We start from the raw sequence: 57671 nt of genomic DNA on the forward strand, positions 1-57671 counted from the left end.
CATGAACAGGTAGTCTTTCTTCGCATAACGGGCCAGCTCTTCATTTACCTGGAAGTTCGCGAACGCGATCTCGCGCTCCTTCTGCTCCTCCTCGAAGCCCATGCTCGCCCATACATCCGTGTATACGACATCCGCATCTGCAATAGCTTCCTTCGGATCATTGCCCACATACAGCTTTGCACCGGTTTGGCCCGCTACATCGCGCGTCGAGGCAACAATCCCTGTATTCGGCTCATAGCCTTGCGGCGAGGCGCAGGCAAAATCAATCCCCAGCTTCGCAGCACCCATCATCAGGGAGTGCACCATATTGTTGCCGTCGCCGATATAAGCAACCTTCAAGCCGCGCAGGCGTCCTTTGTGCTCCAATACCGTTTGGTAATCGGCCAATGCCTGGCAAGGGTGAGAACGGTCGGTCAAGCCGTTAATGACGGGAACCGTAGCTCCGCGTGCCAACTCAATCACTTTGCGGTGAGCGAACGTGCGGATCATGATGCCGTCCAAATAACGGGACATAACTTGCGCCGTATCCCATACCGGTTCGCCGCGTCCAAGCTGGAGGTCATTCTTGCTCAAAAACAAGGCGTGGCCGCCGAGCTGGTACATCCCGACTTCAAACGATACCCGGGTCCGTGTCGACGATTTCTCGAAAATCATCCCGAGGGTCTTGCCCTTCAGCGGCTGGTACACTTCGCCCTCTTTTTGTTTTCTTTTCAGCTCGATAGCCAGATCAATTAAATAGTGAAGCTCTTCCGGCGAAAAATCAGCGATGGAAAGGAAATCCCTTCCCTTTAGGTCAATTGCCATTTGTTGTTCGGTTCCTGCCAAGGATCTCGCCCCTTTCGATCTTATCATGTATATCCTAGCCCAGTGGGCAGATTTGCATCTGCTTGCCGGGTTCCTTTTTAAAATTCTGTCAACCCATCGAAGTCCGCAGCACGGACGGGCGGGGTCTTCTTCCTGATGACTGACGCTGCTTCAGGATGATTCCGCCCGGCCCGGCCCCGCCTCGACCCTTGTTCCGCCGACCGGCCGGCTCTATTATACTGCTGCAGCCGCTTGCTTGTTCAATACCGAGCTAATAGCGTCCAGACCGCGGTCCACGTCTTCCTTCGCGATCAGCAGGCTTGGCGCCAGCCGAATCACATTCGGTCCGGCCGATACGACGAGCACGCCCTGCTCCTGCAGACGAGCGATAACGTCAGCCACCGGCTGCGTGCATTCGATACCGATGAGCAAGCCCAGCCCGCGCACTTCCTTCACGAGCGGATTGCCCGACAGCTGCTCCGACAGCTTGCTCACGATGTAGCCGCCCAGCTCCTGCGCACGCTCCGGCAGCTTCTCGGAGAGCAATGTCTCCATCGTCGCAATACCTGCCGCTGTCGACAAGTAGTTGCCTCCGAACGTCGAACCGTGGCTGCCTGCGGAGAACGCTTCGCGCAGCTTCTCTTTGCCCAGCATCGCGCCGATCGGCATTCCGCTGCCCAAGCCTTTCGCCAAGGTGAAAATATCCGGCTCGATGCCGTAGTGCTCGAATGCGAACATTTTGCCCGTACGGCCCATGCCCGTTTGGATTTCATCCACGATCAGCAGCAGGCCATGCTGCTTGCAAAGCTCCGCCACCTTGCTGACGAATGCTTGATCCGCACGGTTTACGCCGCCCTCACCTTGCACCATCTCGAGCATGATCGCACACGTTTTAGGTCCGATTACCTTCTCCAACGCCTCCGCATCGTTGTAAGGAGCATATACGAAGCCTTCCGGCAGAGGTGCGAAGCCCTCTTTCACTTTATCCTGGCCCGTTGCCGTTAGCGTTGCCAAGGTACGGCCGTGGAACGACAGGTGGAACGTGATGATCTCGTATTGGTCCTTCTTTCCGAGCACCTTCTGAAAATAACGACGCGCCAGCTTGATGGCGGCTTCGTTCGCTTCCGCTCCGCTGTTGCAGAAGAACACCGCGTCGCCGCAGCTGTTATCCGTCAGCAGCTTCGCGAGCTTTTCCTGGTTCGGAATGTGAAACAGGTTGCTTGTATGCCAGAGCAGATCAACCTGCTCCTTCAAGCGCTCCGATACCTGCTTGGGTGCATGGCCCAGGTTGGTCACGGCCAGACCGCACATGAGGTCCAAATATTCCTTTCCGTTCTCATCCCACAAGCGGCTACCTTCCCCTTTCACAAATGCCAACGGGTAACGGCCGTAATTCGGAAATAAAGAATTTGCTCCTTCTCCCATGTCGATCCACTCCTTTATCAGATGGTTAATTTACAGCTTACTTCACAATACGCGTTCCGATTTCGGCGCCTTTGATCACGCGGCTTAATACTTCCGGCTCAGCGCCGTTCACAATAATAACCTCGCGGACCTTACCTTGAATGCACTGCACCGCAGCCCGAACCTTCGGAATCATGCCCCCGTAGATTTCACCGCTCGCGATCATTTCGTCTATCTCTTGCACCGTCACGGTCGGGAGCACCTTTTTCTCGCCGTCCACCGTCTTCATAATGCCCGGAACGTCCGTAACGACGATCATTCGCTCCACACCGAGGTGCGATGCGACAGCCCCAGCCGCTGTGTCCGCGTTGATGTTGTAGCGCTGACCTCCGTCAGCCCCGAGGCCGATCGGTGCAATGACCGGCATATAGCCCATCTTAACCACACCTTGGATCAGCTCGGCATTGACGTGGGAAACATTGCCCACAAGCCCAACCTCATGAGCGTTGGCTACCGGCTCCGCTTGGATCAGCTTGCCGTCCACGCCCGACAGCCCGAGAGCGCGTGCACCGGACAGCTGAATTTTGCGGACAATCTCCTTGTTGATCTGACCGGCCAGCACCATCTCAACGACATCCAGCACCGCTTCATTCGTCTTGCGCAGACCGCCTACGAACTCCGTCTCGATCCCCAGCTTGCCAAGTGTATCGTTGATCGCAGGGCCGCCTCCGTGAACAATAACCGGAATAATGGCTTCATCCTGAAGTCCTTTTAAATCTTTAAAAAAAGAATCCGGCAGCGCAGCCAGTGTGCTGCCGCCGCACTTCATTACAAAACACATCGCGCTCATGTTCCGTTCCCCTTACATATAGATTAGATCCTCTCGAACCCATGTATTATGTCCGATATGCGGCATTAATCCTTACGTAATCATACGTCAGGTCGCAGCCCCAAGCCGTTGCTGTCACATCTCCCATATGCAGGTCAACATAAATTTGGACCAGCTCGGTTTTCAAATAAGCCTCGGCCCGGTCTTCATCGAACTTTACAGGTCTGGATTGCTCCAGCACCGTAATGTCGCCAAGACGGATATCGACGGTTTCCGTGTTCACCGGATATCCTGCACGCCCTACCGCTGCAATGATGCGGCCCCAGTTCGCGTCTGCACCGAAGCAGGCGGATTTCACCAGGCTGGAGCCGATGACCGTCTTTGCAATCGCGCGTGCCGCTTCTTGCGACTCCGCTCCCGCTACGTTCACTTCAATCAGCTTCGTTGCGCCTTCGCCGTCTCTCGCAATCGCTTTGGCCAAGTACTCGCCGACATAGCGGAAGCCCGCTTCGAATGCCGCCCAATCCGGGTGATCCGGTGTCAATGGCTCATGCTCAGCCTTACCGCTTGCCATCACGACTACCATATCGTTTGTGCTTGTATCTCCATCCACTGTAATCATGTTGAACGTGGAATCCGTTACAGCGCTGAGCAGCTTCTGCAGCTGGGCGCTCTCGATATTCGCATCCGTCGTCATGAAGCCCAGCATCGTCGCCATATTCGGATGAATCATGCCCGAGCCTTTGGCTGCGCCGGCGATATGTACCTTCTTACCGCCGACCGTCACACTCACACAAGTCATCTTCTGAACAAGATCCGTAGTCAGAATCGCCTGGCAAAAGTCCTCGCCGCCGTCCAGCTTCACCTGCGCCGGCAGCTTCTCGATGCCTCCCAGCACCTTCGGCATCGGCAGCAGCTCGCCGATCACGCCTGTCGACGTCACGCCGACATGATGCTCGGCTGCGCCGAACGCCTTCGCAGCAGCCAAACGCATGGCATACGCATCGTCCTCGCCTTGCTGTCCGGTACATGCATTCGCGTTGCCGCTGTTAACCAGCATAACCTGCAGCTTGCCGTCCACGGCAATGCTTTTCTGCGTCACGCGAAGCGGTGCCGCTTGAAAGGCATTCAGCGTGTACACGCCCGCTGCCTCCGCAGGCACGTCGCATACGATGACGCCCAGATCGTAGCGCTCCGTTTTTTTCAATCCGCAATGCAGTCCTCCTGCACGAAAACCTTGAGGCGTAGTAATCGTACCGTCGGGCACGACTGTAAATGCTTTGCTCACCGTCATCTTCTCCTCACCCATCAAGCTGCTTAATTAAGGATATACCGGGCTGAATGTCAATCCGGTCGTTTCTTCCCAGCCCATCATTAAATTCAAGTTTTGGATCGCTTGGCCCGCTGCTCCTTTGACCATGTTGTCGATCACCGAAATGACCGTCAACCGACCCGTGCGTGCATCCAGCGAGAAGCCGATATCACAATAATTTGAACCCCAAACATGCTTCGTTGCAGGCCAATTGCCTTGAGGCCGAATTCGGACAAAACGGCGCCCTTCATAATACTGCTTATACAGCTCGATGATTTCTTCTTCCGTATGCTTCTCTTTCAGATTAACATACATGGTGGACAAAATCCCGCGCGTCATCGGCACCAAATGCGTCGTAAACGTGACAACCACATCTTCACCGGCCACACGTCCGAGCACCTGCTCGATTTCAGGTGTATGCTGATGTTTGTTCACTTTATAAGCAAGGAAATTTTCATTGATTTCCGAATAATGACTTGTTAAACTGAGTCCGCGCCCTGCACCGGATACACCGGATTTGGAATCGATAATAATCGAAGATAAGTCCGCCCAGCCTGCTTTGACTAACGGGATCAATCCAAGCAAGGTAGCCGTAGGAAAACAGCCCGGATTCGAAATAAATTCCGCATCCTTCACTTCATCTGCAAATACCTCAGACAAGCCGTAAACAGCCTTTTCAACATATGCCGGGTCTGCCGGCTTGTGCTTATACCATTGCTCGTAAACTTCGCCGGAATTCAATCGGAAGTCTCCCGATAAATCAACCACCTTGAGCCCGGCATCAATCAGCTGCGGAGCCAGCGTGGAAGCTACGCCATGGGGCGTCGCCAAGAAGACGACATCCGCTTTTTGCTTCATTTGCTCCACATCAATACCGTCCAGCGCATCCACCATAATCTGGTTCAAATGCGGAAAGCCTTCCGCAATCGGCGCACCGGCACTGGAAGAAGAAATGACGGAAGTAATTTCGACGTTAGGATGGGCCAGCAGCAGACGAATCAATTCAACCCCGCCGTATCCCGTTGACCCGATAATGGCCGCTCTTAATTTGTTAGACATAACCGTTCCCTCCACATGCAAACTATGTATTATTATACATTTATAAGTATAATAATTCAATGGATTTTTTACCTCTTTTTCTTACAGCGGCCCGGAATCAGCTCTAAAAACAGCAGCCTGCCTATACAAAAGCCCCGCATAAAATGCAAGCTAAACTGTAAGCAGCACCAAGCTCCGCAGGCGGATTTTCCCTCCCCATAAGAGAAAGGAGTCCCCACCTGTATAAACTAATCTGCCCATCAGCCGTTCCGGTACCTATCGATGTATATTATCCATCATAACTCAAATTGCCGCTTCATTTCCAATGTTTAGTTCGCGTGAACAACCGCCCTTAGGGGGATCCGTGAAGCTTGAAGCCTTCCCCCAGCACCTCGTTCGTATCGCTCAAAATAACGAAAGCTCCCGGGTCGGTCGCCTTCACCAGCTCCTTCAGCCGGCTGACCTCCGTTTGCCCTACAACAACCATGAGGACCTGCCTGTCCTCCCCGGTATATCCCCCCGTCGCGTGAAGCTGAGTCAGCCCCCGGTCCAGCTCCACCAGTATCGCTTGACGGATTGCCTCCACCTCATCCGATATAATAAACGCAACCTTGGAATAGCTGAGTCCCAGCTGTACGACATTAATGGTTTTACTAGTGACGAACAGGCCGATAAGCGCATACATCGCTTTCTCCGGGGAGAGCACAATTCCCGCCGTTAAAATGACTAGCCCATCCAGCATAGCCACAGCCAGCCCCAGGCTCAAGCCCGTCAGACGGTGGATCATCTGCGCCGCCAAATCCAGCCCTCCGGTTGAAGCTCTCCCCCGAAAAACCAGTCCCAACCCCATTCCTACGAGCATCCCTCCGTAAATACCGGCCAGCAGCAGGTTGTCCGTCAATGCCGGCAATCCGCGGGTCAACAAAATAAGCAAAGGCAGCAGAACCGTTCCAACAGCCGTCTTCACTCCAAACTGCCCGCCCAATACCCAGGTGCCTACTATGAATAAAGGGATATTCAATGCCCACTGCGTGAGGGCCGGCTCAATCCCGAGTACTTCCTGCACAATAATACTGATTCCCGAAACCCCGCCGGACGCCACCTGATTCGGACTTAAAAATAAATTAAAGCTCAATGCAATAAGCCCCGAGCCGATGAACAAGAGCAAATATTCCATGATCTTACGACCTAGGGGCTGCTGGAGCCGACGCTGGATCGGAGATGCGTGTCGAGCTCTTTTCTTGTGGGGTTTAACCATTTGCCACTTGACCCCTCCTTCGTCAAAACATGCACAAACCGCCATTTCTCCGCAGCCTTACTTCCCCCCAGCCGCAGGGATAACCGGTTTCATTGCTGTTCTTCTTCATCTGCAGAAAAATGGTTGCCAGGGTTCCGTCTGTCATGAAACTCCAAGCTAACTATGTATACTAAAGCCGGCCTTTAACCGCAGCAAAAAAACCTACGCTTACTGCCTCCCGCCCCCGCTTTGCTGTTCATGGAACCGGACTGTTTCGAAGAGCCCTTCCGTCCCAAAGCGTCCTTGCTTGGCAATAAGTGTAGGATTTGCTTGTCAGTCTTGATTTATGTTATCTTCTGCGTCACTACCAGTGTTATTGAGTCTCGGTATCCGACTTAATCTGCAATCGCAGATAGGCGTCGATGAACATATCCAGATCGCCGTCCATGACCGCTCCGACGTTGCCTGTCTCCGCCGATGTCCGATGATCCTTAACCATGCTGTACGGATGAAACACATAGGAACGGATTTGGCTTCCCCATGCAATATCGGTTACTTCTCCGCGGATTTCTGCCAAATGCTTCATTTGCTCCTCGATTTTCTTCTCGTAAAGCTTGGAACGAAGCATTTTCATCGCACGCTCGCGGTTTTTGATCTGAGAGCGCTCCGTCTGGCAGCTAACCACCACTCCCGTAGGAAGATGCGTGATCCGAACTGCGGAATCCGTGGTGTTAATATGCTGTCCGCCGGCGCCGCTGGAGCGGTACGTATCGACCTTCAGGTCTTCCGTGCGGATATCCACCTCGACATCGTCGTCGATCTCCGGCATCACATCGCAAGAAACGAACGATGTATGACGGCGGCCCGAGGCGTCGAACGGAGAGATCCGCACGAGGCGGTGAACGCCTTTCTCCGCCTTCAAATAGCCATAAGCATTGTAGCCCTTAATGAGCAGCGTAACGCTCTTCACGCCCGCCTCGTCGCCCGGCAAATAGTCGAGCACCTCGACCTTGAAGTCCCGCTTCTCCGCCCAGCGGCGGTACATCCGCAGCAGCATCTCCGCCCAATCCTGGGACTCCGTCCCGCCGGCGCCAGGGTGGAGCTCGAGAATCGCATTCAGCTTGTCGTAAGGCTGGCTGAGCAACAGCTGCAGCTCAAAGTTCTCCAGCTTCGTTACCAGCGCGGCGATTCCCTTCTCGATGTCGGCCGCCATACTGTCGTCCTGCTCTTCCTGCATCAGCTCGACCATGAGCTCCAAATCCTCAAATTCCGAGGATAACGCCTGGAATTGGTCCACGCTTCCCTTAATCGCATTCATGTCAGCAATCGTTTTCTGGGCCTGTTCATTGTCGTCCCAGAAATCAGGCGCCGCCATTTTCTCTTCGTAGTTGCCGATCTCCTCCAGCTTCAGATCTAAGTCAAAGAGACCCCCTAAGCTCAGCTAGCCTTCTAGCCGTTTCTCGCAAATCCTGCTTCACTTCTGGTTCCAACATCCGTGTCCACTCCTTTAATATCGCCGGCTTGCGGCGCCTCACGTTCAAAAAAAGGGGGCCGGATCGATTTCCCGGCTTCCCTTTTGACAATGCGCTGGTTCAGTTGATGAGCCTTGCTTCCGAAACTTCCTTCACTTGGCCTAAGCCCCGTGACACTGCTTAAACTTCTTGCCGCTGCCGCAAGGGCACAAGTCGTTACGCCCGATCGGGCTCTCGTTCACGACCGGCTTCTTCGGAGCCGGCTCGCCGTCTGTAACGACCACGTCCGCTTCGATAACCGGCTGACGTTCGAGGTTCGTTTCTACGTGAGCTTTCATGATGTACGTAGCTACTTCCTCTTGAATCGCTTGGATCATCTCCTGGAACATCTCGAAGCCCTCAAATTGGTATTCACGCAGCGGATCTGTACCGCCGTAAGCACGGAGGTGAATCCCCTGGCGCAGCTGATCCATTGCATCGATGTGGTCCATCCATTTGGAATCGACCGCACGCAATACGATAACCTTCTCGAACTCGCGCATAAATTCTTCGCCGATCGTCTGTTCCCGCTCTTCATACAAACGCTGTACCAAATCCTTCACATACTGGGTCATGTCTTCCTTCTCTTTGCCCCATAGCTCTTCGGTGGTCAGCTGTCCTTCATGAAGGAACGTTCCGTTCGCATAATCAACGATTGCTTGCAGATCCCATTCCTCCGGAACGAGGTCACCCGGTGTATGGGCATCTACGATCCGCTCCACGACCGGCATAATCATGCCGAGTGCGATATCGCGGATGTTTTCCGACTCGAGCACCTCGCGGCGCTGCTTATAAATAATCTCACGCTGCTGATTCATCACATCATCGTATTGGAGTACAACCTTACGCACATCAAAGTTGTTTCCTTCAACCCGCTTTTGAGCCGACTCGACTGCACGCGAAATTAATTTGCTTTCGATTGGCTGATCTTCCTCAAAGCCAAGCTTATCCATCATGCCCATGATGTTCTCTGCACCAAACCGGCGCATCAGCTCATCCTCCATGGACAGGTAAAACTGAGAAGAACCCGGGTCGCCCTGACGTCCGGCACGACCGCGCAGCTGATTGTCGATACGACGGCTTTCATGACGCTCTGTACCTATAATATGCAAACCGCCGTTATCGTGTACGCCTTCTCCAAGCATAATATCGGTACCACGGCCCGCCATATTGGTCGCGATAGTAACCGCTCCAGGCTGTCCCGCGCGGGAAACGATCTCCGCTTCCTCCGCATGGTATTTGGCATTAAGTACTTTATGTGGAATGCCCTTGCGCTTCAGCATCTCGGATAACCGCTCCGAGTTTTCAATCGAGACGGTACCTACGAGTACCGGCTGCTTTTTCTCATGGCGCTTAACGATCTCTTCCACGACGGCTCTGAATTTACTATTCACTGATTTGTACACGACATCCGGGATATCGTGACGGATCATCGGGCGGTTGGTCGGAACGATAATAACCTCAAGACCGTAAATTTTCTTGAACTCTTCTTCCTCTGTCTTCGCCGTACCGGTCATCCCCGACAGCTTGCGGTACATCCGGAAGTAGTTCTGGAACGTAATGGTCGCCAGAGTCATCGACTCGTTCTGTACTTGAAGCTTTTCTTTGGCTTCAATCGCTTGATGCAGCCCGTCGCTGTAACGACGTCCTGTCATCAGACGGCCTGTAAACTCATCCACGATCACCACTTCATCTTCCTGCACGACGTAATCCACGTCACGCTTCATGATGACATGCGCTTTTAACGCTTGAGTGATGTGATGGTTTAGCGTGACATTCGCATGATCGAACAAATTCTCGATGTCAAAAGCTTGCTCCGCCTTGGCTACACCCGCTTCCGTCAATGTAACGGAACGCAGCTTGATATCGACGGTATAGTCGTCTTCTTCCTTCAAGCGGCTCACAAAATGATCCGCCCGGTAATACATATCCGTCGATTTGGCGGCTTGTCCGGAAATAATGAGCGGCGTTCTCGCTTCATCGACCAGGATCGAATCGACCTCGTCAATTACGCAGAAATACAGCGGCCGCTGCACCATTTGCTCTTTGTATACGACCATGTTGTCGCGCAAATAGTCGAAGCCGAATTCATTGTTCGTACCATATGTGATGTCACAGGCGTAGGCCTGCTGCTTTTGAAAATGCTCCAAGGAATTCAAGTTCACCCCGACCGTCATACCGAGGAACTCATAAATCTTACCCATTTCCGCACTATCCCGTTGTGCCAAATAATCATTGACCGTAACAACGTGTACGCCTTTGCCGAGCAGGGCGTTCAAATAGACCGGCAGGGTTCCTACAAGGGTCTTCCCTTCTCCGGTTCTCATCTCGGCGATACGGCCCTCGTGAAGCACCATACCCCCGATCAATTGTACATCGTAATGACGCTTGCCGAGCACACGCTTGGATGCTTCCCGTACAACAGCGAATGCCTCCGGCAGCAAGTCGTCCAAATCTTCACCCTGCTCCAAACGCTCACGGAACTCTGCCGTTTTGTTGCGCAGCTCCTCATCGGACAGGACCTCGATAGTCGGCTCCAATTCGTTGATCGCATCAACAGTTTTCCATAATCTTTTCACTTCACGTTCATTTGAATCGCCAAATATTTTCTTAACGAGTCCTAACATGGGCTCATCTCCCTTTTATAAGAACGGTTTGCTTTAAATTGTAGCAGTTTGCGACAAGAGTCGCAACAATTGAAGGGTCGTCCATTATTTATCATGGTATACATTCGTTTCCTTTATGCGAAATGCCGCCAACCTGGAGCACCCTAGCGTCACATAAAAAAGAGCCTGCCCTTAAGGCAAGCTCTCCGTCATATGCGCTATACGGCCGGCTCGATTAAGCCATATTTGCCATCATTTCGTTTATATACCACATTCACTTGCTCTGTCTCCATATTGGAGAACACAAAGAACGTGTGGCCCACCATATTCATTTGCAGGATGGCTTCGTCCACATCCATCGGCTTCAGAGTAAACCGTTTGGTGCGAACCAGCTCGTAGAAATCTTCATCCTCCAACGAAGCTGCCGTATCTACCTTCAATATATCGCGCATACCGCCTTCTTCACGGATTTTGCGGTTTACTTTCGTTTTATGTTTACGGATTTGGCGCTCCAGTTTGTCAACTACCACGTCAATGGAAGCATACATGTCTGGGCTCTTCTCTTCGGCCCGGAGCAGAACTCCTGTCAGCGGGATTGTCACCTCGATCGCTTGTAAGCCTTTAATGACACTCAAAGTCACGTAGACTTCGGAAGTAGGGGGATTTTCAAAGTACCTTTCCAGCTTGCTCAGCTTTTTTTCAACATAGTCTTTTAATGCCTCTGTGACCTCAATATGTTGACCACGAATGTTGAATTTCATTGTACTTCTCCTCCTTTCATGTACCTATTATACTATATTCCTCACCCGTCTTCAAAAATCCTTCATATTATTTTGTTAATTTGTTGAAATTTTCTTACAATTCTGCGAATTGTGATTTAGGTCATGGATAACCTGAAACACGCAACAAAAAAACACCCCGGATTGCTCCAAGGGTGTGGTGGCTGCTATCATTCATCGATAACCATCTATGCCAAGCGGTCCTGCTATATGCGGGATGGATTATAGCTTGATTACGTTAGCTGCTTGTGGTCCGCGTGCGCCTTCCACGATATCGAATTCAACCGATTGGCCTTCTTCCAATGTTTTGAATCCTTCGGTTTGGATTGCGGAGAAATGCACGAATACATCCCCACCATCTTCGCGCTCGATGAAACCGTATCCTTTTTCTGCGTTAAACCATTTCACTTTACCTTGCATTCAAAACATTCCCTTCATTATCAAGTAAATGGGTCCATGCCCACAATTCGAATATATCACCCCCTCTTGAGGGCTGTCAATTGTATCCACGCATGTTAGCGAAATATTTAGAAAATTTCGGTATTAACATGGCGTTAATAATCTATTCACAAAGAAAAACCGCATAAGGATGCGGTTTTTCGACATTTTTCATAGAGTTATACACAGAGTTATGCACATTGTCCACAGGGTGTGGGGGATAAAGAATTTGATTGTCTCTTATCGTCTTAGTTCTCTGCTGCAATTGAGCCGATGCATTCAGCGTTTTTTTCTGCAAACCGCTATGACATACATCGGTTGTGCGTCTTTCACATCACCTAAAGGAATGAGTTCATGCCCATTTCGTTTGCTTGCCGTGCTAGGAACAAATTCGGCGTTCATTTTCCTAGCTTGCCTCATAATTTGAGAATAAAATAACTCATGGTCATTTGAGTATGTTTGCCCGTAAATCTCTAAAATCTCGTATTCTTTTAATAATTCGCCAACAAATTCATTAACGCTGTACTCATATCTATGGTGTGGATTTAATGGCTGCTCGACAAAATAGGTTCCCGGGTTGGTAACCATACGATTCGGAGTGGAAACTAAAAACAACCCGTCTTCTTTAAGCAATCTCGCAGATTCACGAATCCATTTTGAGCCATCCTCAATATGTTCAATGGTCTCAAACGAAACAACCACGTCAAATGAAGAATCATCGAAAGCTAACTTATTAACATCTCCGTACTGGAAATCTACATTTTCGGCAAAATAATCCTTACGAGCATGCTGAAGGCTTTCCTCGGAAACATCGACTCCTAAAACCATTTGGGCTCCTGCTTGCTTTAACATCATTGAGCCATAACCTGCTCCACAAGCGGCATCCAGTACTACTTTACCTTGCACATATTCAGCAGCAAGCTTATATCTGTTTAAATGTTCCTCCAATACATTATTAAATCTCTGCTTCACCTCTTGGTTGATAACGAGCCTTTCACCTGTAAAAGCAACATCGTTCTGCTCTAGGTTTAGTATATCGAACTCATTTTCTTTAGCAGCATCGTCTAACTTATTGGATAAATGTTGGATTTGCTCAACTACATCGGCAGATTGGTCCGTTATACGTTGCGCATAATCTAACGCAAGCTCCAACTCTCCATACTCAGCTAAAAAAAGGCTAAGGTTCATTAATGTATCCTTATCGTCCGATTTAATTCCCAATGCTTTTTGCAGAAGGGGGAGAATGGCATCATGCACTCCGTTTTCGAAGCTTGTCACAGCCAGAAGGTTGCAAATTTCAACTCCTTGACTTGTTCTTTCTATTGCAAGCAATAAGGAATCCAGTACACGATCATTCTCCTTCAGCATGCCTGTCAGTTCTTGAGCATTCTCCGCCACATCGATTCCCGCATCGATTTTCTGCACGATTTCTTTTACGCTCTGCTGTCCTGCTGTTATTAGGTCCATAGTATTATTCCTCCAATTTCGCTGCAAGCTATCAAACTATCCATCTTAGCCTTGTACTGTAATTAGCTCCTTTAGTTGCATAACTTCCGGGCTATCTTGTTTAGGAATTAAAGTCACCAATTCCAAAGCCAACTTTTTATCTCCCAACTGGTTACATACGCTAGCCAAATTATATAATGTATCGCTATTGTGCCGATCCATTCCATAGGCATGCTGTAACAAATGCAATGCGTATTCATATTTTTCTAAATAGTAAGAATATACGGCTATCTTATTCAAAAGACTAACCTTATTTACACTCACTGAGTTAACACACTCTATTACATAGCCATATTCATACTCATGTAACAACTTAACTAGAGGGAGCGCATCCTCTTCTTTATTAATGCTTTCAAGCAGGCTAATTATATCCGTCTTAATACTAGCTTCTTGACCCGCCTTCACATGGAATAAGTAGATAACATATTGCTGTCTGTGCTCTGTATGATGATTCATTTTGCACAACTGTTCAATGTATCGTTTATCCTCTTGACTCTCATTTAGGACGGTTGCAGACATAATTGTTCGTGTATATCCTGCTTCGTGAAATATTCGTTCAATTTCACCGAAGGAAAAAGTGTTTTTCCGATGGCCTGAAAACCGATTTTGGCAGAGATCTTTAATTACGGAAAAATGACTAAGATTGTATATACTCGTTAAAAGATGACCCTGAGGCTTAAGGTACTTCAATAACCTTCGCAAATAAACAGCTGCATCCTCCACAGTCGCTGGCAGCTCTTTTAGGATGATGTAATCAAATACTTGATTCTCCAAAAGAGCATTCATGTCGGCTGCCGTCCCGCAACCAGTCGCAACAGACTTTACGTCGATTAGTGCCACTGGCTGATCCTCTACACCATAGAGAATGGAGTTACGAAATACATTTCTCAGCTTGAGAAGTGTTCCACCGCGTCCGCAGCCTAACTCTAGAATCGATACAGGGCTATCTTGTGGCTCTTGTATCAACTGAATAAGCTCATGCTTGATGATTTCGGACTCCCCGGGGATGAAACCCCATTTCTCAATAAATCTCTTTTTATTTTCATGTAATACCGCGCTAAACCTTTCACTGTTTTCACCAAAAGAGACACTTCCATAATGATGAATGAACGAATCTCTGCACAGCATCAATTTGTAACCGGCTCTTCTTAATCTCAGGGAGTAATCATCATCCTCATAGTTCCCGGGGGTGAATCTTTCGTCCAATAGACCGATCTGATCCATCGCAGATCTTTTGAAAAGCATACAGAAACCTACGAGCTTCAATCTTTCTTCCCACATGGAGGGATTCGAATTATTTATTTGCTGTGCAAAGGCCTGCATCTCAGACATGTTTTTGTAGGCGGTATCAATACTTTGATAATAAGAACAGCTATTCGTGATTGAACCAACCGCACCAATGGTAGGTTCACTATACAGACATGTCACCAGATTAGACAGCCAGTTCTTCGTAACGACGGTATCATTATTCAACAGCAAAATTTGGTCTCCTGTTGACACTTCCATACCTTGGTTACAGCCTTTAGGAAACCCTAGATTTTCGCTATTGTAAATGACATGCAGGTCATTCTGCTTACGCAGCCAGTTAGGAGTATCGTCAGTGGAGTTGTTATCGACAACAATGATTTCATATGTACCTTGTTCCGTGTACTCTCTTATACTCTCTATACATTGCTGTGTATACTCCAATTTGTTATACGTCAAAATGACAATACTCGTTTTCAATGAACGTTCCTCCTGAACTTAATTCTTACTACATATATCGACATTTTCTGTATTAAACTGTAGTTGTATTTTCTGACATTCAGAGCCTTGCAAGGCTCATTGGCATATAAAATTCTCTTACCAAAATCCATCGTTTTGACGATATAATGATATACTCGCGTTTCACTTCAGGAGGAACTATGCAACCACTTTTATCTCTATGCATGATCGTTAAAGATGAAGAAAAAGTACTTCGCCGCTGTCTGAATAGCGTGGCCGGATTAGCAGATGAAATCATCATCGTAGATACAGGGTCAACAGATACGACAAAGCAAATCGCTTATCAATACACCGACAAGGTATTTGATTATCAGTGGACAAATGACTTTGCCGCGGCTCGCAACGAGGCAGTTCGGAGAGCAACCGGGCGTTGGATTCTAACTCTGGATGCGGATGAGTATGTTCAAAATCATAATGTGATCGAACTGCGAGCCCATTTAGAAAACACACCCGGCACAGAGCCTATCGGATTTGTAGTGCCGATTCTTAATTTCTCAGGGTATTCCGAGCATCAGACAACCGGAATACTTCAATCCACTGCCCTACGCATCTTCTCTAACGGACATCAGTTGTATTATGCAGGTGCGATTCATGAGCAAGTGATAAATCCGCAAGGAAGCATCAAGCATGTATCCCTGTCTTCCTGCATCATTTTCCATACAGGGTATACCGAACAAACCCATAAGGAGAAAAATAAAACCAAACGGAATCTCGATATATTAGATAAAGTTAAGAATCAGGGGGGGTTGAAGACCCCCTACGATTTTTTCACATTAGCGAATGAATATTTCACTGCCGGCGAGTTGAAAAAATCATTGTATTACTATGAAAAAGCGCAGCGCGGCGCAAAGCCTACAGAAGCATTTTTCCCGCATTGTATTGAGAGACTTACAAGGGTTAACCTCACGCTGGAAAGATTCAAAGAGGCTGAGTTGCTCATAGAGGATGGATTAAAACGCTGGGGAAGCTTTGCCGACTTTCATTTTCTAAAAGGTTTATTATATGAAGTCTGCGGCTTTTCAGGTAATGCTATTGCCCAATATGAAGAGACAATCCGTATGGCCGAGAAAAAGGAAGCACAGGATGAGCCTTATTGGTTATTGAATCTTGAATATGGAAAGATGCTTCCTTATGAGCGATTGACGGACTTGTACTATAAGCAGCGTGATCTGCAAAAAACGGTTTTTGCCCTAACTAAATTACTGAACATGAACCCTCAGCACTACCAATCCTTAATTAAACTTGCTCTATTATTAACAAAAAACGAGTCGGAAACAGCCGTTATTTCTTTCTTCGAAAAAATGTTCCCGTCACATGAAAAGTCAAATCACTTACTGCTTTTTAAAACCTTCTTACTGCTTGGCGAGCCCGGCATTAGCAAGTATTATTACGAGAAGGTTGTCACTCACGGCGGGAAAGCAAACCAATCGGATGTACTTCGCTATGCTATTTTAACAAGGGACCGCAACCTGTTCGAGGCTGAGCTCCTTTCCATCTCTAATGAAAGTTCAGTTGAAGATATTAGCAAATTAAAATTCGTCGCGTCGGTTTTATGGGATGACCAAGAATTTATAGGTACATTATCTGGTTCTGAAAACGAAGCAGTGAACTATTTATACGAATTAGGAACAGCCCTGCACCTTCCAAATACTGAGTTACCTCAGACAAAAGACGAAGGCTTCCTCTATGCTCTTCTGATAGATTTGTTTGTGCTTCGTGCGGACAGTACTTATGATCGTTTGATTAATGAGATGGCCACCCCTTCGCTTATTAATAAGCTATCTCATTATTTTTATCGGCAAAACATGTTGGAGATGGCCTTTCAATATTATTCCCTCTTGATGGAAAATGGTGAGCTGGGTATGGATGGATATTTAAATCTAATCTGGTATCAACTGTTTGAAGGGGACCGTGAGGATGCTTTCTTGCTTATGCAGCAGGCGTTTCAGCTGAAAAGCAGTAGTCTTGCCTTGTTTGGGACATGGTTTGAGCACAGTCAAAATGCGGAGCTTAACAAGCAGTATAAACAATTATTTCAGGACCGATTCCCTGCGCATAAATCATTGTCATTTATTTAAATTACTGTATCTCTAAATTATCCTGCACTAGATTACGATAATAAATATAAGTGTATAAATAATAAGGAGGAATGACGCCAATGGTAACAAGACTTTCCGGTCTAGGTTCCGGCATGGATATCGATAGCTTAGTTACTAAGCTAATGACAGCTGAGAAAGCCCCACTCAACAAGTTGAATCAAAAGCAGCAATCTTTAACCTGGAAAACAGATGCCTACAGATCAATCAATACTAAGCTCGCAGCCTTTCGTGATGCGTTCTCTAAACTACGTTTTGGAAGTAATTGGGCCCAAACTGCAGCTACATCATCAGACACTTCAAAAGTTGAGGTTACCGCAGGAACGAATGCATCAGCTTCTACTCATAACATCGTAGTAAATTCCCTAGCTTCATCCGGTTCGTTGTACAGTAGCCGACAAATTTCCCAACCAGATTTAACATCTAGTGGAGTGACCAGCACTACCATCACTTCAACTAACAACCAACTTAACGTGACTCTTAATGGTGTTACCAAAAATGTAACTATTGCCAGTGGTACATATGCTACTGTTAGTGATCTTGGCACAGCCCTTCAATCCGCTGTAGATACCGCGTTCGGGGCTAATCAGATTAAAGTAGATACCTCATCGGGCCTTAAGCTATCATCTCTGGGTGCTACGGGCTATGAGCCCCAATTAATTGTCAAATCAATCTTGGGTAACGACGGCCTTACAAATCTAGGCTTCACCGATGGGCAAGCTTATAAATTTGATGCAAGTGCCTCGCTGGATAGCCAAGAAAGCAAAATTGTTGGTGGTATTAATATTACTGCAGGAAGCTTTCAAATTAATGGACAAACCATTACCATTACTGACCCGAGTACGGAGTCACTAAGTTCTATTATTTCCAAAGTAAATAACTCTGCGGCTGGCGTAACTATGTCTTACGACTCCACAACTGATCGTATTTCCATTACAACTAAAAACACCGGTGATAATGCTACAATTGACATTGCCAACGATTCTACAGGCTTTGCAGCAGCCTTCAAATTGGATAAGGCTGTCGACGAAAATGGGAACCAAAGTTATAAAGCCGGCGCTAGTGCATCCGTAGTTGTAGATGGTGTTACTGGTAAATACTCCAGCAACACCTTTACAAATGGGGGGATAACCTATAACCTACATGGAACGACAACTGCTGCCGGAGTAACAGTTGGTGCTAGTTCGGATGTTGATGGAATCTACAAGCAAATTGAAGATTTTGTAACCAAATATAATGATCTACTTACATCATTAAACACTTCGTTAAATGAACCAAAATATAGAAGCTTTACACCGCTAACAAGTGACCAAAAATCGGCTATGTCTGAAAATGACATTACACTTTGGGAAGCAAAAGCTAAAAGTGGCTTATTGACAGGGGATAACAATTTAAAACAAATTCGTAATAGTATGCGTGAGATTGCCTATTCAACTGTAAGCAATCTTCCAGCAGACACGAATGCTCTCTATAAAGTTGGAATTACCACGACAACCTATGTTCAAGGAGATACAACAAACGCAGGAAAGCTGCAAATAGACAGCGACAAACTAAAGAAAGCAATTGCACAAGATCCTCAAGCTGTTATTAATTTATTTACCAATCAATCAACCAATGATGTTAAGAGTGAAAAGGGGATTATGCAACAACTATACGAAGCTACTGATTCATCTATCTCTACTATATCGAAACTTGCAGGAAAGCAATCTAACAGTTACGACAATGTAACCTTTGATCTTGGAAAACAAATCAATACAATTGAAGACCAAATTAGTGTTTTAGAGAATAAACTAACAAAAAAAGAAGATTATTATTATTCCATGTTTTCCAAAATGGATACTTCCGTCTCCAAAGGGAATAGCACTCTCTCCTCCTTGAGCAGTTTTTTGAAATAAGGCAGATAAAAAGGGATTTCGCAATTTGCGAAATCCCTTTTTATCTTTGTTTATCGACAAAGTATCCTTCTGTCTGAGCGTATGCAGCCTGATAATGCCTTCTAGATAAAGTCGCCTGCTTCAGTTTATTCAGTTCTGACCCCATCTCTGCTTGAAAAACCTGCATTTTGGAAATGTTCCGTTTCTCCAAATCAATACAATGTTGAATCAGGCCCCTCTCCATAATAGAAAATTCACGCCCCAAATGTTCCTTCTGCGATCGAATTTCCTCCTGAAGCACTTCCTGCCTTGCCTGAAGTTTTTCTAATAAGAGCACCGAATCTTCTTCATGAAAATCCAACCCCGATATACGCTCGGCAATTTGTTTTAGAGTCAGGAGATGCTCTTGGATGGTATCTACCTGTCTCATAAAGTTACTGTATTAGGGCTCTCGGATTTTACTTGTTTCAGTGCTTGAGCCCAGGCTTCTTTCAATTCGGTTATTAAATTCATACTTACATTGATTTTTTGTATATCCAGTTTAATATTACCCTGAATAAGGTTTTCTTTCATAAATTGATACAAACTAAACAAGTTTTGCGAGATTGGATAACTCATATTCAAAGTTATCATTAATTCATCAATAATATCGATGGCCCGTTGAATGTAATTATTCTTTGCCTCGTAATCCTTTTTTTCGATTGAATCAATGGCTTGCTTCATAAATTTGATACAACCATTATACAGCATTAAAGTTAAATCTCCGGGATGGGCGGTATTCACTTGACTAGTAAGGTACGATTGCTGGGCTCTATAATTCAAGATGCATTACCTCTTTTCGTCTATAATGGTTCCGTTCAATTCTTCGAACTTGTCCAGTAGATCCAGAATTTTCTCTGGTGGAATTTCGCGAATAACTTCTTTCGTTTCTGAGTTAATCAGCTTGACTACAATGTCACCATGTGGCTTATGAACACTGTACTCCGCATGACTCTTTACCCCTGCCAGAGCTTTATTAGCCCGCTCTACAGCCTGAACAACAGCTTCCTCAGAGATAGATAGCTCATACTTTTCTTTTCGCATAAGCTCGGTAGATGAAGCTAGAGCTGCTACGCTCTCCGTAACAGACTGCCCCTCTGCTGTGCTGCCAGTCAAGTTGCTATAAGTTACTTTTGGTAAATTCGTCGGTTGAATAGACATCGCTTAAACCTCCTCTTTACTGGTCCTTTTATACTATATATCGTATGTTTGAACTTTTTTTTGAAGAGGCTTTCTACAAATTTTGTAATCTATTTATTGCTGGTAAATAACCCAACGATGCAGCCTTTTGATAATACAACCTTGCATTCGTAAGATGACCTGTTAACTCGTAATACAGACCAACATTGTATGCTGCTTTAAATGTTCCTACGCCTTTGACTGAAGTATATTTTAAAGTATCCCCTATTCGTAGCGCTTCAAGGAAATATGTTTTGATATTCCCCACTTTACCTGTATCCATTGCCAGTAATCCCAGCAAAAAAAACAAATCAGGGAATTCCTTATACCTGTATATAAAGGGCTCGAGAAGCTCTTCAGCCAGTTGGCTGTGGCCCATTTCTTTCAACACGTATCCCAGCATAACAAGCATCACAGGGTAATACAAATGATCTTGTTCGTTGAGATGTAGGCAGCGCTCTAACGCATCTAATGCCAGCTGTAATTGACTATTTGAATAATGCAACTTTCCGAGCTGATATAGCATGTATCCATCGTCCGGAAACTGCTGTAGATGGTCGTGATATAGCTTTAAATATCTTTCCGTCTTAGCACCCTTGTTATATAATTCCTGTTCATATCCATAATGTTTAACTCGTATACAGGTATCTTGAATCAAGGCAACCTTACCATCTTTATATACGGTTTCATGTACTTTTCCTTGAAAGGTATACTGCTTTGTATTAGGAAAAAATCTTACCATGCGATGAAGATGACTTTCGCCCTTTATAAAGTTCTCGATCGTAACCGTTCCTGCTTGGTCCGGGAAGCGATCAATGTATTCCATGACACGCTGCTCTGTACCTTCTTCAAGCTCTTCATCTGCATCCATAATAAGAATGTACTTTCCGTTTGCATGATTAATAGAGGCATTTCTCGCTGCAGAGAAATCATTAACCCATTCGAAATGACTTACACAGGCACCTGCATTTGATGCTATCTCGACGGATTTATCCGTAGATCCTGTATCCACCACTACTGTCTCAAAGGATTGTGGAATACTATCTAACGCCCTCTGTAGATGGGCCTCTTCATTGCGTACAATCATACACACACTTACGAGCACTCTCAAATCTCACCTCCCGCTAAAAACAAAGAAAGGCCCATTGAAATCCAATGGGCCTCCCTTCTAAAGAACAGATTAACGAAGCAATTGAAGAACGTTTTGTGGAGCTTGGTTTGCTTGAGCAAGCATCGAAGTTGCAGCTTGTTGCAATACGTTGAACTTCGTATAAGTCATCATTTCGCTTGCCATATCAGTGTCGCGAATACGGGACTCAGCAGCTTGCAGGTTCTCGGATGTAGATTCAATGTTGTTGAATCTGTGCTCCAATTGGTTTTGCGTAGCACCCAGCTCGGAACGTGCAGTGTTTACAGTACCGATAGCTGTGTCAATCGCAGCTAATTCAGTAGATGCAGCACCTGCTACAGAAAGGTCAGCAGCAAAAGTCAAGCCAGTGATGTTAGCTTTGGACAAGTCGATCTTAACAGTGTCACTGCTGTTATCGCCTGTTTGAATTGTTACAGTAGCAGTAGAACCGTTAAGCAAAGTAATACCATTAAACTTAGTGTTGGTTGGAATATCAGTTTTGATAGTTGTAGCAAGCTTTTGGTACTCATTGTCGATAGCCTTCAAGTCAGAAGTATTGTATGTACCATTGGAAGCTTGTGTTGCCAATTCTTTCATACGAGTCAGCATATCGGAAACTTCGTTCATAGCACCCTCAGCTGTTTGTACCAAGGATACACCGTCTTGAGCATTACGAGCAGCTTGGTTCAAGGACTTGATTTGTGCGCGCATTTTCTCGGAGATCGAAAGACCTGCAGCATCGTCAGCAGCGCGATTGATACGGTAACCGGAAGACAACTTCTCGCTGGATTTACCTTGTTGGATGTTGTTGAATACCAGGTTACGGTGTGCGTTCATTGCGTTAAGATTGTGGTTGATAATCATGAGATTATTCCTCCCTGAATGGTTGTTATCCACTTCCATGTGGACCGGGCTTATGCCCTACATTATATATATCGACACAGAGCGACGAGAAGTTTATAGCATTTTATATTTTTTTCAAAAAAAGTTATCTCACATAGGCACTTTGGACTATTTCTCACTCGGGCTTAACCAGTTTCTTAATACCTTCTAAACCGAGACCTGACTTAGCTGCCTCTCTATTACTTTCCTGAATGGATACAAAAACTTCCTTGCGAAGTACATTGACCTCAGCCGGTGCAGAAATACCTACCTTTACTTGGTCCCCGTCAATGGAAGAAATGACGATTTCAATATCGTTGTTTATTATAATGGATTGGCCCTTTTTTCTGGTTAAAATTAGCATCAACCTAGTTCCCCTTTCCCTACTTGTGTTTGTTGAAAAAGAGGCTCCTTCGTCCCGTAAGCGGTCTTGGGCGGCAATACAATCTGTCTTCCCACGTTATTATTTATATTGATAACAAGAGGGGCCAGCAAATTCATGGTGGAACGTTGAAAGTGCTCGTGAATCGTCACAATACTTAAGACAATCGTATCATCGGGCGATTCCAGATTCAGCACCTTTTTTACAGACTCTTCAACTTCAAAAGCATAATCTTTATAAAAAATAAAAGGGTTCACTACCACAAAACCAAGGGATTGTTCTGATTCGCTCTGGATAAAACCGTAGAATCCATCTTCATCTACCAAGGAAAAATGGAACTTATCACACTCCGAAAAACCCAGTAAACTTCCTTGAAAAGAGATTGTTTTATTATGAAGCAGGTTTAGCATAACGTATCCTCCCCTAGAAGAACATAATGCTATAGCATCAGCTATAGCATTATGAATTATTCGTTTACATTTTTACTTATACCAATCGTAAGAGCTTACTTGAATATCAATGGAGTTCATTTGCTTCATGTAAATGTCAACCGAGCCAGGTACGAAAGTGACTTGAGGCTTCACGGGTGTATACTGAATCGTCGGCTTCACCGGTTCAATATTAGTTTCTATTTGCTGAGGCTCATAATGGATCTTAACATTATTCAAGCCTGCCGGCCCCACATATTGAATACCACTGGTGCTAAATGCCTCTCCTTTTGCAATTTCAGCAAAGGCATTGGATTTATTCGTGATTTGTGCTGCACGGTTGCCATCCTCGGCTATCTTAGCAAGTGCCTGGCGGAACACACCTGGAAGCTGGCTGTAAATCGAGTTCATCCAAGCCATATGGCCGCCTTTTCCTAGGGCAGCCCAGGCAGCAGACGAATCAATCTCCAGCTTCCCCGGCTCGGAGTGAAAGTTCATCTCAGCCGGATGCTGCTCAATCTTTAAATCTCCCTGCGGAGACTCGATTTCTGCAGATGCGTTATTAGTTTGGATTCCAATCTGCCCATACGTTTGATGAATAGATAAGCGCTGCAAATTCATGATAACACCGCCTTATCTGATTAGCGTAGGTAATCCAATAAGCTTGGTTGAATGACTTTGGCACCTACGGACAGCGAGGCTTGATACACGTTTTGATTTTGTTGGAAATCCATAATGGTCTGTGCCATATCGGCATCTTCCACCTTACTATCCAACCCGGTCAAATTATCGGTAAGATCCGTCAGCCTAGTTTGAATTAGGTCCACCCTGTTGGTCCGTGCCCCAACTTCCGCCTGTACATCCAAGACCTTGTTGTACCTTGTATCCAGCTTGTCCATTAGTGCACTAGCCTGAGTCGTATTACCAGCGGAGAAGGCATTCTGCAGTCCTTTTAACACGGCAAAAAGATTATCGGAATCCGTAGGTGATCCAAAAACTTGATTCCCCGTAACGTTAATTGGAATCTGTATCCCTGCGCTCATTTGAAATTCAATTTGCTTATTATCAGTCACATCCGTTGCAGCGGTTGCCGAGGTATACGGCTGCTTATCCGTGAACTCTCCATTAAAAATAAATTTGCCGTTCAGCTTATCATTCCCAAGCGTCACTGCCTGCTCATAGATTTGGCTCAATTCCGATGAAATAGCATCCAGAGCAGACTGCGGATTAGTTCCATTAACCCCCTGTACTGTTAGCTCCTTCGCTCTCTTCATCAGATCGTCGAATTGACCGAGCACCGTATCTGTATGATCCAAGTACGATTTGGCCATATCTACATTCTTCTGATACTGCTCATTCATCGAGAGGTCGCTGCGATAACGGAGAGCGTATGTAATCCCAACCGGATCATCTGATGGTTTGTTCAACTTCTTTCCGGTAGCAGCTACGTTCTGATCTTTGCTCAAGCGATTCATATTCGCATTCAAATTGCTCATCATTTGGGAATGCATCATCCCTGGGGTCACACGCAGTGCCATTTATGACTCGCCTCCTCTACGATTACCGGCCTACTACACCGGTGCTGTTAATTAATTTATCCAGTACTTGGTCGATCGTTGTCATGAATCGGGATGCCGCACCATAAGCATGCTGGAATTTGATCAGATTGGACATTTCTTCATCCAACGATACGCCACTAACTGATTGTCTGCTGCTGTCGATTTGCTCAACAATAGCTTTTTGATTCGTAACCTGCCGGGTTAAGGATTCTGCTTGTACACCCAGCTGGCCAACAATCGCACCAAAGTAATCATCAATCTTACCGCTGGAAATCACAGTGCCATTCGTACCCGTTGTATTGAAAGTAAACTGGGATTCCTTTAGCTGGGAAATCAGGTTCGCCAAAGTGTTATTCCCCTTTACTGCTTGCTCTGTGCCTGTAGAATCATCTGTACGCATAGATGTGGCTATCAGGTTCGGGTTATCTGCAATAGCTTGGTTAAGCTGAAACGTTCCTGCAGTAATTGCGCCGCTGCTTGAGGTGAAAAAATCCAGTCCTGCTTTAGCCGGTGATGCAAAGGTATACCCAAGCTTATGCAAACCGTTAATCCCTGCAACAGTTACGGACAAATCACTGCCAAGCGTTCGTGCGCTTACTGAGCCCGTATAAGTGATACCATTCAACACCGTGCCATCAGGTATAACGGATCCTGCAGGAAGTGTTACTTGCACATTGCCTGTCGCAATGGAGTTGGCTAATGTGTCTAGTTGGTTCTTATAGTCCGCCACATATTTATCTTTGGAAACGATCATACCGTACACTTCACCACTGTTCAGATAGCCTGAAGTGTAAGCACCAGTTAGGGTAACCGATGTAATCGCATTGGATGTTTTGCCGGTTACTAAATTCGTCCCGCCAATGTCAATGTTATAGCCATCTGGGGTATTGGTGACTTGGATATTAACCACTTTAGATAATTGGTCCGTTAGCAAGTCCCGCTGGTCCCGAAGATCGTTAGCATCGTCCCCGAGCGCTTCGATCCGAGTAATTTCATTATTCAGGGAAGCAATACTCGATGAAAGAGAATTCACTTGAGTCGCCTTGGTATCAATGCTGCTGGTCAAGTCGTTGCTGAGATCATTCAGCTGTTTACTTATCGTGTTAAAAGCATCCGCGAGAGCAACTGCATTCTCACGAACAATTTTACGACCGGTAACATTCTCCGGATCTTTACTCAGATCAGTCCACGACTTCCAGAAGTTATCCAATACCGTACGTATGCCGGAGTCGGAAGGCTCATTCATAATGCTTTGCAGCTTGTCCAACGTGTCATTCTGCACGGTGTAGCTGCCTAACTGCTTATTTTCATTACGGAATTGGTCGTCCAGAAACTGCTGTCGGATCCGCGTAACGGAATTAAATTCAACACCTTGTCCCATTTGCCCGGGAACAGTGCTTTTTTGCAGCCCGGGATACTCTATCGGACGTGCTGCATTCATATTGACCACTTGTCTGGAATAGCCCTCTGTGTTGGAGTTAGCAATGTTGTGCCCTGTAGTATTAATAGCCGCCTGCTGTGTAAACAATGCACGCTTAGATATTTCAATACCGCTGAATGTTGATCTCATGCCGATTGGCTCCTTTCCATCCCCTATGCTCTTGTATCAAAAAGTCCCGAACGTTTGGCGCCATAAGATGCATGCTGAGGATGCTGATACACAACCTCATCTTCCGGAGGACCCGCAATAATATCTATACTGTATTCAATAAATTGCAAGGACTGCATAATCAGCTGCTGGTTCACCTGATTGACTTCCTTCAGCTTCCGAATCGCTGCCAGCAGTTGTCTTTGCAGCCCTACAAGCGTTTTCTTATCGTCCACGTTGAAAATAATTTTGGTAAGGTCGCTGACTGTTACCTTCGGGTTGGGCTTATAACCCTTCTCGATCATAAATTGTCCGATTGCCTCAATGCGCTGCAGATCGAGCTCTCCGATTTGCTTGACCAGCTTATTTTCCTTAGACACAATCTGCATCAATTGCTCTACATCGTTGCGGATCAGCACCTGCTTCTTCTGCTCAGCCAGCTCCAATAAGGTCATATGAACGTCGGTCAATGCTGTCATTGTTTGCGTTAAAGCTTGAAATGCCATGCTCATCCACCTATTTATCCAGATTGGTATGGATTGCTTTATTTAATAAAGGGAAAAATCTTTTCAGCCAATGCTCTTGCATCGACTTTGTAGGTTCCCGCAGCAACCGATGATTTTAAAGCTTCAACTTTCTCTCTAGCCTGCTCTGCAGCGGCAGGGTTTTGCGTCTCCAAAAGCTCTTTGGCTTCGTTCGAAATTTCCACCTGATCCTTCTTCTTTCCTGTCTTGCCGGCACCGTAAGCCGATAAGGACTCTTGTGACTTTTTATATGGATTCACCGCACCCACGGGATTTGTACCATTGATCTTCATGTAAACCACCTCATTCTTCATTAAAAATAACTCCACCGAAAAAGCGTTACTACTTTTATCGGTGGAGTTATAGCGAAAGTTTATATTAAATTAAGAATATACTTAACGATGGCGATCCTGCAACCGGTCTTTTATGTTAAAGGATACCCTATTTTTATCATCCAATAAAGTCTGTTTTCTTTGCTCATCCTCATGCATATTGCTTGCATCCTTGCTTATTCTTTGGCGGCAAGAATCGCAAATATTATGCTCCCGAATAGGCTCGTGGCATATCTCACAGCTGTAAGAAATATTCGGATTGTTTTTAATGGAGATCCGGCCTTCCTTAATAAACTTCGTGATTTGTTTTATGGATACGTCAGTAGCTTCGCTCAATTCATGGATAAAGCATGTGCGATGCTCGCGTAAATATTTCAGGCATTTTTCGTACTGAAGATCAATTTCCTTAATACAATTCCCGCATAAACCATAGTTGTTTTTTACATATATTTTTCCGCAGCGCTGACAGTTATCAACATTCAAGCTCATCACGGTTCCCCCTTCCGTTATTACAATGTATCGGTTTTCATTTACTTATAGTGTAGCGCAACATTTATCAGCTTGTACATATAATTTTTGTTGACATTGTATGGACTTTGAACTTGTCATCTCGCCCAGCATATACCGTAAATCTGAACTGGAGTTCCCGCCGTCAACAACGTTTGTGAGCATTCGTTCAAAGTGCTGCCGGTGGTATACACATCATCTATCAAATATACTCTCACTTCACACCGGGTGGCAATCTCCGCAAGCTTTTGCATGGATGCGGGTATGACCTTGAACACTCCCTGCAAATCGGCCAACCGGTCCCCTCTGGTCTTAAAGCTTTGCTTGTCTGTATGACGCATCCGCTCCAACAGAGGAAGCACAGGTACTCCAGTCCTTCGAGCCAGCTCCTCCGCCATTTGCTGCGCCTGGTTAAACCCTCTTTCTGTCAGTCGGCTCTGACTCAAGGGAACATACGAAAAGAACTCCATTACCTTTTTGTTGGATGAGGTCCCCGATGGTACAGGCTCAGAGCACTTGTGAAGATGATAGGCATGCAGCAGCATAGTTCCTATAAGGTCCCGCAGCTTCTCATGCCCCCTGTACTTGTACAAAGCGAGCCACTCCTTCATTTGTGGATTGTAGCTGACCGCACTTCGGCTTTGCGTAAAAAATTGATGCTCTCTTCTTCTGCAATCCGTGCAGCTCTCCGGCCGCCCGCAGTAGCTGCATTTTACATCTAGAATCCAAGGGATTGACGCCCTGCAGGCTTCACACAACGATAGCTCGTTACGCTTCACATAGGATGCGCCACAAGCCACACAGCCCCTGTGTACAGGTACAAGAAGCGCCTCTGCTTCACCAAGGAGCTTGCCTATCCAGGCGAATATGCGGCCTCCTAAGCTTTTACTGATTATTCCTATGTGCTCCAGCTCCTTTTTCTATTAGATAGCCTTTGCGGCGGGCTAAACGGTTCATACCTTGGATCTGCCTTACGGCCTCCGCCTGAGCTCTTGTCTTTTCCTTCGCAGCAAAATAAACATGCCCTGCCGGGTCCTCCGCAGACCGGCCCGCTCTGCCTGCCATTTGCACCAGAGCAGCCGAGTCAAAGATCGGTTCGTCTGCGTCCAATATGAGCACATCAGACTTCGGTATCGTCACTCCCCGCTCCAATATTGTGGTCGTCACCAAGATTCGCGTCTCTTTCCCTCGGAAATCGGTGACTTTCTGCGCGCGCTCCCCATCTTTGGAGGAAGTGCCCCTTGTGATCACTTGTGGGAATGCCCGGCTTAATAAAGCCGTTAACGGTTCTACCATATGTATCTTAGGAACAAACACAAACAATTGTGCCCCTCGATCTATGGAGGTTTGGATTATTTCAACGATCTTGTTGTCCAAAACAGCCTTTTGAAGCTGTTTCTTCAGCGGGGATATCATGACGATCTTGGGTACCGGCAGCGGATGCCGATGATACCTTGCAGTTACTTTTACATGAGGTAAACGACCGCGCGAAGCAGCCCTCTGAAGCCGCACTGGGGGGGTGGCTGACAACAGGATGGTCATCCCATCCGGCTTGCACACTTTTTGTGCTGCATATTGAAGCATTGGGTTATTATGATACGGAAAAGCATCCAGCTCATCTATAATAACCAAGTCAAAGGCTTGCTCGAATCGCATCAACTGATGCGTCGTGGCAATCGTTATGGCTCCGCTGGCCCACCGTTGATCACTGCCCCCATACAGTGTGACGACAGAGGTCGGGGCGAATGCTTTTTCAATACGCGGTTTCAGCTCCAACACAACATCCCGCCGCGGTGTGGCAATAACTACTTTTCCGCCCTTGTCGATCATATAGTGGATCATTGGGAAAATCATTTCGGTCTTTCCGGCACCGGTTACCGCCCAAATCAGAAACTGCCTGGATTCGTTTCCAGATGGGAACCTTTTATGTAATTCATCCCCTTTCATAAATTCAAGTGCTTTACCCGAAGCTTCCGCTTGAATCTCACTTAGGCCCCAAGGTTCAATATACGATTTCAGTCCCTCACTCCCTTCCGACTCTTGTCGACCCTGATGCACATGTTGTCGCCCCAACCATTGCCCTCCTGCGCCGCTAACCGTCACCGAGCAGTACCTCGATCTTCCCATGGTTAAACACTGCTCACAATATGGACAGACCGTTCCACAGAAGATGCAGTCCGTCATTACCATATGGGATGAGCCGCTGCCACAGCGACGACACTCATAGCCCGGATCTCGTGACCAAAAAGCAAGCTTGCTTCGCCTGCGCTTATGAATCCCTTGATGCAGGTGCCACATCCCTCTCAGGTACCCTGCTTGCAAATACAGTAATGGCTCCACCAAAGCCTCACTCAACTGATATTCCGTTAGAAGCTGATGAAACTCGTCCAGCAACAGGCTTCTCCCTTGTAATACTTCTCCTAGCTGTTGAAGCTCTTCATCCTTAATCATCGCTGTTCCACGACCAGAGGCGGCCAGATAAGCGGCTGATTTCTCCCAGTCACATTCAAAAAGCTGAAGCTGGCGGGGTGGAGCTTGTCCGAAAGGATTCATTTTCATGAAAAGCTCTGCTGACGCGGCATGCACTCTTTTCAAAAGTCCCCGATAAACATCAATCGCTCCTGATTTCCCCATAATGGTAGAGTGCACCGAGCTCCAGTCCAATTCATTCAACTTGTCCTTTAACATGAAAGCTTGTCCAAATGAAATGGCCGGATCCAGCAATAAAATCCTTCTTGGATTCCTTTGCGGTCCGAACCAATGGGTAAAATCAGCTTCAATATTTAAGGTGACCTGCCAAGTAAAGCCTTGCTCATTCATTATTGCGTATATGGCTGCTTTCATCTCTCACCCACACTTATCAAATTAGATTGATTTGTAAGCGGTTACCAAACCTTCTTGCTGGCTAAGCCGAACGACGATAACCTGCTCATCCTCATGCTCTTCGATCCACGTACATAAAGCATCCGCTGTATCAAGTGGACAGATTTCGAGATGAAGCTCCTGACGGAAGCGTTCGGCAATAGCCACGGTGTCATCCGATGAACCTTCATCCGCTAAAGTAACATGTATCTCTCTACCCTTCAGCCGCGAAAAAAAGTGTAATGAACGAATGTACCATTCAACCTGTGTTTCATTATTATAAGTAATTAATAAAATTTGCGTTGCTCTCCGAGTCTGCTTGCGCTGCCGGCGATAACACCAATGCACCAAGGCAATACTTGCAGCATAAATGCCAAAGATCCAAAGTAACCCTAAAATCATCGCGGCTCCCTCCCTTAAAAGCAGTATATGCCGTCTTGGGAAGGTTGGTTCCTTGTCCGGGTGAAAATAGATGATCGCCCTCGTTTAAGCCGCATTGCTGAAAGTCTCTGTCTTTACAGCGTAACCCAGCCATTTTTGATGGCGATGATTACGGCTTGAGTACGATCATCCACTTCCATCTTTTGCAGAATACTGCTGACATGATTCTTAACCGTTTTTTCACTAATATAGAGGAATTCGCCGATCATCTTATTGCTTTTACCCTCGGCCATCAGACGAAGCACCTCGGCTTCACGACGTGTTAACGGACTGTTGTCGCTGTGCACGTATTTAACGCCTGCTTCCTTCGCTTGTGCACCGGACCCAGCAACGCCAACTTCATCCAAATAAGTCATGCGGCGCAGCTGATTGATCAGTTTACCGGTTACCTTCGGGTGGATGTAGGCGTGGCCCGCAACAACGGAACGAATGGCATTGATCAAGGACTCCGCTTCCATATCCTTCAACAAATAACCGGATGCACCCTTACGAAGCGTTTCAAATACGTAGCTCTCATCATCATGAATCGATAGGATAATTACTTTGATGTCAGGAAAAATTTCTTTCAGCTTCTCTGTAGCTACGACGCCATTCTCAATCGGCATATTTATATCCATTAGAACGATATCCGGTGTCAATGTATTGCAGAGCTCAATAACCTGAATGCCGTCGCCACACTCTCCAACAACCTCCAGGTCGTTCTCCATGTTAATAATGCGCTTAACTCCTTCGCGAAATAACTGGTGATCATCAGCCAGCACCAGTCGGATATTGCGTTTGGTATTTCCCATGATGTCCACTATTTATTCCTCCTTTGAGTCTGATTTAATAGGAATGAGAATCGATACCTTGGTGCCCACATCTTTGGTCGATTGAATTTCCATTCGGCCTTCAAGCAGCTCTACACGCTCCCGCATACCGATCAGACCATAATGGCTTCCCTTTTCAATCTTCTTATCAATGTTGTCCACCACAAACCCGACTCCATTGTCCGTCACGACGATTTTGACCATCTGCTGCTGGTAGGTCAGCTCCAATGTGACATGCGATGCCTGAGCATGCTTCAGCACATTAGAGAATGCCTCCTGCACCAGACGGTATATCGCCACTTCCATTCCGGATGGCAGTCTTGCATCCTTACCAACCAGCTCGAACCTTGTATTGATCTTCGTTTTCTCTTCATAATCTTGAATGAACTTGCGTAAAGCCGGGATAAGACCCAGGTCATCCAAGGCCATAGGCCGAAGGTTGAAAATAATTTTCCGAACCTCTTCAATACCTCCCCGGACTTGTCCCTTCAGATCTACCAGCTCTTCTTTTACCGAATTATATGCCTGCTTGGATAGCATTCGCTCTGCAATTTCCGTTCGCAGAACGACATTAGCCATCGTTTGTGCAAGGCCGTCGTGTATTTCCCGGGCAATCCGTTTGCGCTCCTCTTCCTGGGCCAAAATAATTTTCAATCCAAGCAGCTGCCGGTTTTTAGCGGATTCCAACAAGCGGGTGACCTGATTCAAGTCCCCTGACAAATATTCGAGCACTACGTTGACCTGGGTAACGACGGATTCAGCCCGCTCCAGCTGCTTGTCCACATTCTTGACACGCTTCTGCAGGTCATCTCTTCTTGTCTTCAGGTAAAGCTCTTTTTCCCGGTACATTGCAAGCTGCGTCTGCATATTCGTCGCAAGTTCGTAAGCTGAGCGGATGTCTTCTTCCGTAAATCGTTTAAAATCACGGCTCACCTCCGTCAGACGGATGCGCGCCTTCCGATATTCCATTTCACAATGATCAACCATATCAATGGTCTTCGAGGTTTCTTCAAGTACTTGATGTAGCTCGAAATTTAGAGCATTACGTTCTGACCGAACACTTTCACAGATTTCGAAAATCTGGTATTTACTACTCTCCATGACGTCAATCGCATTTTTGATTATGCGGTCTAAGGCATCCCCTTGCATTCAGTCAGTTCTCCTCTTCACTGTTTCCTTGTCGGAGTCTGTAACTTAATTGTGATGCCTGTTACAGACTCCTAGCAATATAGTACCATATTTCGCATGGTTTGTAAGAGGAGTAAGGAACTATTATTGTAGTGTAATTTGCTTGGTTTTCTCGTCCCAGGTCACTTTCCAGCCGAGATTCTCGGACAAAATGCGCAGCGGAACCACAGTTAAGTTGTTCATAATCGTCGGCGCTACCTCTGCCGTAACCCTTTGGCCCGTGGCAACCAGCTCAGGACTATCTACCCATAGCTCAATCATTTTGCTGCCGCGAATAACGGTAACTTTGCGTTCCTTATCATCCCAACGCACTTCTCCACCCAATGCATCCGTTACAAAACGGATTGGAATCAACGTATTGCCACTAACAATCACCGGAGCCTGTTCGAGCGTCATGCTTTTTCCATTCACCGTTACAGCGGTTTTGTTAATGGTCAAGCCTACTGAATTTTTCGCAGGCGCCGTAACTTGTCCTTTATAGGTAAACGTAATATCATCGATATCAATTTTCCCTTTAGCTGCGCGCTCGTCCTGACCGATTTCATCGTCTACGACATACACACTTTTCACAGATATCGGGTATTTCAAATTTAATCCTGATAGATCGGCCGAAACCAGCTTCCAGCCCTTCCAATTCAAGCTTGGCGCGAGCTCCACATAATAGATTTTACCGCTGTTATCTTTAATCTCCGTCTTTAAAGCATTCAGGCTTTCGTCACCATTTACCTTCATTTTGATAAATTGAGGTTCACCGTCAATCTGAATGCCTGTATCCATTTGGGCATAGGCCCACTTCGTCCCGGTCCCTTTGGTAAAGTCATAATTCAATTCAAGATACTTGTTGTTGCTCGCATCCGGTTTAATATATACCGAGGCAGACACAGCCTCCGGCTTCGTCGAAGATAGTGTCATGACCGCATAGTTGTCCAAGTCATACCAGACCTTATCCTGTCCTACAGGGATCGTTACCATCGTACTGAACCCATCATACCGGGCAATCAATTGTGCCTGCGTAACACCGGTCAAGCTCTGTACCTTCATTAACCCATTCTGCACATCCGCTTTCATCCCCTTAACTTCCCATTGAATAAGCTCAGGAGGAACTTCTCTTGTCTTGCCCGAACGCGTTGTTGCAATCACCGGCAGCTTGTACGTTTCGCCTTCTGTTAAAGCAAGATCCTCCGCATCAATCTTAAGCCCTGCGATTTGGTTTCTGCCCACGACTTCCACTTCAGCCGTCTGACTTCCTTTGCCGGAAGCAGCCGTTACTTTTACCGTTCCTGTCTTCGTAGGTGTAAACACATTATCCTTAAACGATCCAAAAGCGGGATCTACAGACCATTGGGCCGTTGCCGCTGCTTTTCCTGTATCCACGATTGGATTGTAATACTCGTCATAAGCTTTAAAGCTTAAAGCAGCCTGTTCATTTAAAAATAATACGCTAGGCGCTTGAATAACGAGGTCCTTCACCGCACCCTGCGGAGCCAATGAAAACACCCCAACCCCGTTCACGACTTTTCGCTGAATGCCCGTTTCCGTCGTATTGACCAGTACCGGTGCCGTTTCCCCCAGTGGACGGGCTACCATTTGTGTGGAACCGCCCCCATCCAGGTTCAAGCCTTTCCATACACCCACTTTAATCATAAACTGCTGCAATTCCTTCATCGTGAGGCCCTTGCTGTCTCCTGCATTGTCTGCGGTAATAATGTAGGCTGTTTTCTGATCCTGAGAGTAACCGATAGCGGTTCTGGAACGCGTGCAGCATAGACTGTCCACTTCCCTGGAAAATTCCGCTGGCTGACCGCCGTCTACCAGTATCGTATGCCCGCCAATCATCATTTTAAAATTTTTCGCATCATATGTTTTACTCGGATCCTGCGGCAAAATTTGATAGTCATACTTAAGCGGCTCCCCCACTTTCATATGCTGCCGAACAAAATCAGCCGCTTTTCCCGAAGCACGCAATATGTATCCATCCTTTGGAGCGATCATATCAATAATGCCGTTATCTGCAATTTGCTTCACAATGCCGTTCTGTACCAATACCTCCGTAGGAACCGTCTCACCATCGTTCGAACGGTCTACCTGTCCCCAAGTGTTGGTATACATGAACATCGCATCAATCATACTGTGTTCTCCGCCTGGCTCGAACCAATAATACGTTTTATTGATCCCTCCCAAGGCAAACTTAGCCCCGTCCTTCGCTGTAACCGAGCCTTCAAAAGTAAATAAATCTACAATAGGCACATTGTTTTTATCGATCGCAAAGGAATAAAACCCAGGCAAGTACGGCGGGGTCGCCATAAGCTGCCCATTAGCAATTTCGGGGCCCATTGGAACGCCCTCCGCTTGCGTATTATAGAAGTCGCCATTGACACCGGCAACCGCCTTGGTCTCTGTCGCCATCCCCAATACGCTTTGCTTCTTCGTGAACTGATTGCCAGTCCCGCTCATGACATCCACTTTTACATAGGGGTTCGTTAGATCAACCTCTATCACTTTAGCATTTGTCGAAATTTCCTTATTACTTCTCATAGACTTCCAAACATATGATTTGAGAACGGCACCGGACGTCAAAATCTCCTGGTTCGTTAACGTCACCGTCGGTTCCGCTGCTGCAGCAATATTCGATGTTGGTATAAGAGGCGATAATCCTATCATGGCAGAGATTATAATCGTTGAAACTTTATGCCAAGCCTTCTGTTTAATCACGTTGTCTTCTCCCTTCTATTTCCACTCTCCTCTATTATAGACTCCAAATCTTTCATAAAAGTTACGATTCTATGAAGATAAAAAAACAAGTTTTGACCTGTTCTACGATAAATAGACACAAAAAAAACAAACCCGATTCACAAGTGAATCAGGTTTGCTTATTATTGGAAGACTTAAGCCAACGCCTCAGCTTTGAGGGCTTCAGCTTTGTCCGTACGCTCCCAAGGAAGATCTACGTCCGTACGACCAAAATGACCGTATGCCGCAGTTTGTTTGTAAATCGGTCTGCGCAAGTCCAATTGTTTGATGATACCGGCAGGGCGAAGATCAAAGTGTTTGCGGATCAGTTGTACCAACTTCTCTTCTTCTACTTTACCTGTGCCAAAAGTATCTACAGCAATCGAAACCGGTTGTGCTACGCCGATAGCGTAAGCCAGCTGCACTTCACAACGATCAGCCAAGCCAGCTGCAACTACGTTCTTAGCTACGTAACGAGCCGCGTAAGCACCGGATCTGTCAACTTTCGTCGGGTCTTTACCGGAGAACGCGCCACCGCCGTGACGTGCGTAGCCACCGTAGGTATCTACGATGATTTTACGACCTGTTAAACCTGCGTCACCTTGAGGTCCACCGATAACGAAACGGCCTGTTGGGTTGATGAAGTATTTCGTATTCTCATCCAGGAATTTCTCAGGAACAATTGGTTTAATAACGTGTTCTTTGATATCCGCTTGGATTTGCTCCAATGTTACTTCTTCCCCGTGCTGAGTCGATACAACAATCGTATCAACGCGAACAGGTGTATCGCCATCATACTCTACAGTGACTTGAGTTTTACCATCTGGGCGAAGGTATGGCAACGTGCCATTCTTACGAACCTCAGACAGACGACGAGACAATTGGTGAGAGATTGAAATTGGGAGCGGCATCAACTCAGGTGTTTCATTAACCGCAAAACCAAACATCATCCCTTGGTCACCCGCACCGATAGCTTCGATTTGCTCATCCGTCATTTGTCCTTCACGTGCTTCCAATGCCTTGTCAACACCCTGAGCAATGTCAGGAGATTGTTCATTCAAAGAAACCAGCACTGCGCAAGTTTTGGAGTCAAAGCCATACTTGGCACGAGTGTAACCGATATCGTTGATAGTTTGACGAGCAATGGCTTGAATGTCCACATATTCGGACTGGCTTGTAATCTCACCAATAACTAAGACTAATCCGGTTGCAACGGATACTTCGCACGCAACACGAGCATTAGGGTCATTTTTCAAAAATGCATCGAGAACCGCATCGGAAATCTGGTCGCAGATTTTATCCGGGTGTCCTTCCGTAACCGATTCAGATGTAAATAAGCGTCGACCGCGTGGAATAGACATACTATCGACCTCCTACAAGTAGTATTCATAATCATTTAAAAAAGTACACATACAAAAAATCAACCTTTTCCGAGTGGAAAAGGTTACAATCGCACACTTTCCGTCATTAAATTATCTTACTGGATTTGTCGAGTACTGTCAATAAATTTGCAATGAGTTCCCAAAAAATTAACATTCGCCCAAATTACAAACTAAGCATCATTTCTTCCGCTTTTCTGATCAATCGGCTTGTAATGGCTCCACCCACGGCCCCAGTATCTCTGGAAGCAATATGACCCCAATAATCCTCTTTGACCGACTGTGCGGGAATCGCACCAAGTTCAGTAGCAAATTCCACGTTCGCATCAGCAAAAGCTTTACCGACAGGAAGACCTAATTCCGCTGCAATTTCATACTTCAATACATCCAATGCTTGATGACTCTCCGGCACTACTTTTTTCGATTTAGCCATGAAGTGCACCTCCTAGTTGATGTACTTGTAGTATGTCCTGGCGTGAATCCTAGAACCGTATAAACTGTTGTCAGAATGGGTAAAATTTATGATGTAGCTTTCGTTCCATCCGCATTCATAATCATATAGCTGCCACGCACCATCACATAAATCTCGATCTTCGATTTGGGATCAGGCTTAATGCCTCTGCCTTCGCGTGGAACAATAAGCAAATGATTAAGTTCAACCGGTGCACCTGCAGTAATGTCTTTGCCTATGGTTACATCGGCTAAACCGCTATCGTCGGAACTGAATACGATAACTTTCCCAGTTCGAACGATAATCTCTGAACCTGCACCCCCGTAAAGGGACTGACCTGGTTCTAACTTAATTATGTTGAGTGTAGAAGAACCTTCGACAGCGGGAACCGCTACTGTAGGTGAGTTTGGTTGATTAGTGGCAGGAGGAGTTGCACTTCCCGTTGAACCATGACCATTCTGCTGCTTGAACAGCTCGTCTGCTATGTATTTACTGATGTTTTGCTCAAAATAGCTCTTCGTTATGACGGGGTCATCGACTGAGCCTGGTTGGACGGCTCCTGGGCCTCCATCCGCTCCAGCTGTGACAATCGTTGCTGCCCATAAAAGTATTCCGGATACGACAATTTTCACTCGTTGATTCGACATGCTTCACCTCGGTTTAGAGTTGGATGTCCCTTAAGTATAGCTTTTATAGATAAAAAAAAGAAGACCCCGAAGGGTCCTCTTTTAATGAAGATTAATTAGATACTGTTACACCGAATGCTGCAGTTACACCGCTTGGTGCAATTACGTTAACAGTGAAACCAGTGATTGTTGTACTGTTGAATGTGATTTGACCTGTTTGGTTATTGATGGATACGCCGCTTGCATCGCCACCAGTTACATCAGAGATGTAGAAGTTCAGGTTCAACACATCATTAGTATTTTGACTTCCAGTAACGCCATTAGCTTTAATCAAGAATTGGTCAGCAGCATTCAGCTCTTCGTTAGGAGCTCCTGGAGTAAACTCAGATACTACTTCATCACCGAATTGATCTTTTACAGTAATTTTCTCTGCAAGCTCTTTAGACCAGAGGTACAGATTAGTGTTACCATTAATCGTTGCGCGATCAACAGTTTTATCTGTTTTACGTAGTGCAATGCTTGCTACTGCAGGACCTTCGTTTTTAGTTGTTACATCAATAGTTTTGGACTCTTGGTCACCTTTAGCATTTCTGAACAATACGCTGATTTTTGCAGTACCAGCTTCCAGACCTGCAACAAAGTTGCCAGCAGAAGTAGGAATATTTGCAACTAATGGATTGTTAGAAGTTACGGAAATAATCGAGTTAGCTTTTCCAGTAGTAGCATTGTAGAAGCCGGATGGTACTGCAACTTCTTCACCGTTAACCTTCTTAGCTCTCAGTTTAACTTCTTTTGTAAGTTTTTTGTAATTATTGTACAGGTAAGTAGAACCTGTTACGCCTTGTGCTGCGCCTTTATTGTTTACATCGTAGTAGTCGTCAGCAGCAAGAATTGTGTTATTTACACCTTTATCCAAGTAAGCTTCATAAGTCAACTTGTTCTCGGATTTATTAGGATCGATACGTTCAATCGTTGTCGACAATGTATCAAGTTCAATTTCTTTACCTGCATTGCTGCCTTTTTTAGGAACTTTGATAAGTGTTGCTTTCAATGTCCATGTTCCTGTAGGCGAGTTAGCTGTAGAATAGAATTTGAAAGACTTGTCAAAGAAATTGTCCCACGGATCCAAAGTGGTATCTTTAACCGCAGCAGCAGTTAAGAGTGGGAAATCCGCTGAATAGGTATTTCCAGAAACTGTAGACAACTTAACTTTACGATTATTCGCATCGGACTTTTCTTTAGATGCCAAGTACACATCCTCACCAGTACCAGCAGTAGAAGTAGCAGTACCTGTATAAGTCAATCTTACTTTATAATCATTTTCAGAATCAGTAGAATATTTCATCTCTGTTCCGTTTTGATCGTAGATTTTGTACTTCACTTCAGTATCTGTTCCACCAACAATATATTTCTTAGGTGTTGCAGAGAACTTAATGGAATCCGCTTCGCGAGGGTCGCTTACAGAGATGTTCAATGTAGTGCTAACTTCTCTGTGATCTTCCAAGGATACAGTGATAGATTGAGTACCTTTTCTATCAACGCTGGAAACTACAAGATAGCCTTTGTAAGCACCAGTTGTTGCGATTTCAGCGTTTTTGTTTCCGTTTTTGCCCAAAGTAAGACCACTAGTGGAACGGATATCAAACTTGCTGTCTTTACCACCATCAGCGTATGCTGTTACGATATCGTCTGCATCCAGCAATTCACCTTTGGAGTCTTTTGCGATCAAAGGAATGTAGAACTTTTTATCCACATCTTCGTCACCAGTAAGCTGATCACCTTCTGCCAATGTATAGTTATAAGAACCAAACTCTACAGTTGCAGGGATTTTGGAAGCCTTAACTTTTACTGTTTTGCTAGCGGAGTTACCACCACGAGCATATACAGTGATTGTGATTTCTTTTTCTTCGTTGTTTGTGGAACGAATTTGCATGTCAGCTGCAGTATCACCAACAACATCATCAACAAAAGGATCGTTTGGTCTGTCACCAGTACCAGGACCTTCTTCAAGATCGTTGTCCGAGAAGTTAACAGAAACATCATCATTCAATACGTTTTTGTCTTCTACACGGAAGCCGTATTGGTCATATGCTTTAACATCCAAGTAGTTATTAGTGCTATTAGCTTCAATTGCATCAATCTTAACACCAGCAGCGTTAAGCAGATCGCCAACCTCTACTTTAGAAACGAGGGACTCATCACCAACAGTGAAGATTTTATTAACTTGAACGCCACTGTCTTGGTGCATGATACTGATAGAAATTCTGTCATTTCTTTCAGTACCTTCTTCTTCAGTCAGGTTGATCGCTTGCTCACCCGCGATGTTAGAGAAAGTACCACCATTTACACGAATATCAAAGTTACTTGCATTCAAGTTGGTTTTTACACCATATTGGTTAGTAGCTTTGAAATCGATGCGAACTTTTTGAATCAATTTATCATTTTTGTCTCTTGTCAACGGAATTGTATCCGAAGCAGTCAAGAAATCAATTTTAGTGATTTTCTCAGGTGTTGTTGTTACAGAAGCAGTTTTTGCAGCACTATCAATGTTGTCCACGCCACTGATTGTAACATCAAATTTGTTATCTTGGAACTTAGACTCAAAAGTCAACGTAGCAGTAGTTTTATCGTCGCTCCACTTAGTGGTGTAGCCGGAAGTTACCGCGTTGCCGTCTCTCTTAACTTCAATTTTCAAAGCCTTAGCCGCTTCTTCGGAAAGAGCGCCATTCAATTGAAGAGTCAATACGTTTGCATCAGTAGCTTTCAAAGATGCGATAGCGTATTTACCATTGAATGCAGGCCCTTTGTATTGTTGTTTAGCTTCGTAAGATCCAAGAACCAACAGATCACGAGTAGCTGCGGAAGTACCACCAAAAGTACCGTCAGTACCGCTGGACAACAATTTCAATTGAAGTGCCAAAGCAACGTAACCTTTAGCCCAGTCGGAAACTGTTTTGTCGCTTACGCCTGGAGTTGCTTTACCTTCAGCATCTTTATTCAATCCACGGATCAAGAAAGTTGCCAATTGTTCTTTAGTTACTTCACCAGCTGGGTTGAACTCACCAGGAGCATAACCATCAGTGATGCCTGCTTTTTTAACTGCTTCGATGTAAGGAAGAGCGTATCCGTTAGCTGGATCGTCAGCTTTAACATCAGTGAAGCTGGAAGTTTTCAAGGAAGAATCAACTTGCAACTTGAAGATCAATGCCGCTACTTTAGCGAATTGAGCACGGTTCATTTTGTCTTTCAGACCAAATGTACCTTCTTTAACGCCGTCAAAAACACCAGCGGAAATCATTTCATCGAACTTAGCTTTAGTAGCTGCGTCCAGGTCTTTCAGGTCGCTGAAGTCAGCAGACGATTTCTTTGCTTCTTCGCCGAATGCTACGGAAGAAAACATAGAGAATGCCATAGCAAGGGACAAGATTGTGGATAAACTTTTTTTCATAACCTTTTTTTCTCCTCCTCGAATATCTTTCGGTTGTTGAGAGTTTTGTTTAGATAAATTAGAGCTCGATTCCCTCATTAGCCGATTCACCCCCTTCCCAGAGTTGAGCGAAATTAAGTATTATTAAGGTCTGCAACGTATAAGTTTGCAGAAACTAGTAAACAATATAATAGTAAGCTGGACATTCGCATGCCCTCATACATTATACACCGCAAAACTAGAGCGGTAAAGAGTTTATTTTGTGAAATAGTTCCAACAAATTTAAGCTCTTTGCGGCTTTGTTTGTGTTTTCAATGTATTAAACGCAGTGCGTTTTGAAAAGTTGCGCTCTTCTCAAAAAACTTTTTCATTTTTTCGAAAAGAGGTTTCGTCGCTCAACTCAAGGAAGAAAATATGCGCCGTCTATCAACTTCGTATATCATTTCGCTCACGAAACTTAGTATACAACGATCTATCCATTGCGTCATCACGTATTATTTTCCATTAAGTTACCTTAAAAGAAACCCGCCAACAACGCTGCTGACGGGTTTGTAGTGCGTACTTACTTAAGGAATTTTCTTTTGCTGTTTCAACACTCTGTTAGCTATTGCTGCTGCCTCAGAGCGCGAGAAGTAATCTTTTGGCGCAAAACGAACCGTCTGCTTCTTCTGACCTTCAAGAAGTACGTTTGGCATCCCCTCAATTAATCCTGCTTTGGTAGCTGCCTCAACTGCAGGTCGAGCATAGTAATCAATGGACGAGCCATCGGTAAATGATTTTTGGAGCGATGCAAGCACTTTAGCAGCATCGGTACCCATTTTCAAATCTGCAGCTCTTGCAATCATGACGGCAGCGTCCTGACGCGAAAGAAGGTCCTTATGACCAAAGTAACCATCCGCATTACCTCGAACAATACCCGCTCTAGCTGCTGCCTCAATATGCATGAAATCATACAGGCCATAGGAGCCTACAAGATCATTTCCTCTTTGGACATCTTTGAATGTACCATTAAACACGTGGGTATTCGTAGAATCTCCTACAAGTGTATCCTGATTCTCGAGCGGTATGTCAAAAATTTTCACCAGCATCGTGACAAACTCACCACGAGTGATGGACTCATCCGGCAAGAACTTGGATGGACTTGTATCCTTATTCTTCATCATACCTTTGGAGTACAGTGTATCGATATAATCTCTAGCCCAACCATGATTCGTTACATCATCAAAGCTGTTATCCATGTACATAACTTGGAAATACCCGAAAGAATCTACAGGTACAGTGATCGTATTCTTCTTAAGATCCACTACACCGCCGATATTGCGCCATTCACTTCTGGCAAGAACCGGATTCCCGTTGTTATCAGCAAAAACATTGTATTGGTATACGGTTAAGTACTTCCAGGAGTCATCGCGGATATTTGCATCATATTTGAGCGTTAAAGTTCCGCGTTTGGTTGGAACAACAATGTCTTTAATACCTCTGTTATAAAATTGGCCTACAGAAGTATTTATAAATGAAGTATCATTCGGTAAACGACCGCTTCCCTGCATAGCATCTTTGAGCTTCTCATCTTCATTCGGAGCATTGATGTCTTCAATTGTGCCGGCATCGATCCAAACAAGCTTACTAGCCGGTTTAAACCGCCCTGTTGTTTCAGTTAAGAAGTTTCTTCCTCTTTTATCTTCGTTTTCTTTATCTACTCTGCCATCATCTGTATTGGCAAGTCCGAATAGAATTCTTCTTTGGGTTGTAATGTATTGCTTCTCATCGGTTCTGTCATTACGCATTAACTTCGTGTCTTTAGGGAAGTTTAATTCTACATCTCCGTTGAACACCTTCATTTTATTTTCCAACAAGCTTTTGTACTGGTTACCTTCAATAGGTGTATCTACATTGAATAGAATAAAGCTGCCACTCACTTTGTCCTTGCCACGGTTCACTGTAAATTTAACATCATTCTTACCTGCTTTGAGATCGTTGAGATCAAAGTAGTATTCGTTCTTATGATCCGCACGTGTATCTTTAGAGGCTTGTTCCTTGCCTATAAAGACGCTGTCAGCATTCTCTGCCAAGATAACAATATGTTGGAAGTTTTTATTGATGTTCGCTTGATCTTTGCCATCAGGATTTTTGATCACCTTAGGCTCAATGATTTGATAAGATGTTGCTTCACGATTCAATGTGAACGATTTCGTTACCGTCGCACCACTGTCATTAGTACCGACTACAGTAAAGGTATAGAGACCGAATTCATCCAATTGGATTTTCCCGTCCGGTGTTGTTCCTGTAGCAATACTGAAGAAGGTTGCTCCTGTTGCACCGGCTGATGTCGGAGAAATCGAGACCGCTATTGGTGTCGTTGAGCTAGGTTTCGTGTATTTTACAACAAGGTTCGCATTAGCTGCTGTACCCGTGATTTTCACTTCACTGGCAGTTGTAAAGTAAATATCAGGGCGTGTATCTTTAGTGAACCGTGTATCCGATGTATCATAGCTTGGTTCAAAATTCGTAATGGACGGAAGGTTTGCACTGAATACAAAGATATCATAGCTTGCTTCTGTCACTTTTTGCCCGTTAATAGAAATGTCAAATCGAACTGTTTTCTTACCATCTGTTTTGTCACTGGCAAAATAAGAAGTCAAATCCACAGTGAACTTGTTAGTAGTAGTTGCATCATAAGTAATAGGCACATCTACATTGTTCACAGTGGCCTTTAACGTTCCGCCACCAAGATTAATAACTCTACCGGAAACACATTGAGCTGTAGCGCCACATAAGATTTCAGTAGGACTCGCAACAACCATTCCATTATAAATGTTATCCACAATGACATAAGGCGCTGCGGAAATTAAAAGGTTATACGATTTGCCTCCTGCTGGGCTAGAAGGAGCACTTGCACCTGTCGTTTTATAAGGAATAACGTCTAGTGTCGTTGCTCCATCTCTAAGACCTTGAAGCACGATATCAACAGTGCCACCAGTTGTACCTGTTGTTGCATAAATACCATCACTATGACTGCCATCATTATACGGTACGCCATTTAGTTTCACGAGTACTTGCGCCGTATTCTCAGTTGAAACCCTCATTGTCGAAGGGAATTCTGTAATCTGGGTCGTTCCGGACTCATTAAAAGCAATCGGTGTGGCAACACCGGAAACTACACGTCCGACAGAGGTAACATAAGCATCCGATTTGTCAACATAGCTGAAATCGAATGTAGAAGTTTGGGCTGCTTCCGTACTTACTCTCGGCGTGAAAACCACGACTACTTGTTGGGCACGGCTGCTAGTATTGATCGGCAAATCCACTTGGATATTGTGAACCTCGTAGTTGCCTGAAGCTGCTGTCGTCTTAGTGGAAGCAGGCTGGTATGCAGCGTCTCCGCCATTGAGGGAACCTCCCCCTACAACTGTGAAGCTTTGATCTGCAAACACGTAATGAACCGTGTAAGTACCACCCGTACCAACCGTATAAATATCGGCGTACACATAGTCGGTTACACCGCTGGTCATACTGTTTTTAAGTGAAGCCGAGAGCGTGACATTCGGATTTTGCGTTCCGGATGTTGGCCGCTCGACGATCGGGTTTTGAATCAATTTTTGGCTTGGTGCGGCAGTACCATTCTTTAAATCGATAAAGGAGTTGTAAGCAAATGCTTTACCATTATCATAAATGAACGACTTGTCCAAATTGTATGTATTTGTATCGTTCTTCGCAATAAAGGTAATGGAGTTGTCACCCGGCTTGAAGTTCATATCATTTACACGGCCTGTATTCGTAATATACGTAAACTGGTTGCGTGTAAAGTTAGCCGGTTGATAAGCAGTGCCATTCAAATAAGCATCAATGCTTGTTGCGTTACCCGCGCTACCTGTGATTGTTGCTCCAGTATAGGGGGCAGATTTAGGGTACATTTGCCCGTCAATAAACGTTTCCCCATTAATAGACAGATCATTGATGGTGGAAACCGGCGTGTAATAGGCCCAGCTAGGTGCAGATGCCGTACTTACCGTTCCATCAAATTTCAATACGATTTTGTTCAAGCCTTCAGTCAAATTTACATTCGTAAACGAAAGCTCATTGCTTCCAGTCTTTGTTGCTTTGCTGGATTTGTCCACGAATGACTTGCCTGTGTTGATATTGGTTACTTCAAAATAGATGTTGCCAATCTCATCATCGCCTAACCCATTAAAGTTAGCAATTACCGTAATCGGATTGGTCGTAAACTGGTCAACCGACGGTGTCGGATTGGCTGGATCGGTACCCGGTACAAATGATGTGTTACGATACTGCAAATTCGATACACTTAAAGTTACTGCAGCAAAGGCCGATAAAGGCGCCACTAAACTGATCAGCATGGCCAGTATCAAAGATGCACTAAGCCACTTGAATTTCATACGTTTCAAGTTTGTTTCCTCCTTATGTTTTAATCCACTCGCTTATTTTGTTGAATTGTGTCACACAGCCATTACCCTCTCGAATCCACCTCTATCCATATTTTACTTATGAGAAAAGCTTTCTCTCAATAAAAAAGGTACGTGTATTTAAGTTATCGGCTGAGGGGCTTGAAAATTTTAGTCGAATCTTGAAATTTAACAACATAGCAATGGATGGTAAACCAAAAAATCCCAAACCGTTTGGTCTGGGATTTAGCATTTTTGTCTGAGATATTATTTCATCATCCGGGAACGTGCGCCGAACAGTACCTTTACTTTCTGTAAAAACTGAAGCACAGGCTTTTTCGTTTGGCTGATAATTCCGATAGCCTCTGCACCTAGTACCAGAATAGCAATGAGCACGACGATCAACAAGACCATGCCCCAAATCGCATTTTGCTCCGACATGTAGGAAAGCAAAACAGCGGAGATGCCGAAGATCGAAGCAATACCGTAAATAATCAACACGGTTAGGCGATGACTGAATCCAAGCTGCAGCAAGCAGTGGTGCAGGTGGCTTTTATCCGGCTTGGAGATTGGAAGGTTATTCACCCACCGTCTCAGAATCGCGAAGAATGTATCGGAAAGCGGAACGCCCAAGATCATAATAGGAACTAATAAGGACAAGACGGTAGCTTGTTTAAAGCCAAGGATAGACAAGGTGGCCAAGCTAAAGCCAAGGAACAACGCACCCGAATCGCCCATAAAAATCTTGGCAGGGTGAAAATTATAAAATAAAAATCCAATGATGCTTCCAAGCAAAATGACACTGAGAAGGACAACCGTCACATTCCCCATCATTAAAGCAAGAATCAGAATCGTCGTTGTTGCAATACCCGATACCCCAGCTGATAAACCATCCAGCCCATCAATCAAGTTAATCGCATTGGTGACACCGACAATCCAAAATATCGTAAGCGGAACGGCAAGCCATGTTAATGAAATCGTCGTGTCTCCGAATGGAACATTGACCAAATCAATCACAACACCGGAATACACTACAACACACGCAGCAATAATTTGCCCCAGCAGCTTTACCTTAGGTGATAAATCAAACCTGTCGTCCAACGCTCCTACTAGCACGATAATAGAGCCGCCGACCAATAAGCCAAGCGCAACCTCCGAATTAACCGAATCCATCGCAGGCGAAATGATAAAATACGCCCCGACAAATCCGATAAAAATGGCCAGCCCGCCTAATCTCGGCATAATGCGGCTATGTACCTTCCGGTGATTGGGTGCATCCACTGCGCCGACCCAGAAAGCAAATTTTTTCACTAAAGGCGTCATTAACAGGGCAATAAGGCAAGCAGCAGCAAAGCCAATTCCGTATAGAACATTCATTATCAATTCACAGCCCCTTTTATCTATAAAAACCCCAAACACTACAGATTATACTCCGTTTGGACCCGTAATACCACCACAATTTTCAGGAAAAATGCCCGGTATTGCGCTGTTTTCATCGCGATTTTCAAGGTTTCTGTACATTTTCCTTCTCACGTATTACTTTCATGACGAATTTCGGTAAAACGAGCATCCTTTTATACCGCCAAGGCTCTTGGAGCAGTCGGTAAAACCATTCCAGCTTTAGCTTTTGGAACAGCTTAGGCGCTCGCTTCAGCTTGCCCGAAATGACATCGAAGCTTCCTCCGACCCCCATAATGACAGGTACCTGCAGCTGTTCCTTGTACTTGGCAATCCAAGGCTCCTGTCCCGAGGCTGAACGTCCTACCAATAGGATGTCCGGTTGATGGGCACGAATATTCTCAATGACCTCTTGATCCTGATCGGCTTGAAAATATCCATCTCGGTAGCCAACAAGCTGCAGCTTGGGGTAACGCTCCTTAATTTGGAGCGCCGCGGCCTCAATGATTTCTGCTGATGCACCCACCAAGTACACTTTCCAGCCCTTCGATTGACCGATCTCGAACAAGTGATGGATTAAATCAAACCCTGTCACTCGCTCTGCTACTGGATTACCCACGTAATTGGCCGCCCAAACAACACCGGCACCATCCGGTACAATCAGATCCGCCTGCTTCATCATTTGCAGATAAGCCTGATCCTCCACCGCCGTCATCACCATAATCGGGTTGGCGGTAATGAGCTGGTGCGGCCTGCCAGATTCGATCATTCGCGTAATGAGAGCTACCGTGTCCTTCATGCTCAGCTTGGAGAAGGGAACGCCGAATATCGAAACTTTGGGTGTGCTCACTTGGTATCCCTTCCTTTGGCAAAAAATAATGCAATATGCTGCGCAGGCCTTTGCGCTTCGCTTTTCAGCTTTTCGATCGTCGCACGCTTCTCAGCCTGCCATGACGCGCGGTTATTTAATAAGCGCAATGCCTCTTCCGCAACCGCGGCTGCTTGAATATTCTGTGTGCTTGCAGCAGCTGTCATCTGCAATCGATTCAAAAACTGGTCGATCTTCGGATCATAGGAGATACCTAACATTGGCACCTCCTGCGATGCTGCATAAATCAAAGAGTGAAGCCGCATGCCAATTAACAAATCACACCGGCTCACCTCACCCAGCATCTGCTGCGGATGCGTTAAATGATCTGCAACAGTTATGCGGTCTCCGTATTCATTGCCCATCAAGGCGATGATCTCTTCAGAGGCCTGGGTATCCGATGGCAGATGAAATGGCAGAAAACGAATCTCTGCATCAGACTGCCCCAGAATGAGCTTCAATGCATCAGCAATGGCCTTGAGCTCGGACCGGTCGGAATTCCAGTAGCGCACCGATACCCCTATCACCTGCTTAGGTTTATCATGAGACGATAACGATGCCACAGCGGTTTGCCCAAGCGGGAGACCCATAACCGGGTCGGGAACGACAGCAATGTCACGGGTAACCTTCATCCGATGGAGTAATTCCTTTGACTCTTGATCCCGGACTGATATGAAACGGCTCCGATTGAATACGTTTCGAATCCATCCGAAAAACATGCGTCTCTGCACGGGACCTATTCCCTGCGAGTAAATAAAAGTGGGCTTCCCCAACCATTGAGCTATTTTCAAAATTGCCAGGTAGTAAGGAATCGTCTTGGCACTCGTCGCATCCTGCAATAAGCTGCCGCCGCCGCTAATAAGCCCGTCTGCACCGCGAATGGCTGAGATGACTTGTCCCAGCTTCATACGATGCACAGCTTCTACACCGTAGGTACGCTTTGTTTTCTCCGGATCAACCGAAAGAACAACAGGCTGCAAGCGAATACCGTTAGCTTTCCCCTGTTCTTCAAGTGCTAACAAAATGGACAGCAGTACGGCCTCATCCCCGCTGTTGTCAAAGCCGTAATAACCGGAGATGATTATTTTCTTACCAGCAGCGGTGGTACCCAACGACGCCAACTCCTTACCACAATCTCCCAAACAATAATCAAAGCAACGCCGATCAGAATACCGAACGATAGCCCGTAAATAATCCGGGTTAAAGAAATTTGCAGCGGCGTATGCAGATGTGCAAAAGTATCTACGATCGAGGCCTGTCCGACAACACCAATCAACAGCAGAATTAAAGCGCTGCGATATTTTACACATAGATAGGCACCGAGAAGAAACAGAGGATGAGCGATCAAGAACTCCTTCGTTCTTGGACGTACACCCAGCGTGTTCTCCAGGAACGAGCGGAAGTACCGCTCAAACGCAGAGGCTTGACCCTCATTACCCGTTCTCGATAAGTAATACATGCCTGCTCCCACAATGGCAGCAGCAGCGATAACCCATAGCACACTTATATAGGAAGTGAGAAGCTTTTGTCCCCGGTTCATCATTTCGCGATAGGAAAGCCCTTCGCTGAAAAGAAGCCAATACAGCGCAGCTAGAACAATAGGCAGCAGGTGAAGCACGCTTACGCCCCTGAATTGGTCAATCACAATAGTGTAAATGATGGAATTCAGGAAGCCAACGATAAAGAAAATACCGATCACGGAAATAAGCGATGTCCGAATCAGCAGTCCTAACGCGAAGCCGATTCGCGAGCCTATCGATGATACGCTGCCGAGCTTTCTTCTCCCCGTACGAATAGCATGACAAATGGCTAGCGTCGGAGCGCTGGTTCCCGCCCCCAAAGCCAATGCTTGTGCAAACAAATTGGATGAGAGGACAAACAGCCCTGCCGAACCGATCATGCCCACTACAAAAACAAGAAGAGCCAGCTCGGGAATGAAATACGAGACCATAAGAGTGATCAGGGCAATCGCTCCGGCCCACGCTACCCCTTTGGCAGCCTTCTGCCATCCGGAATACTGCGGCTGGAATTTCTCTGCTATCCCTATCGTATAACCGGCCTTTTCTATACGAGGGACGGCTCCGTCCTCACCCTTCAGGCTGGCATAGATAGAATCCAGCGGATTCAGGATTTTCCCTTTATCCAAATTTTTAACGGCACGTGCATTCAAGAAGACCATGCGGATATTCCGGTCTTTGGCGGCTAATACGAACCGGTCCGCAACGCCTTGAATCCGTTCATTCAATTCGGCCTCCGTCAAGTTCTCCGTTAATTTCTCGCCGTCCTTCTCCGTAAACGAGTGGAGACGAACCACGTTATACGAAAGCTTTTTAGCCAAATAGTTAAAGCCCTTTTGCTGTGCCTTTTGAAGCTCGATATTGGCCAGTCCCATGTGATGCTTGTTCATCAGCTCAGCCATTACATCCAGATGATCAAGCTTCGATTCACTTACAAAGCCAGGGACCGTCTCGCCATCAACAATAAAGCGTTTGATGCCGTATTGCTCCAGTTGACCTAGCAGCGTATCCATCCGTGCAGCATCAAAAGGTCTGCGGTTCGACATACGGACGACCACTTGGAACTTTTGCTCCTTCAGCATTTGCATTGTGATCGGATCCGGGTCCATCGTTTTTAGCCCCGCTTCGTCCAAGCCCATCTCGATGATCATGCCGGGTTGGTTTTTGAAGCTCCACGGACGCATTTTCACATTTAGACTGTTAAACGTACTGCTGATTAAAGCCTGCAGCTTCTCCTGCGACTCCTTCTCCGTGAACAAGACATAAGTAAAATTCTCGTTCGGCGAAATCGGACTCTGGGTCAAAGCCGTGGCTTCATGAGAAGAAAACACCTCAATACGGCGGCTTAGCTTCAGCTCGTTCAAGGTCGATTCGTATATTGCCATCGAATTTACGCCGGCACTTTTCAAATTGCGCAGCTGATCCATTACAAATTTGCGGGGATCGGTCTGTGTATCCGAAATCTCCAACAAATCGCGGTAATCGAAGACAAACTCAACCTTGCGGCCGGTATTATGCTCTGTTTCATGCCTCTGATAAGCTACAGGAAGGGCGGCCAGCATCCCGAGGATGACCAGCCACCACAAACAGTTGCTGAATACTTTGTTCCATTGCAAGTAACGCCCGCTCAACACGTCCACTCCTACCGTTATTTATGATCTACCCGGCTCATGACGGTGGTTACCAATCCATGAATCGTGTCAGTGGCTGCTTGCGCGGAAGTGCCGCATACAGCAAAATATACTTTGATTTTTGGTTCTGTACCGGACGGACGCAAGCAGAACCACGAGTTATCTGCCAGCGTATACTTCAAAACATTTTCAACCGGCAAGCCATATAGGCCCTGCGAAAAGTCCTCCACCTTCACAACGGCCTGACCGTTAATGTCTGCAGGCGGGTTTGTACGCCAATCATGCATGATCGACTGGATCTGCTCAACGCCGTCCTTGCCCTTCATTGTGCGGGATTCCAGCTTCTCCAGGAAATAGCCGTGGCGCTCATACAGCTCTTGAAGCACCTCGTACAACGTCTTGCCTTGGCTTTTGTAATAAGCCGCTGCCTCGCAGATTAGCATCGATGCAATGACTGCATCCTTGTCTCTCGCGTAGTTTCCGGCCAGATAGCCGTAGCTTTCCTCATAGCCGAACAAGAAGGTCGACTCCCCGGTCGAATCGAATTGTGTCATTTTCTCACCGATATATTTAAAACCGGTTAACGTATTTAATGTAGGAACACCATAATGCGCCGCGACAGCCGCACCCATTTCACTGGTTACAATCGTCTTGATGACGACGCCATTCGCAGGCAATTGCCCGCGTTCCTTCAAGCTGCTCAGCAAATAATCAACCATAATGGCACCGGACTGATTACCTGTCAGTACAAAATATTCGCCGGAGGCATCCTTCACGACAGCCCCCATCCGATCGCAGTCCGGGTCAGTTCCGATAATGATGTCTGCATTCAAAGCTTTCGCTTGTTGAATCGCCAGAGTGAAGGCCGCTCTCTCCTCAGGGTTAGGTGACTTCACTGTAGAAAATTGCGCGTCAGGCTGCTCCTGCTCGGCAACGACATGAACATGATCGAATCCGATCTCGCTCAGAACAGCACGAACGGAAAGGTTGCCCGCACCATGCAGCGGAGTAAACACGATACGGAAATCGTCATTCACTTGTTTCACGATATCCCGGTTCAGGCTGACCGATGTGACGGCTTGCACATACTCGACATCCAGCTCTTGACCTACCCATTGCAGTAAACCTGCCGCCTCTGCTTGTGCGCGTGTCTCCCGTTTCACGTCGGCAAACGATTGCACCTGCTGAATTTCGGCAATCACCCGCTCGGCTTGATCCGGCACCAGCTGTCCGCCATCTGCACCGTATACTTTGTACCCGTTGTATTCCGGCGGATTATGGCTTGCCGTGACGACGATGCCTGCAGTTGCCTTAAGCTCCCGGACTGCAAAGGAAAGCTCCGGTGTCGGACGAAGCGATTCGAATACATAAGCTTTGATGCCGTTGCCCGCCAAAACTTTGGCAGCCTCCAACGAAAATTCCGGAGATTGGTTCCGGGAATCATAAGCAATCACAACAGACGGGTTGGCAGCACCCGATTGTTTAACAAATTGCGCCAAGCCTTGCGTGGCACGGCCAACGGTGTACAAGTTCATCCGGTTCGTCCCTGCACCGATAACCCCCCGTAACCCTCCGGTTCCGAACTCCAAGTCACGGTAAAAACGGTCTTCGATTTCCTTCGGTTGGTCCCCGATCGATTTCAGTTCGTTTTTGGTATCCTGATCGATAGCTGGATCCTGCAACCATAGATCATATTGTTCCTGAACTCGAATTTGTGTACTCATACTCCATCTCCTTCGCCTTTGCTTGGCAGTTTATTTTTTGTCAGACAAAGCGAACATTAATTCGCCCTCTGCCACCACTTTATCTCCAACCTTCGCTACGGCCTGTCCTTTGCCGATGCTTCCTTTTAACCGGGTAATCGTCACCTCAAGCGTCAACGTATCGCCTGGAACGACTTGCCCGCGGAACCGGAAATCGTTGATGCCTGCAAAAAAGCCGAGCTTGCCGCGGTTTTCCTCTACCTGAAGCATAGCCACCGTACCGACCTGAGCCAAAGCCTCCACGATCAGCACACCCGGCATAACGGGATAGGATGGAAAGTGTCCTGCAAAAAATGATTCGTTGGCAGATACGTTTTTGAGCCCTACCGCTCTTACGCCCGCTTCTACCTCCAATATGCGATCCACCAACAAAAAGGGATAGCGGTGAGGGATGATCTCTTGAATTTGCATAATATCTAACACGTACAAATGCTCCTTCCGAAATTTAGTATAAAAACAATTCATTCAACTTACACTACAAGTATCCTTCATGAGCTGCAGTAATGAAGGTTGATATAAGGGAGCTTACGTACAGCAATGCCGTCATATGGCGTTCTGAACTTAAGCTCTTTTTCCCTGTTATAAAGGTACATTCGATTTCGATTTTCTCTTATTAAGCAAATTGAATTGAACAATGTAAATAATCGACGCCAGGAAGGATACGGCAACGACAAACCACAAGTATGCGTGGGCATAAGGCAGCCGGAAAATAACCAGCAGAATGGCGATGTAGAATAGAACCGTCGTTAGCTTCCCCAAGCTATTGGCTGGTACCGTCAGCTTCCCGCGGAAATGAAAGATCGCCGAGCCTACAATCATACCCGCATCCCGTAAAAAGATGGCTAATGCCGCCCCCCAGGTGATCATGCCGGAGAAGACCAATGACAAAATGACAGCAATCATCATACACTTATCCGCCAGCGGGTCGAGCATACTGCCAAGCTGAGTGACCAGCTTTCGCTTGCGCGCAATATAGCCGTCCAACACATCGGTCAGTCCCGCCAATAAAAAGACGAGAAACGCCGTTTTCGTGTAACCGGCTTCGAAGACAAGCAAATATACGGGAATCAGCATAAACCGGCCCAACGTAAGCAGGTTCGGTACATTCCACACGCAAAAGACTCCCCCTCCACGTGATTTGGGCATTCGTCCCATCCTTACATTATACCGTTCTTATGGCAAAAATAAAACTCCCTGCAAAAGGGAGTCAACGTTTCACGTTATTCTTATGTTTCAGAAAAAACCAGATCGTATATATGACGCCAAGTATCGAATTCATATACCTCTTCCATCGGTCGTTTGCCTAAGTAGACATAGCCGATCACCATACCTGCCCCGAGACCAATAACACACAGAAAGGGAATGCCCAGCCACTTCCAGGTTAGAAACAGCCTGCGTTTCCACTTGGGTGATGAGACCTTCTTTTTCTGTTTTTTAGTAATCTCTTCGTTTTCTGTCATGTATACCTACCTCACTTCAAGCCAACGGGTTAACCACGCAGATTATTGGCCAGGCCCATCATCGTATCCGAGGAGCTGACCGCCCGTGAATTCAATTGAAATGCTTTTTGTATTTGAAGCAGCTCCGTCATTTCGTCCGTTAACGATACGTTGGATTGCTCCAAAAACCCCTGCCGGACTGTAATCGGATCCGTCAAGTTGTTCGTCTGCGCCTCCGGAGCCGTTACATTCTGAAGAATATCCTGCGGATTGTTCACCCCTGCCGGGAGGGCGTACATGTTATCACCCAATTGCTGCAGAAGCTGCGGACGCAGAACACGAACGACCTTGATCTGACCCACCTGCGCTGGAGCAGCCCCTTTGTTTCCGTCATCGGAAGCCCAGATGGTGCCGTCTGCTTCAATTTTAACATGATGATTACCCGGAATGCGAATCGGCTGATTATTCGTTCCCATAACATAGCGTCCGTCCTTCGTTGTCAGGAAGAGGTCGGGATTGGCCGGATCGGTAGAAGGGCTTAATTGAAATGAACCGTTGCGCGTATATTCCGTAAGCGTCGTCGGATTGTTATTGCCGTCTCTCGTTACGCTGTTAACCTCGAACAGACCGTTGCCTTCCAAAGCCAAATCCAACGGACTTTCGGAAGCCTGAACAGGGCCTTGGGCCAAATTCAACTGAGCCTGGACCAGCTTCGCGCCCCACCCCTGATCGTAGCCAAGCGGGGATAGACGACCTTCCTTCTGGAAGCCTGCGGGCTGTTGTTTCACGCTGGTAAGGACGTCTTGGAACGAAGCGTCCTTGCGTTTATAGCCTGTCGTATTGCTGTTCGCCATATTATTCGCGACCATATCCAGCTTTTGCTGCAGCGCATGCATGGATACGGAAGAATTGATCATGGAGTTATTCATACTCTGCCCACCTCTGTCACGGCTTTCTCCATACTTTTATCGTAAAATTGAACGACCTTCTGGTTCGCTTCATACGCTCTTACGGCAGCCATCATATCGACCATCGACTGGGCCGGATCGACGTTAGAACGCTCGATGTAGCCTTGACGCACTTCGACTTGATCCTGCGGGTTGATGGCTCTGGCCAGCCCTTCCTGTCCCGCATTCAAACGATACAGCCCGTTCCCTTCGCGAACCAGCTGGTTCGGATCTTCGATCCGGCTGATCAACAGACTGACCGGCTGATTGTTCGCATTCAGAATGGCATTGCCATTGGCGTCTGTAAATTGGCCATAGTTCGTAATCCGGAAATTCGTAATAGGCGCTTGAGTGGCTGGATCACGCAATACGATCGGCTGTCCATTGGAACCGAGTACCTGGTACCCGTCCGTCGTAATCAAAGCCCCTGTGTCATCTACGGAAAACTTGCCGTTAAGGGAGTAACGCTGTTCCCCGTTTGCCCCTTGCACCGTAAACAAAGCTTGAGGCTGGATGATACGCTGACCATTCGCATCCACATATTTGCCGGACTCGTCAAAACGGGCTCCAGGGACTTGTATGTTCGAAATAAGTGCAAAGTCAAAAGGATTGTGCGTTTCCTGAATATCTCCTTGGGTATGCACGGATACATTCTCCTCGGCCATGACGCCGGTATTCAGCCGGCCTACCGTGTCCCCTTGTCCATCCCGAATCCGGGAAATGAGCATTTCGGGAAACGAACGGTTAATGGCATTGCCTTGCTTAAACCCTGGGGTATTGACGTTAGCTATATTATTCGTCACGATGTCATGCTTGCGCTGTTGTGAAATCATGCCCGATGCTGCCGTGTATAGACCTCTTAGCATTGTGTATAGGACCTCCCAGACGATGGTCATATTTAAAAAAGACCCATCCGCTTTTATATAATGTATATCGGCAGGATGGGGTCTTTTTTAAACACAGAATATGAAACATTTAGCTTAGAACTTTCGCTTCGATACCTTATCGAGGTTGTCCAACATAATGCCAGTGCCTTTAACAACGCAATGCATCGGGTCCTCAGCGATCAATACGGGCACCTTGAGCTCATCCGCCAGCAATTGGTCAATACCATGCAGCAGCGCGCCCCCACCAGTCAAAATAACACCCCGGTCAATAATGTCTGCAGACAGCTCCGGCGGCGTACGCTCCAGCACGGACTTCGCCGCAGCGACGATCGAGGATACCGGATCCCATAGCGCTTCCTGGATTTCTTGCGAGTTGATCGTGATGGTCAACGGCAGTCCGCTCACCATATCTCTGCCGCGAATATCCATCGTTTCTCTCCGGCCGTCCGGGGATACCGTTCCGATCTTCAGCTTGATGTCCTCGGAGGTCCGTTCGCCGATCAGCAATTTGTACTTGCTCTTGATGTATTTCATAATGGAGGAATCGAACTTGTCCCCCGCGATTTTAATAGAAGAGGAGGTGACGATATCGCCCATCGAAAGCACGGCCACATCCGTCGTCCCTCCGCCAATATCCACAACCATGTTTCCGCTAGGCTGGTAAATGTCCATACCCGCGCCGATTGCGGCCGCTTTAGGCTCCTCTTCCAAAAATACTTCACGTGCCCCGCTGCGCTCCGCCGCTTCACGAATTGCTTTTTGTTCGACGGATGTAATGTTGGTCGGAGCGCAGATCAGGATGCGGGGATGACTGTACCACTGCTTTCCTCCAACCTTATTGATGAAATACTTCAGCATAATCTCCGTAATTTCGAAGTCGGCAATGACGCCGTCCTTCAGCGGGCGAATAGCTACGATATTCCCTGGAGTACGTCCTACCATACGGAACGCTTCCTCGCCAACAGCCAGCACCCGCTTCGTATCGCTTTCAATCGCGACGACGGACGGCTCATCCAGCACAACACCGCGTCCCTTTACATGAATCAGGACGTTCGCTGTCCCCAGATCGATGCCAATATCCTTGCTCAACATTGAAAATTTCCTCCCTAAACAAAACCGTCCATTCCTTCAACAGAAGCGGCACCTCTATTATAGTTA

At 46.2% G+C, this 57671-nt stretch carries 49 protein-coding genes (1 of these 49 only partly in view); 2 read left to right on the top strand and 47 right to left on the bottom strand.

The window, feature by feature from the left end:
- The 12 genes from argF to CF651_RS10500 form a co-directional block, all read right to left on the bottom strand.
- On the bottom strand, positions 1-804 hold the 5' portion of the coding sequence (gene argF, locus CF651_RS10445; protein ID WP_245855825.1) for an ornithine carbamoyltransferase. 129 nt of this gene lie to the left of the window's left edge; 804 of the gene's 933 nt are visible here — the first part of the coding sequence; the start codon lies at positions 802-804; its stop codon lies off the left edge, out of view.
- A gap of 234 nt (positions 805-1038) precedes the next feature.
- Positions 1039-2229, bottom strand: a complete 1191-nt coding sequence (locus CF651_RS10450; protein ID WP_094014802.1) for an acetylornithine transaminase — start codon at positions 2227-2229, stop codon at positions 1039-1041.
- A gap of 37 nt (positions 2230-2266) precedes the next feature.
- Positions 2267-3058, bottom strand: a complete 792-nt coding sequence (argB, locus tag CF651_RS10455; RefSeq protein ID WP_094014803.1) for an acetylglutamate kinase — start codon at positions 3056-3058, stop codon at positions 2267-2269.
- A gap of 46 nt (positions 3059-3104) precedes the next feature.
- Positions 3105-4331, bottom strand: coding sequence for a bifunctional glutamate N-acetyltransferase/amino-acid acetyltransferase ArgJ (gene argJ, locus CF651_RS10460; protein ID WP_094014804.1), 1227 nt, complete (start codon positions 4329-4331; stop codon positions 3105-3107).
- A gap of 27 nt (positions 4332-4358) precedes the next feature.
- On the bottom strand, positions 4359-5408 hold the full coding sequence (gene argC / locus CF651_RS10465) for an N-acetyl-gamma-glutamyl-phosphate reductase (protein WP_094014805.1): 1050 nt from the start codon (positions 5406-5408) through the stop codon (positions 4359-4361).
- 331 nt (positions 5409-5739) lie between these two features.
- Positions 5740-6645 carry a YitT family protein gene (locus CF651_RS10470; protein WP_094014806.1) on the bottom strand — a complete coding sequence of 302 codons (906 nt, stop codon included), beginning with the start codon at positions 6643-6645 and terminating at the stop codon, positions 5740-5742.
- 352 nt (positions 6646-6997) lie between these two features.
- A protein-coding gene (gene prfB / locus CF651_RS10475; protein ID WP_144029041.1) for a peptide chain release factor 2 occupies positions 6998-8117 on the bottom strand; the annotation gives its coding sequence in 2 pieces (ribosomal slippage) (positions 6998-8044 and positions 8046-8117; 1119 coding nt in all).
- Between the two features lie 140 nt (positions 8118-8257).
- A complete protein-coding gene (gene secA, locus CF651_RS10480) occupies positions 8258-10762 on the bottom strand; it encodes a preprotein translocase subunit SecA (RefSeq protein WP_094014808.1) in 2505 nt (834 codons plus the stop codon).
- Positions 10763-10959: 197 nt separating this feature from the next.
- Entirely contained in the window at positions 10960-11502 is a 543-nt protein-coding gene (hpf, locus tag CF651_RS10485; protein ID WP_094014809.1) for a ribosome hibernation-promoting factor, HPF/YfiA family, read from the bottom strand.
- A 240-nt stretch (positions 11503-11742) separates the two neighbouring features.
- The gene (locus CF651_RS10490) at positions 11743-11940 is read right to left on the bottom strand and encodes a cold shock domain-containing protein (protein ID WP_013913932.1); all 198 of its coding nucleotides are present in this window, start codon (positions 11938-11940) and stop codon (positions 11743-11745) included.
- Between the two features lie 297 nt (positions 11941-12237).
- Positions 12238-13425: a class I SAM-dependent methyltransferase gene (locus tag CF651_RS10495; protein ID WP_094014810.1), complete on the bottom strand. Its 1188-nt coding sequence runs from the start codon at positions 13423-13425 to the stop codon at positions 12238-12240.
- Between the two features lie 45 nt (positions 13426-13470).
- Positions 13471-15189: a glycosyltransferase gene (locus CF651_RS10500; RefSeq protein WP_094014811.1), complete on the bottom strand. Its 1719-nt coding sequence runs from the start codon at positions 15187-15189 to the stop codon at positions 13471-13473.
- A gap of 179 nt (positions 15190-15368) precedes the next feature.
- Here CF651_RS10500 and CF651_RS10505 point away from each other — a divergent pair, with 179 nt between their 5' ends.
- Positions 15369-17306 (top strand): tetratricopeptide repeat-containing glycosyltransferase family 2 protein, encoded by a 1938-nt coding sequence (locus CF651_RS10505; RefSeq protein ID WP_179232762.1) that lies wholly within the window; start codon positions 15369-15371, stop codon positions 17304-17306.
- Between the two features lie 80 nt (positions 17307-17386).
- Positions 17387-19219 (top strand): flagellar filament capping protein FliD, encoded by a 1833-nt coding sequence (gene fliD / locus CF651_RS10510; protein WP_179232763.1) that lies wholly within the window; start codon positions 17387-17389, stop codon positions 19217-19219.
- 40 nt (positions 19220-19259) lie between these two features.
- On the opposite strand, the gene CF651_RS10515 is transcribed toward fliD, so the two are convergent.
- The 35 genes from CF651_RS10515 to mreB form a co-directional block, all read right to left on the bottom strand.
- A complete protein-coding gene (locus CF651_RS10515; RefSeq protein ID WP_094014814.1) occupies positions 19260-19628 on the bottom strand; it encodes a hypothetical protein in 369 nt (122 codons plus the stop codon).
- Positions 19625-20020, bottom strand: a complete 396-nt coding sequence (gene fliS / locus CF651_RS10520) for a flagellar export chaperone FliS (RefSeq protein ID WP_094014815.1) — start codon at positions 20018-20020, stop codon at positions 19625-19627. Before fliS ends, CF651_RS10515 begins: the two co-directional genes overlap by 4 nt.
- Positions 20021-20026: 6 nt before the next feature.
- On the bottom strand, positions 20027-20398 hold the full coding sequence (locus CF651_RS10525) for a flagellar protein FlaG (protein ID WP_094014816.1): 372 nt from the start codon (positions 20396-20398) through the stop codon (positions 20027-20029).
- Positions 20399-20471: 73 nt separating this feature from the next.
- Positions 20472-21521 (bottom strand): glycosyltransferase, encoded by a 1050-nt coding sequence (locus CF651_RS10530; protein ID WP_094014899.1) that lies wholly within the window; start codon positions 21519-21521, stop codon positions 20472-20474.
- Positions 21522-21596: 75 nt separating this feature from the next.
- Positions 21597-22409, bottom strand: a complete 813-nt coding sequence (locus CF651_RS10535) for a flagellin N-terminal helical domain-containing protein (RefSeq protein WP_094014817.1) — start codon at positions 22407-22409, stop codon at positions 21597-21599.
- Positions 22410-22563: 154 nt separating this feature from the next.
- On the bottom strand, positions 22564-22791 hold the full coding sequence (gene csrA, locus CF651_RS10540) for a carbon storage regulator CsrA (RefSeq protein ID WP_094014818.1): 228 nt from the start codon (positions 22789-22791) through the stop codon (positions 22564-22566).
- The gene (gene fliW / locus CF651_RS10545; RefSeq protein WP_094014819.1) at positions 22791-23219 is read right to left on the bottom strand and encodes a flagellar assembly protein FliW; all 429 of its coding nucleotides are present in this window, start codon (positions 23217-23219) and stop codon (positions 22791-22793) included. The genes csrA and fliW overlap by 1 nt, the downstream gene beginning before the upstream one ends.
- A gap of 72 nt (positions 23220-23291) precedes the next feature.
- Positions 23292-23858, bottom strand: coding sequence for a DUF6470 family protein (locus tag CF651_RS10550; protein WP_094014820.1), 567 nt, complete (start codon positions 23856-23858; stop codon positions 23292-23294).
- A gap of 20 nt (positions 23859-23878) precedes the next feature.
- Positions 23879-24775 (bottom strand): flagellar hook-associated protein FlgL, encoded by an 897-nt coding sequence (gene flgL / locus CF651_RS10555; protein ID WP_094014821.1) that lies wholly within the window; start codon positions 24773-24775, stop codon positions 23879-23881.
- Between the two features lie 22 nt (positions 24776-24797).
- Positions 24798-26366 carry a flagellar hook-associated protein FlgK gene (flgK, locus tag CF651_RS10560; RefSeq protein WP_094014822.1) on the bottom strand — a complete coding sequence of 523 codons (1569 nt, stop codon included), beginning with the start codon at positions 26364-26366 and terminating at the stop codon, positions 24798-24800.
- A 23-nt stretch (positions 26367-26389) separates the two neighbouring features.
- Positions 26390-26890, bottom strand: coding sequence for a flagellar protein FlgN (locus tag CF651_RS10565; protein WP_094014823.1), 501 nt, complete (start codon positions 26888-26890; stop codon positions 26390-26392).
- Between the two features lie 38 nt (positions 26891-26928).
- Complete coding sequence (gene flgM, locus CF651_RS10570) at positions 26929-27222, bottom strand: flagellar biosynthesis anti-sigma factor FlgM (RefSeq protein ID WP_245855826.1); 294 nt, start codon at positions 27220-27222, stop codon at positions 26929-26931.
- Between the two features lie 81 nt (positions 27223-27303).
- Positions 27304-27729, bottom strand: a complete 426-nt coding sequence (locus tag CF651_RS10575) for a flagellar protein (protein WP_094014824.1) — start codon at positions 27727-27729, stop codon at positions 27304-27306.
- A gap of 116 nt (positions 27730-27845) precedes the next feature.
- The gene (locus CF651_RS10580) at positions 27846-28526 is read right to left on the bottom strand and encodes a ComF family protein (RefSeq protein WP_245855827.1); all 681 of its coding nucleotides are present in this window, start codon (positions 28524-28526) and stop codon (positions 27846-27848) included.
- Positions 28527-28632: 106 nt separating this feature from the next.
- Complete coding sequence (locus CF651_RS10585) at positions 28633-30591, bottom strand: ATP-dependent helicase ComFA (RefSeq protein ID WP_094014826.1); 1959 nt, start codon at positions 30589-30591, stop codon at positions 28633-28635.
- Between the two features lie 21 nt (positions 30592-30612).
- On the bottom strand, positions 30613-31011 hold the full coding sequence (locus CF651_RS10590) for a glycosyltransferase family 2 protein (protein ID WP_094014827.1): 399 nt from the start codon (positions 31009-31011) through the stop codon (positions 30613-30615).
- 113 nt (positions 31012-31124) lie between these two features.
- Positions 31125-31841, bottom strand: coding sequence for a response regulator (locus CF651_RS10595; protein WP_179232769.1), 717 nt, complete (start codon positions 31839-31841; stop codon positions 31125-31127).
- A 12-nt stretch (positions 31842-31853) separates the two neighbouring features.
- Positions 31854-33008 (bottom strand): sensor histidine kinase, encoded by a 1155-nt coding sequence (locus tag CF651_RS10600; protein WP_094014829.1) that lies wholly within the window; start codon positions 33006-33008, stop codon positions 31854-31856.
- A 123-nt stretch (positions 33009-33131) separates the two neighbouring features.
- Positions 33132-35759: a stalk domain-containing protein gene (locus CF651_RS10605; RefSeq protein WP_094014830.1), complete on the bottom strand. Its 2628-nt coding sequence runs from the start codon at positions 35757-35759 to the stop codon at positions 33132-33134.
- A gap of 173 nt (positions 35760-35932) precedes the next feature.
- Positions 35933-37138 (bottom strand): methionine adenosyltransferase, encoded by a 1206-nt coding sequence (gene metK, locus CF651_RS10610; protein ID WP_094014831.1) that lies wholly within the window; start codon positions 37136-37138, stop codon positions 35933-35935.
- A gap of 184 nt (positions 37139-37322) precedes the next feature.
- Positions 37323-37589, bottom strand: a complete 267-nt coding sequence (locus CF651_RS10615; protein WP_094014832.1) for an alpha/beta-type small acid-soluble spore protein — start codon at positions 37587-37589, stop codon at positions 37323-37325.
- Between the two features lie 86 nt (positions 37590-37675).
- Entirely contained in the window at positions 37676-38254 is a 579-nt protein-coding gene (locus CF651_RS10620; RefSeq protein WP_094014833.1) for a hypothetical protein, read from the bottom strand.
- Between the two features lie 91 nt (positions 38255-38345).
- A complete protein-coding gene (locus CF651_RS10625) occupies positions 38346-41759 on the bottom strand; it encodes an S-layer homology domain-containing protein (RefSeq protein WP_094014834.1) in 3414 nt (1137 codons plus the stop codon).
- Positions 41760-42226: 467 nt separating this feature from the next.
- The gene (locus CF651_RS10630) at positions 42227-46057 is read right to left on the bottom strand and encodes an S-layer homology domain-containing protein (protein ID WP_245855829.1); all 3831 of its coding nucleotides are present in this window, start codon (positions 46055-46057) and stop codon (positions 42227-42229) included.
- Positions 46058-46330: 273 nt separating this feature from the next.
- Entirely contained in the window at positions 46331-47440 is a 1110-nt protein-coding gene (locus CF651_RS10635; protein ID WP_094014836.1) for an MraY family glycosyltransferase, read from the bottom strand.
- Between the two features lie 127 nt (positions 47441-47567).
- Positions 47568-48260 (bottom strand): WecB/TagA/CpsF family glycosyltransferase, encoded by a 693-nt coding sequence (locus tag CF651_RS10640; RefSeq protein ID WP_094014901.1) that lies wholly within the window; start codon positions 48258-48260, stop codon positions 47568-47570.
- A gap of 47 nt (positions 48261-48307) precedes the next feature.
- Positions 48308-49441: a polysaccharide pyruvyl transferase CsaB gene (csaB, locus tag CF651_RS10645; protein WP_179232764.1), complete on the bottom strand. Its 1134-nt coding sequence runs from the start codon at positions 49439-49441 to the stop codon at positions 48308-48310.
- Positions 49411-51477, bottom strand: a complete 2067-nt coding sequence (locus CF651_RS32240; protein WP_179232765.1) for a DUF5693 family protein — start codon at positions 51475-51477, stop codon at positions 49411-49413. The genes csaB and CF651_RS32240 overlap by 31 nt, the downstream gene beginning before the upstream one ends.
- A gap of 17 nt (positions 51478-51494) precedes the next feature.
- A complete protein-coding gene (locus CF651_RS10650; RefSeq protein ID WP_094014838.1) occupies positions 51495-53201 on the bottom strand; it encodes a phospho-sugar mutase in 1707 nt (568 codons plus the stop codon).
- Positions 53202-53231: 30 nt separating this feature from the next.
- Entirely contained in the window at positions 53232-53663 is a 432-nt protein-coding gene (fabZ, locus tag CF651_RS10655; protein WP_094014839.1) for a 3-hydroxyacyl-ACP dehydratase FabZ, read from the bottom strand.
- Positions 53664-53819: 156 nt separating this feature from the next.
- Positions 53820-54353, bottom strand: coding sequence for a CDP-alcohol phosphatidyltransferase family protein (locus CF651_RS10660; protein WP_094014840.1), 534 nt, complete (start codon positions 54351-54353; stop codon positions 53820-53822).
- A gap of 113 nt (positions 54354-54466) precedes the next feature.
- Complete coding sequence (locus CF651_RS10665; protein WP_094014841.1) at positions 54467-54700, bottom strand: DNA-directed RNA polymerase subunit beta; 234 nt, start codon at positions 54698-54700, stop codon at positions 54467-54469.
- A gap of 29 nt (positions 54701-54729) precedes the next feature.
- Complete coding sequence (locus tag CF651_RS10670) at positions 54730-55608, bottom strand: flagellar hook-basal body protein (RefSeq protein ID WP_094014842.1); 879 nt, start codon at positions 55606-55608, stop codon at positions 54730-54732.
- A complete protein-coding gene (locus tag CF651_RS10675) occupies positions 55605-56492 on the bottom strand; it encodes a flagellar hook-basal body protein (RefSeq protein ID WP_094014843.1) in 888 nt (295 codons plus the stop codon). Before CF651_RS10675 ends, CF651_RS10670 begins: the two co-directional genes overlap by 4 nt.
- 114 nt (positions 56493-56606) lie before the next feature.
- The gene (gene mreB, locus CF651_RS10680; RefSeq protein ID WP_094014844.1) at positions 56607-57605 is read right to left on the bottom strand and encodes a rod shape-determining protein; all 999 of its coding nucleotides are present in this window, start codon (positions 57603-57605) and stop codon (positions 56607-56609) included.
- Positions 57606-57671: the final 66 nt, after the last annotated feature.

The organism is Paenibacillus rigui (genome assembly GCF_002234615.1).
Classification (GTDB): Bacteria; Bacillota; Bacilli; order Paenibacillales; family NBRC-103111; genus Paenibacillus_S; species Paenibacillus_S rigui.

Coding starts and splice junctions, on each gene's coding strand:
- CF651_RS10450 (WP_094014802.1), bottom strand. CDS start 2,229: ATGGGAGAAGGAGCAAATTCTTTATTTCCGAATTACGGCCGTTACCCG.
- argB (WP_094014803.1), bottom strand. CDS start 3,058: ATGAGCGCGATGTGTTTTGTAATGAAGTGCGGCGGCAGCACACTGGCT.
- argJ (WP_094014804.1), bottom strand. CDS start 4,331: ATGACGGTGAGCAAAGCATTTACAGTCGTGCCCGACGGTACGATTACT.
- argC (WP_094014805.1), bottom strand. CDS start 5,408: ATGTCTAACAAATTAAGAGCGGCCATTATCGGGTCAACGGGATACGGC.
- CF651_RS10470 (WP_094014806.1), bottom strand. CDS start 6,645: ATGGTTAAACCCCACAAGAAAAGAGCTCGACACGCATCTCCGATCCAG.
- secA (WP_094014808.1), bottom strand. CDS start 10,762: ATGTTAGGACTCGTTAAGAAAATATTTGGCGATTCAAATGAACGTGAA.
- hpf (WP_094014809.1), bottom strand. CDS start 11,502: ATGAAATTCAACATTCGTGGTCAACATATTGAGGTCACAGAGGCATTA.
- CF651_RS10490 (WP_013913932.1), bottom strand. CDS start 11,940: ATGCAAGGTAAAGTGAAATGGTTTAACGCAGAAAAAGGATACGGTTTC.
- CF651_RS10495 (WP_094014810.1), bottom strand. CDS start 13,425: ATGGACCTAATAACAGCAGGACAGCAGAGCGTAAAAGAAATCGTGCAG.
- CF651_RS10505 (WP_179232762.1), top strand. CDS start 15,369: ATGCAACCACTTTTATCTCTATGCATGATCGTTAAAGATGAAGAAAAA.
- fliD (WP_179232763.1), top strand. CDS start 17,387: ATGGTAACAAGACTTTCCGGTCTAGGTTCCGGCATGGATATCGATAGC.
- CF651_RS10515 (WP_094014814.1), bottom strand. CDS start 19,628: ATGAGACAGGTAGATACCATCCAAGAGCATCTCCTGACTCTAAAACAA.
- CF651_RS10525 (WP_094014816.1), bottom strand. CDS start 20,398: ATGTCTATTCAACCGACGAATTTACCAAAAGTAACTTATAGCAACTTG.
- CF651_RS10535 (WP_094014817.1), bottom strand. CDS start 22,409: ATGATTATCAACCACAATCTTAACGCAATGAACGCACACCGTAACCTG.
- csrA (WP_094014818.1), bottom strand. CDS start 22,791: ATGCTAATTTTAACCAGAAAAAAGGGCCAATCCATTATAATAAACAAC.
- fliW (WP_094014819.1), bottom strand. CDS start 23,219: ATGCTAAACCTGCTTCATAATAAAACAATCTCTTTTCAAGGAAGTTTA.
- CF651_RS10550 (WP_094014820.1), bottom strand. CDS start 23,858: ATGAATTTGCAGCGCTTATCTATTCATCAAACGTATGGGCAGATTGGA.
- flgL (WP_094014821.1), bottom strand. CDS start 24,775: ATGGCACTGCGTGTGACCCCAGGGATGATGCATTCCCAAATGATGAGC.
- flgK (WP_094014822.1), bottom strand. CDS start 26,366: ATGAGATCAACATTCAGCGGTATTGAAATATCTAAGCGTGCATTGTTT.
- CF651_RS10565 (WP_094014823.1), bottom strand. CDS start 26,890: ATGGCATTTCAAGCTTTAACGCAAACAATGACAGCATTGACCGACGTT.
- flgM (WP_245855826.1), bottom strand. CDS start 27,222: ATGAAGAATGAGGTGGTTTACATGAAGATCAATGGTACAAATCCCGTG.
- CF651_RS10575 (WP_094014824.1), bottom strand. CDS start 27,729: ATGAGCTTGAATGTTGATAACTGTCAGCGCTGCGGAAAAATATATGTA.
- CF651_RS10585 (WP_094014826.1), bottom strand. CDS start 30,591: ATGAAAGCAGCCATATACGCAATAATGAATGAGCAAGGCTTTACTTGG.
- CF651_RS10590 (WP_094014827.1), bottom strand. CDS start 31,011: ATGATTTTAGGGTTACTTTGGATCTTTGGCATTTATGCTGCAAGTATT.
- CF651_RS10595 (WP_179232769.1), bottom strand. CDS start 31,841: ATGGGAAATACCAAACGCAATATCCGACTGGTGCTGGCTGATGATCAC.
- CF651_RS10600 (WP_094014829.1), bottom strand. CDS start 33,008: ATGCAAGGGGATGCCTTAGACCGCATAATCAAAAATGCGATTGACGTC.
- metK (WP_094014831.1), bottom strand. CDS start 37,138: ATGTCTATTCCACGCGGTCGACGCTTATTTACATCTGAATCGGTTACG.
- CF651_RS10615 (WP_094014832.1), bottom strand. CDS start 37,589: ATGGCTAAATCGAAAAAAGTAGTGCCGGAGAGTCATCAAGCATTGGAT.
- CF651_RS10620 (WP_094014833.1), bottom strand. CDS start 38,254: ATGTCGAATCAACGAGTGAAAATTGTCGTATCCGGAATACTTTTATGG.
- CF651_RS10625 (WP_094014834.1), bottom strand. CDS start 41,759: ATGAGGGAATCGAGCTCTAATTTATCTAAACAAAACTCTCAACAACCG.
- CF651_RS10630 (WP_245855829.1), bottom strand. CDS start 46,057: ATGAAATTCAAGTGGCTTAGTGCATCTTTGATACTGGCCATGCTGATC.
- CF651_RS10635 (WP_094014836.1), bottom strand. CDS start 47,440: ATGAATGTTCTATACGGAATTGGCTTTGCTGCTGCTTGCCTTATTGCC.
- CF651_RS10640 (WP_094014901.1), bottom strand. CDS start 48,260: ATGAAGGACACGGTAGCTCTCATTACGCGAATGATCGAATCTGGCAGG.
- CF651_RS10650 (WP_094014838.1), bottom strand. CDS start 53,201: ATGAGTACACAAATTCGAGTTCAGGAACAATATGATCTATGGTTGCAG.
- CF651_RS10665 (WP_094014841.1), bottom strand. CDS start 54,700: ATGACAGAAAACGAAGAGATTACTAAAAAACAGAAAAAGAAGGTCTCA.
- CF651_RS10670 (WP_094014842.1), bottom strand. CDS start 55,608: ATGAATAACTCCATGATCAATTCTTCCGTATCCATGCATGCGCTGCAG.
- CF651_RS10675 (WP_094014843.1), bottom strand. CDS start 56,492: ATGCTAAGAGGTCTATACACGGCAGCATCGGGCATGATTTCACAACAG.
- mreB (WP_094014844.1), bottom strand. CDS start 57,605: ATGTTGAGCAAGGATATTGGCATCGATCTGGGGACAGCGAACGTCCTG.